The sequence below is a fragment of the Kribbella sp. NPDC002412 genome (assembly GCF_053592935.1).
In genome coordinates this window covers 57,509-105,139 of record NZ_JBSFBL010000029.1, presented here as the reverse complement: position 1 = coordinate 105,139, position 47,631 = coordinate 57,509, and the positions used below count along the sequence as shown (strand labels likewise).

Sequence of the window (47,631 nt, the reverse complement as noted above, 5' to 3'; positions counted from 1 at the left end):
TGTCGGCCGTCAGAGGCGAGGAGCCGTCCGCCGCTGAGCTGGTCGCGATCGAGCAGGAGTGGCCGCTGATCGAGGCGGAGCTGGACCTGTTGAACGCACAGATCGCGTTCATCAACGCGGGTCCGTACGCGTCGGTTCTGGAGAGGCGGCGGGTCCGTCGCGCTGAGCGTCGCGTCCTGCATGTCGGCCGGGAGTTGGCCGTCCGTGGCCCGGAGACGGAGGGCGTGGCATGACCCCGCAGCTTGTTGCCGACGCGTCCGCGTCGCCGCTCGTCCAGGTGGATCTGGGCTGGTGGAAGGTCGCGGGTTACGACCTGGTCCAGGTCGTCTCTCCCCGGACGGCGCTGGGGACGGCGTGGATCGTCTGGCGCGGCGACCACGTCTTGCACACCACCGACACGCTGCCCCACGCGGGCGGCTGGGTCATGGACCAGCTCACCGGAGGTCAGGCGTGATGAGTACTCCGCTTCGTACGTCGTACCCGGTCCCGGTGGAGGACCTGATCCCGGACGCCCGCCGTCTCGCGGCCGAGCTGGGCGAGATCCCGTCGCAGAACCGGCTGATGAAGCACCTGCGGGTCGGCAAGGACAAGGCCAAGGCGGTACACGCCGCCCTGACCGCAGAGCGCACCGAGGACCGCCCGGAGACCCGGCTTCATTCGGTGCCGGACCCGGACGAGACCACCGCTGAGACCGACACCGCCGACACGCCCGCTGAGGACGCTGCGGAGGAGTTTCCGCAGGTCACGCAGCAGACGGAACCGGGCTCCGACGCTGAGGTGTTCCCGGCTGAGATGGTTCCCGCGGCTGCCGATACTGCCGGGGCGGGGGGCATCTCCCCGACCGATGAGACCCCCACGGACACCACACCCGATACCAGGGCTGAGACCGGGGATGAGATGCGCCCGCTTCGGTCGTGGCCGGTGCTGCTGCTGGCGCTGCCCGCGTTCGTCGCCGTGTGGTCGGGCTGGGTCGGGCTGGGTGAGCTGACCGGTTTCGGTGTCGTGCATCCGCTGCCGGGGATCGCGGACGGCTTCACGATCAACTCGGCGATCACACTGCCGATCGGTGTCGAGACCTATGCCGCGTTCGCGCTCCGGGTCTGGCTGTCCGGCCGCGTCCCGGTCCGTGCTCGCCGGTTCGCTAAGCGGTCCGCCCTGGCTGCGCTCGCGCTGGGCGCGCTGGGCCAGGTCGCCTATCACCTGCTGGAGGCCGCTGGAGTCACCTGCGCCCCGTGGCCGATCACCACAGCCGTTGCCTGCCTGCCCGTTGCCGTGCTCGGCATGGGCGCCGCGCTGGCCCACCTGATCCACACCCGCGAGAACGGGGAGAAGTGACATGACTGAGCCGATGAACAACCTGCCCGACCCGATCGACCTGGACGCGCACCGCGCCCGCCGCGACGACGTACAGGACGCCGTCCAGGACTCCGCGACGGACCCGACCGAAACGGCCGGCGTACCGGTGCCGCTGTCGCCGGGTGAGGTGGAGTCGATGGACACCGCCTACGAGATCGCGTTGGACGACGCCGACGACGACCCGGCCACGGGCAAAGTCATCGTGCCCGTGGACACGCCCGGCCTGCCGGTGCCGATCGCGGACGGGCAGCGGCTGCCCGTCATCCCGACCCATCTGCGCCCGAAGGCGCTGCCCGCGACGATGCGCCGCGCTGGCGGCCGGGCCGGTCACGTGGCAGCGTTCCACGCGGTCCGATCACCCTGGTACGCAACCAAGTTCGCCTGGTTCGCCGGTCGTGGCCTGTCGCGGCTGATCGGCAAGCAGTTGCGCTGGTGGTGGGTCCCGAACTCGGTCACGCTGGAGCAGAAGGCGGCCGACGCGGGCGAGTTGAAGGAGTGGGAGAAGATTCACCGTCAGCTCAAGGCCACGCGGCTGTGGCGCGGCGGTGTGCTGGTGTTGCAGAACCTTGGTCTGCTGATCGGTGTTCCGATCGCGTGGAACGCGGCCCCGGCCGCTGGTCTCGCCGCGGTGGGTGCGGCTGCGGTCGCGGGTCTGGCGCACTACGGTCGCCCCGCTGGTCAGACGCTGGTGGGTACTGCTGTGGTCGCGCCTCGGTTCCGCAAGCTGAACTCGGACATTGTGCTCCGGGCCTACTACGCGGCTGGGCTGGGTAAGCCGGACAAGGCGGACCAGGAGGTGCGGTTCGGGTCGCCCATGTCCCGAGACGCTAGGAACACCGGGTCTCAGGTGGTCGTGGATCTCCCGTACGGCAAGGGCTGGAGCGATGTGGCCGGGGCTCGGGAGAAGATCGCTTCGGGTCTGGACGTGCACGTGAATCAGGTGTTCCTGACCCCGGACAAGACCAGCTCGCGCCGCCACACGCTGTTCGTGTCCGACCGCGACCCGCTCGCGGTGCCGGTGGGCCGCACGGAGATGCTGGACTGCAAGCCGCGCAGCATCTGGGACCCGGTGAAGCTGGGCAAGGACGAGCGGGACGCGCTGGTGTCGCTGCTGCTGATGTGGAACTCGCTGCTGGTCGGCGCGCAGCCGCGCAAGGGCAAGACGTTCTTCGCCCGTCTGGTGGCTTTGTGCGCGGCGCTGGATCCGTACGTGAAGCTCATCGTTGCGGATGGCAAGAACTCCCCGGACTGGCTGGGGTTCAAGAAGGTCGCCCACCGCACCGTGTTCGGCACGCACCCGAACCCCAATGACGACAACCCGATTGAGCGCCTGCAAGCGATCCTGGACGAGGTGCTTGCGCACATCGACCGCGTCAATTCGATCCTGACGACCCTGCCGGTCACGATGTGCCCGGACGGCAAGCTGACCAAGGAACTCGCCCGCGACCCCCGCTACCCGGACCTGCGGGTGCTGGTGATGGTGATGGAGGAGTTCCAGGTCTACTTCGAGACCGAAGACCAGGCCGTGAACAAGGAGATCGCGGCCAAGCTGTCCCGCATCCAAGCCGTAGGCCCATCGGCCGGCGTGGTGCTGATCTCCAGCTCGCAGAAGCCGTCTGGTGTCGGCGCGGGTGACGTGTCGCGGCTGTTCAATCGGTACCGGGACAACCACTCGGCACGGTTCGCGCTCAAGTGCGGCAACCGCACCGTGTCCGAGGCGATCCTGGGCGGCGACGCCTACCAGGAAGGCTTCGACGCCTCCACCCTGCCGGTGGGCGACGAGTACCGCGGTGTTGGCTACCTGTACGGCGTCACCGACAACACGCCCACCGTGCGGTCGTTCCTGGCCGACGCGGCCGACGCGGACAAGATCCTGACGGCAGCGCGCAAGCATCGTGAACAGCTCGGCACGCTGACCGGCGAGGCGGCCGGGGAGGAGCTGGAGCGCGCCAGCCGCGATGTGCTGGCCGACCTGCTGGCCGTGATGGGGCCGGACGCCACCGCGCATTGGGACACGGTGGCCGGTCGCCTGGCTGACCGGATGCCGGAGCAGTACGAGGGCACCACGCCGGAGGCGATCTCCGCGCAGGCCCGCGCACAGGGCGTCCCGAGCGTGAACGTGAAGCGCGACGGCGTGGTCCGCAAGGGCGTCAAGGCCGACGACCTACGCGCGGCTATGGCCCGCCGCGACAAGACCGAATGATCTACGGAGAGTAATCAACTGATGTAGGGGTGCGGGACGGCCGTAGTAGCGGCCCCGACGCTACTGGTAGCGGCTGCGCTACCTGTCCCGCTCCCCCGCAACCCGAACCTGACCAGGCCGTTGTGTCCCGCGTAGCGGGTAGCGGCCACGGCTCCTCACGCCCAAAAACCGGCCCTTGGAGGCTTCCCATGCTGTCCCGCGCCGCTACCGCCACCCTCATCACCGCTACCCACGGTAGCGGCCCGTCCGCTACTTTGACCGCCGTTGTGCACACCGCTGGGCAGGTCGCCACGGTGGCACTCATCGTGATCATCGCTGTCGCGTTCTACCTGTTCACCTGCCTGGTCTGGCCGTTCGGCAAGTGCCGCCGCTGCAAGGGCGTCGGCAAGTTCAAGTCCCCGTTCGGCAAGGCGTACCGCCACTGCGGGAAGTGCCAGGGGTCCGGGCTGCGGGTCCGGCTCGGCCGCCACGTCATCAACCAAATGCGCGCCGTCCGGGGCGCTGGCACCAACTCGGCCAGCAAGGGCGAGAAGTGATGTCCGCCGCCGTACGGAACGGTCTCAACGGGCTGAGCCTGCACTCGGCCCGGTCGGTCTGGGTCGAGCTGTGGAACGGCCAACATGCGCTCGGCTGGGACCACCACGGGACCCCGGTGTTCCGGTTCCGCTGGGCACCCGCAGGGCTCGCCACCCGCCGCCAGCTCCGCGCGATGCGCATGTCTCCCGGAGGCCAGGAGCCCTACGCGCTGCTGGTCTGGCGCAACGGCAAGCGGTGGGCGTGGCTGTACCGGCTCGACCTCGCCAAACCCTCCCGCGTCCCGTCACCCGCGCAGCTCAACGCCCTGGACAAGGCGATGCAGGCCCGGCGTACCTGCGGACTGTGCAAGGCCGTCACCGACTACTGCATCCCGACCTCTGACGGCCGGTGTCTGGACTGCATCGATACCGCCAGCTACCCGACCGCCGCCTGAACACTCGAGAGGAGATTCTGATGAACGACCTGCTGACCGCCGCCCTAGACGCTGCCGAGCGTGGCTGGCCGGTGTTCATGCTCGGTCGCTCCAAGCGGCCGGTTGCCAACTGCAATGACTGCCGCGACAACCCTCACGACCCTGCGACCTGTGGGCACCTGACCTGCCACGGGTTCTACGCCGCCACCACCGACACGGAACGCGTCGCCGCGATCGTCGCCGCCGTGCCGGGCGGACAGCTTGCCGTGCGGACCGGTGCCGTGTCCGGGCTGGTGGTGATCGACGTGGACCCCGCGCACGGCGGAGGCGTGAGTCTGGCAGAGCTGGTGGCACACCAGCTGGTGCCGCGCACGCTGTGGGTTCGCACCGGCTCCGGTGGAGTGCACCTGTATTACCGGCATCCCGGCCGGGAGATCCCGTCACGGCCGATGCCGAACCGGGCCGGGATCGATGTGAAGGCTGACGGCGGGTACGTCGTGCTGCCGCCGTCGATCCACCACCGCACACATGAGCCGTACCGGTGGTGCGAGGGACTGTGCGAACCGAGCGAGATGCCCCCGCCGCTGATCGACGCGTGCCTACCGCCCGCGCCGGCCGATTCCACGACTGTCCCGGCCGGGCCGATCCGGACCGCTCAAGCCACGGGAGCGGGGGGCATCTCCTGCCCGGATCGGCTGCTAGACGCGCACCTGGGTGCGGTTCGGAACGCACCCGAGGGCAAGCGCCGAACCACGCTCTACGGCGCTGCGAGAGGCGTTGCGCGGATGGTCGCGGCGGGTGCGATCACTCACGCCGACGCCGTCGCTGTCCTGACCGCTGTGGGGCAGCAAGCCGAGCAGACCGCCCGCGACATTCGAGCCGCCATTACCGGTGGCTTCCGTGACGAAGGGATCGCCGCATGACCATCTCCGATCAGGACGGTCCGATGAGGTTCGCGTACGCGGATCCGCCGTACCTGGGGTGCTGCAAGCTGTACGACCACTACCATCCCGACGGCCGGTGCTGGGATGACCTGGAGACTCACCGGCTGCTGATCGAGCGGCTGTGCGCTGAGTACCCCGACGGGTGGGCGCTGTCGCTGACCAGCACGTCCCTGCAGGCACTGCTGCCGCTGGTTCCGGCCGATCACCGCGTCAGCGCCTGGACGAAGCCGTTCGCCGCGTTCAAGCGCAACGTGCGGATCGCCTACACGTGGGAGCCGATCATCTGGCGCGGCGGCCGGTTGTCCTCCAGGGACGGTGCACCGGTCGGGCGTGACCACATCGCCGAGCCGATCACCATGCGCAAGGGGTTCACGGGCGCCAAGCCCGAGAACGTCTGCCGTCACGTCATGGACCTACTCGGCTGGAAGCCCGGTGACCAGCTGGACGACCTGTTCCCCGGCACCGGCGTGTTCGGTCGCGTGCTCGCAGCAGTACAGGGACGGCCCCTCGAACAGCACGGACAGCCCGCCCTCGACTTCGAAAGCGAAGGTGCCGCATGACCGCCCAACGCACCGACACAGCACAGCCGATCGACGGTGCGCGGCTGCTGGACGACGTTGCGGCCACCATCGGCCGGTACGTCATCCTGCCGAGCACGTCAGCGCATGTTGCGGTGGTGCTGTGGATCGCCGCCACGCATGCCGTGAAGGCGTGGAACTGCGCTCCGCGGCTGGTGATCCGGGCACCGGAGCGGCGGTGCGGAAAGTCGCGGCTGCTAGACATGGTGGAAGGGATGTGCCACCGGCCGTTGATGACGGTCAACGCGTCGCCGTCTGCGGTCTACCGGTCAATCGGCATGGCACCGTCCGATCCGCCGACGCTGCTGATCGATGAGGCCGACACGATCTTTGGCCCCAAGGCCGGAGAGAACGAGGACCTGCGCGGGCTGCTGAACGCCGGTCACCAGCGCGGCCGTCCGGCACTGCGCTACGACGCCGGTACGCGGACGGTGGAGAAGATCCAGACGTTCGCCATGGCCGCCCTCGCGGGCATCGGCGCGATGCCGGACACGATCGAAGACCGCGCCGCCGTCATCCGCATGCGCCGCCGCGCACCTGGTGAGGAAGTTCAGCCGTACCGGGTACGGCGCGACGGACCCGAGCTGGACGAGCTACGCCAACTGCTCAACCAGTGGCTCGCCCCGCACGTGATCGAGCTGACCAAGGCCGCGCCCGACATGCCGCTCGAAGACCGCGCCGCCGATACCTGGGAGCCGATGATCGCCGTTGCCGACCTGGCAGGCGGGCAGTGGCCCCGCGCCGCACGGAAGGCTGCCGTAGCGCTCACCAGCGACCGCGACGCGGGCGACGAAGGCTCGACACCGACCCGGCTGCTGGCCGACTGCCGCACCGCGTTCCAGGACGCCGACGCGCTGCCCACCGCGATCCTGCTGGAACGGCTCCGCAGCGACCCCGAAGCGCCCTGGGCGACGATCGGGAAAGCCGGGCTCACGGCGATGCGGATGGGCAACCTGCTGCGGGAGTTCGAGATCCACAGCGACACCATCCGGTTCCCGACCGGGCAGGCAAAGGGCTACTACCGCAGCGATTTCACCGACGCGTGGAACCGCTACTGCCCCGAGCCGAAACCAGCCGGGGAGGAAGCCGTACCAGCCGTACCAGCCGTAACTTCCCAGGTCAGCCCCGGTACGGCTTACACCACTGGTACGGCTCAAGCCGTACCACGCACTCAAGCCTCCTCGACCCTGACCAGCGAAAACGAGGCTGGTACGGCTGGTACGGCTTGGATCCCCAGAGCTGTACCCGACCTCCCGAACGACGATCACGCCACCCGAGAGACCGCATGAGTACGGCCGGACAGAACGGAGCTACACGCAACATGACGACGGTTCAGATTGCCGACGCAGACCGGCTGTTGACCACTACGGAAGACGCCGCCGCTCGGCTGGGCATCCACCGCTCGACTCTCTACGACCTGATCCGGAGCCGGAAGCTGAAGACCGTGAAGATCGGCGCGCGCCGGTTGGTGCGGGTCTCGGCTCTGGAGGAAGCCATTCAACTTCTGGAGGAGGAAACCGCAGCATGAAGGCCGCGAACGGTGACGGGTCGATCTTCTATCGGCCCAGCAAGGATCGGTGGTTCGGCGCGGCGTACGTCCTGCAGCCTGACGGGACGTACGCCAGGCGGGAGGTTTCGCACAAGGACCGGGAACAGGTTGTTCAGAAGCTGCGGAAGCTGCAGACGAACTCCGATCAGGGGATCCCGGCTGAGGCGACCAACTGGCAGGTGGAGGCATTCCTGAACTACTGGCTGGAGCACATCGTGAAGCCGTCGAGAAAGCCGAAGACGTATCAGGGCTACGAGTTGGTGGCGCGGGTGCATCTCATTCCCCAGCTCGGCAAGAAGAAGCTGCACAAGCTGACGGGTGCCGACGTGCGGCTGTTCATGAAGCGGATGCGGAATACCTGCCTGTGCTGCCTGCACGGCTACGACAAACGGCGCGGTGACAAGGCGAGGTGCTGTGCGGTCGGCCGGTGCTGCAAACGGCTCCCGTCTGATCGCCTGGTGGAGCAGGTTCACGCCGTCCTGCGTAACGCCCTGCAGGCTGCTGTGAGGGAGGAAGTCCTGCAACGAAACGTCGCAAAGCTCGTGCAGGTGAAGGGAGCGCAGTACGAGGTCAACCGCGGCGTGACAGAGCAGCAGGCGCGGCAGCTACTTGAGGCCGCCAAGCCCACGCGGCTGCACGCGCTGTTCGTGCTGGCGCTGTACCTCGGCCTGCGTCGTGGCGAGATGCTAGGGCTCCGGTGGCATGACATCGACTGGGCAGAGAACACGCTGCAGATCCGGCGCACACTTCAGCGCGTAGACGGTGCCCTGCAAGCCGTGACACCGAAGACCAACCGTTCCCGGCGTACCGTGCCGCTGATCCCGGTGTGTGTGGAAGCTCTCCGAAGCCACAAGCGCCGGCAAGCCATGGAACGCCTGCTGGCGGGAGAGAAGTGGGTGGACACCGGCTACGTGTTCACGACCGAGATCGGTACGGCGATCGAGCCCGACAACCTGCGGCGAGTCTGGTACCCGCTGCGTGAGGCGGCCGGGTTGGGGGAGATGCGCCTCCACGATCTGCGGCACTCGTGTGTGACCTTGCTCCTACGGCTCGGCGTACCGCCGCACATCGTCCAGGCGATCGTCGGGCATGCGGACATTCACGTCACGATGACGATCTACGCCCATGCGTCACTGGAGGACCAGCGGAAGGCCCTCGAACAGCTCGCGGAGGCGGTCGCCAGGTAGGCGTTGCGGTACTGGTTGCGGTAATCGCGGGAGGTTCGGCGGATCTCGGACCGAGATCCACGCTCAAGAAAGGGTGGTCAGGGGCGGTCTCGAACCGCCGACCTTCCGCTTTTCAGGCGGACGCTCTACCAGCTGAGCTACCTGACCGGGGAGAAAATTGGCGGCGGTGTTTGACACCGCCGCCTCTCCTGGCGACCCAGACGGGACTCGAACCCGCGACCTCCGCCGTGACAGGGCGGCACGCTAACCAACTGCGCCACTGGGCCAGATTTCTCGATGATCCTACAGCATCTTCGAGATGCTTCTGACACCGGCCTTTCGGCCGTATCCCCAACGGGATTCGAACCCGCGTTACCGCCTTGAAAGGGCAGCGTCCTAGGCCACTAGACGATGGGGACTCGGACCCGCGGGAGCCGAAGCTCCAGGGACAGCCGTAAGCATAGAGGAGTTGGGCGCTGGCTCCAAAACGAGTTACCGCGCAGACATCGACCAGCGTCCAGACCTCGCAGGGGCGGGCGCCGTACGCCGGGTGAGAGAGACGGCGTACGGCGCCCTGAGGGGGAGGGCTAGCTGGTTGCGTCAGGGGCGATCAGCTGCGGGTACTGCGCGACGAACAGCCGGTGGAAGCTCAGCGCCGGCAGGATGTGACCCTGCTCCCGGGCAGCGTCCGCGACGCCGTACGCCCAGAGCGCGGACCGCATCCGCTGGTTGGGCGTGCCGTGGTGTCCGGCCTCGGTGAAGCCGCAGTCGCCCAGCTGGTAGAACAGCTGGCTGAAGAGCGCGACCCGCTTCCACTGCAGCGCCGCGCCGCGGGCGTGGGTGAGGAAGTACGAGCTGTACGCGTCGGCCATCAGTTCGGCCCACCGCGACGCCTCAGGAGCCGGGAGGTCGCTGCGCATCAGGTCGCGGGCGTACTGGATGTGGTGACCAAACTCATGCGCCAGGATGGCCTGCGGCGCCACGTCACCCAGTCCGACCCGGGCGAAGCCCTCCAGTACGCCGTCGCCGAAAGCGATCCGCTTCGGCGAGACGCCGTACCCGGGGATGACGTCGCCGCCGGACGCGGCGTACGCGTTGAAGGTGAACAGCGGCAGGTCGCCGTACCCGAGGGCCGCGCTGTTCAGCTCCCGCGCGACCAGGTCGGCCGACACCCGGGACGCGGTCGGGTCGAGGCGGTAGACGGCGGTGAAGACGCGGTAGTTGACCTCGGGGTCGAGCATCGACCGGCCGTGGGCGGGCACGAGCTCGATGTCGCCGGACGGAATGTCCCAGAAGGTCCGCAGGTCACGCATCGTGCGGTTCACCACATTCGTGAACTCACCGCGGGCGCCGAACGTGTACGGCGCGGGCTGCGGCAGGTACGCCGCGTCGACCAGAGCCATCTGGTAGATCAGCACGTGCAGGACGGCCAACCGCTGCTCGAAGGTCCAGCTGGTGACGTCCGGCATGATCGCGGCGGCCACCGGCGGCACGGCCGGGGAGCACTCGTACTGCGTCGGGTCGATGGCCTCGATCAGCGCCTCCAGCGCCGGGTTGTCCGGCAGCCCCAGCTCGGCCTTCACCGCGGACGCGTGCTCCCGCATGGCCGGTAGATTGTCGACAATCTGCTGAAGCTCGGGCGACAGGTTCTGCGGTACGGCGCTCTGCGTCGGAGCGGCCGGCGACGCGGTGGCCGCTGCCGCGGGTGGGGCTGCGAGGCCGAGTACCAGGGCGATGGCGGCAATCGCCAGGCGCTTTCTCATCCGAATCTCCTCGGGGAACTGGTGGGGACGGCAGCAGTATTGGCACCGAGTAGCGCCCGCTACGAGGGCTCAGGCTGTCAGAAACCGGCATGTCAGCAACCTGTCGCCACCCCCACCGCCGGTGGTACACAAAGGCATGGAACCGCTCCAGGCGCTGGGCCTCTCGGCCCCGGCGGAGGCGCTGCTGCTCGACCTGCTGCAGCGCCCCGACACGACACCGGCCGACCTGGCAGCGCAGCACGAGCACGTGGACACCAGCCTCGAGGAGCTGGCTGGACTCGGCCTCGTCCAGCGCAATGGCGACACCCTGGCTGTACGCCCGCCACGGCTCGCGATGGAGGCCGTGGCGGAGCGTCACACCCAGCAGGCGCAGCTGGCCCGCGACAGCGCGGAGATGCTGGGCGAGCTCTGGAAGGCCGCAGCCGGCAAGCAGGACTATCTGGAGGTCCTGCCGACGTACGTCGCCTCACAGGCGGTCCTGAACTCCGTCCAGACCGACGCGCAGCAGCAGGTCCGCGCCATGACCATGGGCAACCTCGCAGCCCGCGAGCTACGGATCGTCGACGGGATGTTCGAGGCCCTGGAACGCGGTGTCCGGTACGACGTGATCTACGGAGCCCACGTCCTCCAGGACGCCAACGCGCTGCACATGGTGCAGGCGTGCATCGATGCCGGCGAGACGGCGCGGGTCTTCCCGCACGTTCCGCTCAACATCACGATCGTCGACGACCGCTGGGCGCTGGTGGGCGCACGGTCCGAGGTACGGCGTGGGCCGGCGTTCGCAGCCGTCGTCGTCCATGACTCGCCGCTGCTGGCCGGGATGGCGAGGATCTTCGAGGCACTGTGGCGGATGGCGGTGCCGATCACCGGCGGCACCGAGCTGAACGACGTGAGCGCCGGGCCGAGCCTGGAGGAGAAGCGGCTGCTGACCTACCTGAGCGCCGGGCTGACGGACGAGTCGATCGCCCGGGAGTTCGGCGTCAGCGAGCGCACCATCGCCCGCCGCATCGGTCGCCTGCAGGAAGCACTCGGCGCCCAGACCAGGTTCCAGCTCGGCGTCCAAGCATCACGGCAGGGCTGGCTCTGACTCACTACGCTGGCAGCGTGATGGAGATGAGCCGGGCGGACTTCGAGGTGCTGGTGTCCGAGGCGCTGGACGAGGTGCCGCCGGAGCTGGCGGCACTGATCGACAACGTCGCGATCTTCGTCGAGGACGAGCCGCCGGCCAGTGACCCAGGGCTGCTCGGGATCTACGAGGGCATCCCGCTGACCGAGCGCGGGCACTACTACGGCGGCGTGCTGCCGGACCGGATCACGATCTACCGCAACCCGACCCTGGCGATCTGCGACACCGTCGAGGACGTCGTCGACGAGGTCAACATCACCGTGGTGCACGAGATCGCCCACCACTTCGGCATCGACGACGCCCGCCTGCACGAGCTCGGCTACGGCTGAGGCGTCAGGCGGAGCGGCGGAAGAGCAGCTTCCAGGGCATCAGGGCGGACTCCAGCTGAACCTTCAGGCTCATCTTGGAGGCGCCGGCCGTGCGCTCCTCGAAGCGGATCGGGGTCTCGGCGATGCGCAGGCCGCGGCGGACCGTGCGGTAGTTCATCTCGACCTGGAACGAATACCCGTTGCTCTGGATCGTGGTGACGTCGATCCAGCGCAGCGTGTCGGCCTTCCACGCCTTGAACCCGGCGGTGGCGTCCTTCACGTGCAGCCGCAGGATCGCGTTCACGTAGAAGTTGGCCCAGGCGGACAGCGCCCGGCGGTGCCAGGCCCACTCCGCGGCCGCCGAGCCGCCCTCGACGTACCGGGAGCCGATCACCACACCGGCGTCCGTCGTGCGCAGCATCTCGACCATGGTCGGGATCACCGAGGCCGGGTGCGACAGGTCCGCGTCCATCTGGATCACGATGTCGGCGCCCTCGTCCAGCGCGCGGCTGATGCCGGCGATGTACGCGCGGCCGAGGCCGTTCTTCTCGGTCCGGTGCAGTACGCCGACCTGCTCCGGCGACGCCTTCGCCAGCTCGTCGGCCACGTCGCCGGTACCGTCGGGGGAGTTGTCGTCGACCACGAGCATCTGCAGGCCCGGCAGGTTCAGGTCGGACAGCAGCCCGGCCAGCACGGGAAGGTTCTCCCGCTCGTTGTAGGTCGGCACGACGACCACGATCTTGCTCAGCTCACCCATGACATTCCTTCTTCGGGGACCACCGGACGCTATCGCATCACCCGGTCTAGGGTCTGACGGGTGACCTGGATAGGTGTCGATGTCGGTACGACGAACCTGAAGGTGTGCCGAGTTCCGGGCGGCGCCGGGCCCGAGATGGTGGTCCGGTCGGTGCGGACGCCGGATGACGCTGGGGAGTTGCAGGACGCCGTACGGCGACTCGTCGGGGAGCTGTCCGACGGGCAGTGGATCGAGGGGATCGGCATCTCCGGGATGGCGGAGACCGGTGTGCCGCTCGACCGGGACCTGGAGCCGCTCACCAAGCTCATCACCTGGCGTGACCAGCCAGGCGTGGAGCAGGCCGAGCAGCTGCGGGCTGAGGTCGGTCCTGAGGAGCTGTACGCCCGGACCGGTCTCCGGCTGAGCGCCAAGCTGCCCGTGGTGACTTGGCGCTGGCTGGGTGACACCCTGGCCCGCACCAGGCTGTGGGCGGGTGCTCCTGACCTGGTCCTGGCCGCGTTGACCGGCACCTATGCGATGCACCTCACTCATGCGCAGCGTCTCGGCGTACTGGACCTCCGCACCAGGCAGTGGGACCCCGACCTGCTCGCGTACGGCGGTCTGGACCGCTTGCCGCCTGTGGTCGAGCCGATGACGGTCGCCGCGACCACACCCGCCGGTGTGCCGGTGGTGCTGTACGGTCACGACCACCTGGTCGGTGCATGGGCCGCTGGGGTGCGTGAGCCGGGGCAGGTAGCCGACTCCCTCGGTACGGCGGAGGCGGTCATCACACCGAGTCCGGCGCCGGTGTTGGACGACGTACTGCGGCAGCAGGGCATCAGCACCGGCTGGTACGTCGACGGACGGCACGGCTGCGCCATCTCCGGCAACGGCGCGGCGGGCGGACTGGTCGAGCAGCGGCTCGCTGCGCTCGACCGCGATTACCCATGGCTCAACGCCGTACTGGATGAGGTGGAGTCGCCGAGTGAGCGGTTCATTGCGCCTTATCCACAGGGCCGTCAGGCGCCTGCGCCGGATCCGGCGTCGACGTACGACGTGCAGCGGCCGGTCGACGATCCGGCCGAGGAGATGCGGGCGTTGGTCGATGCGCTGAGCTTCCACGCGCGGTGGATGGCCGAGGAGCAGACGCGGTTGCTCGGGATCCCGTGGCGGAGCACGGTGGCGTTCGGTGGGCCGGTCAGGCTGGGCGGGTGGATGCGGCGGAAGGCGCTCGCGTCGGGTGGGCGGGAGTTCGCCGTACTCGACGGTGAGGCGACGGCGGCCGAAGGGGCTGCGCTGATGGCGGCCGAGGTGGTGACCGGCACGCCGGTGGAGCCGTTGCGGGCAAGGGGGATCGAGGTTTGTCCACAGTTGGCCGAGGTGTGGGATGGCGCGTTCTGGCATCGATTCCATAAGGTGGTGGCGTGAGCCCGACACTTGACGCCCTTGCCTATCCCGACGGCACGTTCGCGATGGTCGCGATGGACCAACGCGAGAGCCTCCGCACGATGCTGGCCGAGCACGGGCGGCCCGATGATGCCGCGGCGATCACGGCGTTCAAGGCGGCCGTTGCGGAACACCTTGCGCCGTTGGCGTCCGGCTTCCTGATCGACCAGGGGTACGACGCACCACGCAAGCCCGGCTGGATCCTGGCGGCCGATGCGCTGACGCAGGAGCGGGGCGGGCCGGTCACGGACACGCGGCTGGACGAGTCGATCGATCCTTCCGCGGCGCGCGAGGCCGGTGCGGTCGCGCTGAAGTTGCTGGTGATCTGGAAGCGCGACGACCAGGCGCAGCGGCGGGTGGAGATGGCCGCGGAGTTCGTACGGCGATGCGCGGCGGCCGGACTGTTGTCGGTGCTGGAGCCGGTCGCGCAGCCTGCAGCGGGTGAGGACGACTTCGAGCTGGACGCGGCGATCATCGAGGCCGCCGAGGTCCTCGGCCCCGTCCACCCCGACCTCTACAAGGCCCAGGTCCCAAGCCGAGGCCTCGGCGACCCCGACCAGATCATCAAGACCTGCGAGCAGCTGACCGACACGCTGGACGTGCCATGGGTGGTGCTGTCGAACGGCGTCGCCCGCGACGACTTCCCCCGCGCAGTCGAGCTGGCCTGCCGCGGCGGCGCCTCAGGCACCCTCGCCGGCCGAGCCCTCTGGACACCAGCACTCGAGACCGATGACCCGGCCGCCGCCCTGGCGACAACCTGCCGAGCCCGCCTGGCGCTGATCGCCGACATCGTGCACAAGCACGCCCGCCCGTGGCAGGAGGTGGTTACCAGTTGATCGTGGTCAGGGTTAGGGCCTCCTCGCAGGCCAGTAGGAGGAGGCCTATGCACCAGGAGTGGGAGAGGGTGAGGATGGCGCCGGGTGGGCCGAAGCATTGGGTTTGGTAGTAGCGTTCGGTGACCATGCCGCGGCGGGCGTTGAAGTCGCCGTCGCGTCGGGCCACGAACTGGCGGGCGAATCGGAGGTGCTCGGCGGCTGCGAGGGCGTAGCAGTCGTCGCCGGTCCAGGTCGAGAGGGCTGTCAGCTCGGCCGTGCAGATCAGGCCGTAGTTGTGTAGGTGCTGGTTCGACGGGCTGGCGGTGTCCGCGCCGCGGCTGCGGAAGTTGTAGGCGCCGAGGATGGTCTGCGGCGAGAAGCTGACGTCGTAGCTGTAGCGGAAGGTCAGCGTCCAGTCGGCCGCCAGTTGCGCGAGCTCGAGCCAGGCCGGGTCCTGCTCGATCCGGTAGAGCGCGACATACGCGATAACGGCTGCGTAGCCGTCCTCCGAGGTGGGCGCGAGGTCGACATCCTCCGGTGCTCCGCAGAGCGAGCCGTCCCGGACGTCCGTCGCGTAGTACGCACCGCCGCGCCGGGCCGCGGCGAGGTAACGCTCGTCGCCGAACAGCTCGTATGCCTCGGCCATCGCGGCCACCCACGTCAGACCGGCCGCACCTCGCCGCGAGAGCACCTCGCCGGACTTCTGGTGGTACATGCTGCCGAAGTTGCCCTCGGCATCTTGTGCCGACAGCGCGAACCCGAGGTTGCTCAGCACAGCCTCGCTCCAGGCCGGATGATCCACCGGCTCGGCGGCGAGCGCGCGCACGGTGAACAGCGTCGCTTCGGCCAGTGTCCGCGCATGCAGCCCGCCGGGCACCGGCGTCCACGACTGCTTCCAGCCGCCCTCGGCGTACCAGCAACCCCAGAAAGTCCCGGCCGGCGTGCGGTTGCTCGTGATGTGGTCGATCACCGCCGTACCGGCCTCGACGTACGACGGATTGCCGACGCGCCGGCCGTGTCGCAACAGGGCGTGCGCGTACGGGATGCCGCTCACCCACGCGACATGCATCGCCATCCGGTCGTTGCCACCTTCGCCGCCGATCAGCTCGCGGTCGAAGAGCGCGGTCTCGACCAGCACCGCGGGATCTTCGCGGTAGTGCCACCGCCAGAGCCCGTACGACGTGAGCTCGGCAGCCTCGACGAGGTCGACCCAGGGCTCGACCGGCGGCTTGGCAGCCCGCTCGCGATCTCGGAGTCGGCGCAAAACCGGGGCGTAGCTGTCGCGGTCCGCCGGCAAGCTCCAGAGTCCGACACGTAGTTCCTGGACCTCGCCCGGCTCCCAGCGGTGCGACTCGGCCAGCGCGGGCACTCCGTGTGGCTCACCGACGTAGCTGAACGGCTCCTCCCGGTAGGGCAACGAAACCCAGATCGAGGCCGGCCGATCGGGCCCCGCACCGAGGCCGAGACCGCTCAATCCCAACGAGGTGTTGGCGTCGACCTCGAGGGCCACGCCACCGGACGGACCCCAGCCGAAGACGGCCGGTGTCGCCGAGCGGTCGGCGCGGAACGCCCAGTGGTCGGACGTCAGATCCTCGGCGTCCGGCGAGCCTGGCGCGTAGCGCGGGTACAGGCGGATGCAGGCCGGATCGCGGTTGTCGCCGTAGAACAGGCCGGGGATCAACCAGTGCGGATGTGTCCCCGGCACCGGCGTCTCGACGCGGACTCGGGCGTCCACCGCCGCGGCACCGTCGTACCGGACCCGCACGCGCACGTCGTGTTCGCCGTCGCCGACGGGACGGACGTCCACGTCGATGTCCCAGCCGGCGTCGAGCGGCCGCCCGTCGGCGTCCTCGACGGAGACGTTCAGCTGCATCGGATCAGCCTTTCGGTGGGGTGGAGGCCGAGGCCGTCGAGCGCGACCACGCGAGGACCGGTCGCCGGCCAGGTGAGCTGGATGACGCGCACTTCGCCCGGGAGCAGGACGAAGCCGCTGTTCGACAACCGGAGCCACCCCGCCGAGTCACCCTCCGGCGGTCGCCCGTCCCGAACCCGGACGAACGGCGCCACCGGACCACCAACGTGCCGAACTACCAGCTCACAAACCTGCAGGGCGCTGCCGGCGTGGCGGTCGCCCGAGCCGGGGTGGTGGGGTGAGGTGAGCCGGTCGCCGGGGGCGTGCTCGGGTGAGGCGTGGGGGTCGCCGAGGCCGGGGTGGTCGGGTGAGGTGAGCCGGTCGCCGGGGCCGGGGTGGTCGGGTGAGGTGAGCCGGTCGGCGGGGACGTGGTGGGTTGCGGCGTGCAGTTCGGCCTGGCTGTCGAGGAGGTCCGCTAGGTCTTGGGATCCGGTGAGGATGTAGCGGCGGTTGGCTGTGACTTCTCCGGCTGCCAGGTGGATGTCGACCACGAAGGGGCCTGGTGGGGTTGGGGCCTCGAGGGTGCCGAGGGTGGTTGGGACAGGGCCCAAGGCGATGTCCTTCAGGGTGGTGGCGGCTAGTTCTTCGCCGGTCCAGGAGACCAGGCGGGCGGTGACCGTGGCTCCGGACAACGGTTGTTCGGCCAAGGCCCACAGTGGCAGCGTCACCTCGGCGTGGCCGGACCACGATTGCCGCGCGCAGACCGCGCCGACGAGGACTGGGCGGTAGGCCGCCGCCACACCGTAGTAGGCCGGTTTCGGCTCGCCGGCGTGGGTGATCGCGGAGGTGCACCACGCGTTGGGATAGGGCTCGTTGAACTGCCACGGCAGCGTCCCCACACAGCGCGGAGTACGCCGGCGATGTGCCTCGACGGCGTACGACAGACCGTCGCGCTGGAGGAACTGGCTCGCCAGGCCCAGCGTGCGGAGGTCCTCGATCCCTCCGCCGAAGCTTGCCTGGACAAGTGACTCGTTGTTCCACCAGCGGCCGAGGTGGTCCCACACGGGTCGCCCACGAGTCGGCAAGCGTCGCTCGTGCTCCGGTACGACGCATGCCAGCGTGTGCGGCATCGTCATCCCCTCGACCCCGAACTCGCTCAGCAGGTGAGCCGACCCCGCGTCGTACAACGCGTAGTGGTCACGCAGCCCCTGATGCTCCCAAGGCCCGTGCACGTCATGCTGGTCATCCGGGGCCGCCCGAATCAGGTCGAGCCGATTCAGGAAGGCCGGCCCGGTCGGCGACGTGGACAACCAGAGCCGCTCGGGATCCAGCCGCCGTACGACGTCTGCGAGCGCGGCAAGCACCGGAGTGCGATCGTCGAGCGGTTCACCTTCGCCGGCCTGCAACTCGTTGCCACCACCCCAGATCGCCAGCGACGGATGATGGCGCAGCCGCGGCACGATCTCCTCGGCCTGCGCGCGCATCATCGCCTCGAACGAAGGATCGGCCGCCGGCGTCGACTCGATCCCTGAGCTGGACTGCGAGAACTCCTGCCACACCAGCAGTCCGCGCCGATCGCACTCGGCGTAGAACTCCGGCGTTTCGATCAACCCCCCACCCCACACCCGCAGCAGGTTCACGCCCGCATCGACGGCGAGATCCAGCAGGTGCCTCAGCCGCTCCGGCCGAGGTACGCCGTAGCTGAGATCGAGCGGCACCCAATTCCACCCCTTGGCAAAGATCTGGCGGCCGTTGACCGAGATCCCGTACGGCGCTGCGTCCTCGGTGGCACCGTGGGCGCGGTGGAACCCGAGCGTCCGCAGTCCGATGTCGAGCTCGCGCCGATCACTCACCAGCCCGCCCGAGCGAGCGACGATCGCCAGTCGGTAGAGGTACGCCTCCCCGTGACCGTTCGGCGACCACAGCCGCGGCTCGTCCACGACCAAAGTGTGATTCCCAACGGCAACGACCGTGCCGTCCGCATCGCTGAGCGTCAGCTCGACCAGGTCGCACCCCGGAACATCGAAGGTCACCAAGGCGGCGTCACCCGACAATTCGGTGCTCACGGCAACGTCGGTGATCCGATCCGGCCCGGTCAGATCGACGTACACGGACTGCCAAATGCCTTGGTGCACCAACCGCGGACAGAAGTCCCAGCCGTACGTCATCCGCGACTTGTGCACCAGCACCTTCGAGGTGTGCCCGACCTGTGGCTCGCTCACCGGCGCCGGCTCGACCACGACCACCAGCAGATGGTCTCGGGCGGCTGCCAGCAACGCGGTGACGTCGAAGCGAGCCGCGACGAACATGCCGTCGACCCGCCCCACCTCGCGACCGTCGAGGAACACGATCCCGCTGTGGTCCACGCCGTCGAGACACAACCACGCCTGCTGCCCGGGTTCCGGTGGTTCCAGCGTGAACTCGTGCCGATAGACCCAGTGCCGATCGGCCACCCACTCGATCGCCCTGGTGTTCAGCCCGACGTACGGATCCGGTACGGCGCCCGCCTGCCACAGATCTTCGACGACGCTCCCTGGAACCCGGGCCGGCAACCAGGCGTCAGGCTCCCGCAGCGGACCCCAGACCCGGTGATGCCGCCACTCGTCCCCGAGAAACCCACGGACCTGCCAGGCCGACTCGTCGAGCAGGACCCGCACGTCACTGCCCCAGCGGCGGCGGCTTGGCCGGGTCCCACTCGAGCAGGTCGACCTCGACCGGAGCGGCCTCCGCCGACGACGGGAGTTGCAAGGTCTTCACCTCGTGCGCCCCGAAGACGGCGTCGAACGAGCGGCCCAGGAACGGGAGCTCGACTCGTACTTCGGCGGGGCGGCCGCTGGTCTCGTAGCCGCGGAGGACCACGGCGCCGTTGTTGTCTTCCGCCCGTTTCAGGACCGAGAAGATCACGTCGTCCGAGCCGTGCACGGTCAGATAGGACTGCGAGACCGGGAGCGGACCGTCGTGGAAGCACTCGATCAGCGGTGTGACCGGCTGGTTGAGCTCGGCCGCACGCCGGACCACGCCCGCGGCACGCCAGTCACCACCATGCGGCTGCAGGCGGTACGTGAAGCGCTGAATCCCCTGATCGAGGTACTCGTACACCCCGTCGTCGTCCAGTTGCCGCGGATCGTGCCAGGCGTAGACCGGCGACCGCACCACCGTCATCGCCAGCACCGGCTTGCCGGCCTTGGAGCCGTCGACGGCGAACGAGTACTTCCCGTCGTTCAGCACCGCGACGCCGCCACCGGGGCCCGAGATGTCCACCCACGCGTGCGACGGAACCTCTTCGCGATTCTGCTCCCGCACCAAGTGCCCGTACGGAATCTCGTGCGTCGCCTCGGACTTCTTCACCGCGAACGGGAAGCACAGCTTCAGCGCCTTCAGCTTCTCCCGCCAGTCGATCGTGACCTGCACCTCGACCGCGTCGCACTCCGCATCCAGCACGAACTCCTCGACCAGCCTCGACTCCCCGTACGCCGACTCCACCCGGACGACCTGCCGCACCGGCCCATCCGCGAGCCGCCGGACCCGCTTGACCTCGAACGAACCTTCGGTGTTCCACAACGACCGGACGCCGTGGCTCCAGGTGTCGGTGTCGTCGTCGATCACCTGCGCATGCGCGACCCCGGACGCGACCAGCGAAGGCCCGTCCGACACCGCGAGCGTCCGCAACCAGCCCGTCCGAGGGTCCACCTCGGCCCGCACGACGCCGTTGTCCAACACCAAGTCACGAGACGGCTCACCTAGGTGGTACGACGACCCGTCGCCCGGACGCATCGTGTAGAGCTGGTACCCGAGCGGTGGAACCGTTGCCTTGAAGGCGACCCGCCGCCGCCCGTTCGCCGTCGCCGCCGACCGGACCTCCTGGACGTCGATGAGCCGGCCGTCGAGCCCCTCGGACAACGCGATCGCGCCCCGCAGCGGTGCCGGGTACCCGAGCTCGAGCTCCACGGTCGCCGTCACCGGCCACGCGTGCGGGTTGAACACGGCCACCGGCACCATCGCCGACTCGGCCGGGATGTCGATCTGCCGCGCGATCGACTGGATCGAGCGGTTCGCGAGCCGGGCCGCGATCGACTTCGCCTCACCGAGCTGGTCGCGGGCATCGTCGTACGCCGGTTCGATCGCCGTGCCGGCCGCGATGTCGTGGAACTGGTTGAACAGCACCTGCTTCCACGCGTGACCGAGCTCGGCCGTGGCATCCGGCGTCCCGCTGACCACCGAGGCGATGGTCGTCCACTTCTCGGCCGCGAGCAGCGCCTGCTCGGCCAGCCGGTTCTGCCGTTTCACACCGGAGTGTGCGGCGTAGCAGCCGATGGCGTGCGGTTGCAGCTCGGTCGGATGCACCGGGATGCCGTCGAAGGTGCGGGCCTCGTCGAAGAACCGGCGCATCGTGGACGGGAACATCTCCGGGAACAGGTCTCGCCGGGCGAGTTGCTTGATCGACTCGATGTTCTCGATCGTCGGGCCGCCGCCGTGGTTGCCGACGCCGTAGAACACCATCAACGGCTCGGTCGTCTCCGGCAGCTGTTGCAGCGCCTTGGTGACGTGCCCGGAGATCTCGCCGCCGGGGGAGCAGTACTCGTGCGGGATCCGGTACGCGAGCACGCGAGACCCGTCCGCCGACTCCCACCAGAACTTCTGCCCCGGCAACTCCCGCTCGTGCTTCTGCGGCCGCAGGAATGCGTACGAGTCCAGCCGGGCCTTGCTGAGCAGCTGCGGAAGCGTCGCGTTGTGGCCGAACGGGTCCACGTTGCAGCCGACTGTCGCGATCACCCCAAGGTGCTCGGCCAGCCACCGTTGCGAGTACAGCGCATGCCGGACGAACGCCTCGCCGCCGGGGATGTTGCAGTCCGGCTCGACCCACCAGCCGCCGACGATCTCGAACCGGCCCTCGGCGACCCGCTTGCGGATCCGCTCGAACAGGCCCGGATCGTGCTCGGCGATCCAGCTGAAGTACGCAACCGAGTCCGCGGTGAAGACGTAGTCCGGGTACTCGTCCATCCGGTCGAGCGCCGACCGGAACGTGGCCCGCACCTCCTGGTACCCCTCCTGCCACTGCCAGAGCCACACCGCATCGATGTGCGCGTTGCCGATCATGTGCAAGGGGCCGCGTGTCATGGGGCCTCCCGGTCTGGACTGAGGAGCGGAGGGAGCGAAGCATTCAACACAGTCATGAGGTCTCCACGATGTCAGTGCCGGCTGCCCAGCGGTCGACGAGTTCGCTGACCAGGTGCAGGGCGAGGACGTGCATCTCCTGGATCCGGGCGGTCTCCTCGGCCGGTACGACGACCGCCAGGTCCGCCGCCGCCGCGAGATCCTTGCCGCGCGTCGATGTGAAGGCGACCGAGCATGCGCCGTTCGCCCGCGCCGCCGCGAGGCCTTTCACCACCGTAGGCGACGTGCCGGACGTACTGAACCCCACCACCATGTCCTGTGGACGAACCAGCGCGGTCACCTGCCGCGCGAACACGTCGTCGTAGGAGTAGTCGTTGGCAATGCAGCTCACCACCGCCGCGTCACCGATGAGAGCGACCGCGGGGAGTGGGCGGCGTTCGCGGAGGTAGCGGCCGATCAGCTCGCCGGCCAGGTGTTGCGCATCGGCGGCCGACCCGCCGTTCCCGTACGTGTACAGCACGCCGCCGACCGCCAGCCGCCGGATCAGTTCCTCGGCGACGGCCTGCACCTGCGGCAGCTGCTCCCGCATCGCCGTGGTCACCTCGGCATGCCGCTCGAGCTGCCCGTCCAGCAGCCCGTCCACACAGAGCTCAGTCATCGGCGACCGTCCCAACGATCGAAAGCGATCGCAGCGGCGCCGAGCACCCCGACCGCACCACCATGCTTGCTGAGCACCACGTCGCAGGCCGAAGCAGCCGGCGGCATCGCCTGCCGCAGTGCCGCCGCACGCACGGGATCCAGCAACTGGGCACCTGCACGCGTCACGCCACCCCCGAGTACGACGAGCTCCGGCTCGCACACGTTGATCAGTACGGCGACCATCCGGCCGAGGATCGCGGTCGTCTCGTCCCAGACCGCCCGGGCGACCGAATCACCGGCCAGGGCGTGCTCGGCGACATCCCTGGCCGTGATCGCGCCGACCGAAGCCAGGCTCGACGATGGACGATCCGCCACCGCCTCGGCAGCCCGGCGCGCAATCGCCGTACCGGAGACGTAGGCCTCGGCGCAGCCGCGGGCACCACATCCGCACTCGCGGCCCTGCCAGTCCACCACCACATGTCCCAGCTCGCCGCCTTGTAGCGCCGCGCCGCGAAACAGCTTGCCTTCGGCAACCACGCCGCCGCCGAAGCCCGTCGAGACGGTCAGATAGACCAAGCTCTGCACGCCCCAGCCACCCCAGTGGTACTCGCCTAGCGCCGCCGCGGTCGCATCGTTCTCGACGTACGTCGGCAGACCGAACCGCGAGGACACGAGCCGACCCAACGGAACCTCGTCCCACCCGGGCAACCCCGGTGGCCCGAGGATCACTCCGGTCCGTGGATCCAGCGGCCCACCACAACCGACACCCACAGCGTGCACCGAGGGGCCACCGGCTTCCGCCAGAGCCTGTTCGCCCAGCTCCAGCAGGCGTTTCACGACCGCGGCCGGCCCCTCGCCGACCACCGTGTCGATCCGGCAGAAGGACCGCACGGTGCCGTCGGGCGTGACGACGCCGGCGGCCAGCTTCGTGCCGCCGACGTCCAGGGCCAGCACTGGCTCCTCCAGGGGATGCACGCTCAGCCTTTCTGCGCGGTCGTGGCCACGCCGTCGAGGATGTACCGCTGGCCGAACGCGAACAGGATGATCATCGGCACCACGGCGATCACGCTGGCGGCCACCGCGATCTCCCACTCGTAGTGACCCGAGAGGGCGAAGGCGTCGATGATCTGCTTCAGGCCGCGCGGCATCGTGAAGTACTCCGGGGTCTGCAGGTAGATCAGCGGTTTCATCAGGTCCGACCAGCTCGCCTTGAACTCGAAGACGAACACGATCACCAGGGCCGGCTTGCAGAGCGGGAAGGCGATCCGCCGGAACAGGCCGAAGTACCCGCAGCCGTCCACCCGGGCCGCCTCGAACAACTCGCGTGGGATGCCGAGGAAGAACTGCCGCAGCAGGAAGACGTAGAACGCCGAGCCGAACAGGTTCTGCGCCCAGAGGGGGATCTGGGTGTCGATCATGCCCAGCCGGTTCCAGATCAGGTAGACCGGGATCATCGTCACCGCACCCGGCAGCATCATCGTCGACAGCAGCACGCCGAACAACAGGTTGCGGCCGCGGAACCGGAAGTACGCGAACCCGAACGCGACCAGCGCACTCGACAGCGTCACGGCCGCGGCGGCCATGAACCCGACGGTCAGCGAGTTCGTCAGCCAGCGCATGACCGGCGCGGCCTCCCACACCCGCACGTAGTTCGACGGCTGGAAGATCTCCGGGATCAGCCGGTTGTCGAACACCTGCGACCGCGGCTTCAGCGACGCCGACACCAGCCACACCAACGGGTAGCAGAACGCGAAGGTCGCCAGCGTCAGGAAGAACAGGAACGGCAACCGGCGGTACGGGATCGTCATCAGCGCTCCCCGTGGTAGTACACGTACCGGTTGCCGATCCGGACCTGGATGAACGTGATCAGCAGGATGATCACGAACAACAGCCATGCCATCGCGGAGGCGAAGCCCATCTTGAAGAACTGGAAGGCGTTCTGGAACAGGTAGACCATGTAGACCAGCGACTCCTCCGACGCGGCCGCCTTCTGCTGCGGGCCGTAGAACATCGTGTACGCCTGGTCGAACATCTGCATCGCCGCGATCGTGTTGGTGATCACGGTGAAGAACAGCGCCCCGGAGATCATCGGGATCGTGATCCGGAACAGCCGCGTCACCGGCCCGGCGCCATCCAGCTCCGCCGCCTCGTAGAGCTGTTTCGGCACGCCGTTCAACGCCGCCAGGTAGATCACCACCGTGCCGCCGAGCGTCCACAGGCTCACGATCGCCAGCGACGGTTTCAGCCAGTTCGGATCGGTGGTCCAGTTCGGCCCGTTGATGCCGACCCAGCCGAGCACCTTGTTGACCAGGCCCTGCTGACCGTTCAGCAGCAGCAGGAACATCGCCGCCGCGGCCACCGCCGGCGTCATCTCCGGCAGGTAGAACGCAGTCCGGAAGAAGCCGCCGGCCCGGCCGACCCGCTGCAGCATCAGCGCCAGCGCCAGCGCGACGACGGTCCCGATCGGGACGAACATGGCCGCGTAGACGAACGTGTTGCTGAGCGACTTGAGCACCCGCGGGTCGTCGAACAGCTCGCGGTAGTTGTCCAGGCCGACCGCCCGCGGCGCCTGGATCATCTGATAGTCGGTGAACGACAACACCAGGCTGGCGATCATCGGCCCCGCGGTGAAAATCAGGAACCCGATCACCCACGGCGAGACGAACAGCCACCCGGCCCGGTCCTCCCGCTTCGCCAGCGGGCTGCGCCGCGGTTTGGACCGGCGGCGGTCGGGCTCGGCCTGCCCGCCCGCCACCGGACGCTCGACGGTGGTGGTCATCGATCAGCCCTGGTTGACCTTGTCGAAGGCGGCCTTGGCCTCGGACTGGGCCTGGTCGAGGGCGGTCTGCGGGGTGGCGGACCCGCCGAGCGCCTTGCCGACCGCGTTCTTCCAGGCGGCGTCGATCTCCGCGCCGGCCGGCGACGGGTTCATCGACTTCGCCTTGTCCAGCACGTCGTAGTAGTTGTTGATCGCCTGGTCGAAGCCGGCGTCACCGGTGGGCTTGAGGTACTTGGCCTTGATCTCCTCGTCGGCCTTCTTGTTGCCGGTGAACAGGCCGGTGAAGAAGCTCTTGTCCTTGGTCACGGTCTGCATGCGCGCCTCGGCCGCCTTGTGCCAGGTCTCCAGCGAGGTCATCGTCTTCGCCCACTGGCAGGCGGCGTTCAGGTTCTTCGCGCCCTTCGGCACCACCCAGGCCGAGCCGCCGATGGTGCTGATCGGCTCGCCCTGCCGGTTGGTGAACATCGTCGACTGCAGCTCCAGGCCCTGCTTGCGGGAGTCGAGCAGGACGTTCACGTACCAGTTCTCGATCGGGAACGCGGCCAGCTGGTCCTTGGTGAACTGGTTCTTCTCCCCGAACAGGTCGAAGGTGTCGCGGAAGGTCTTGAAGTTCGACCAGCCACCCTGGTCGGTGATCAGCTTGATCGTGTACTGCAGCGCCTCGACCGCCTTCGGGTCGTTCAGGTTCGGCTCGCCGCCGGGCTTGACCAGCTCGGCGCCGTTGGCCATCGCCCAGAGCGGGAAGAAGTCCGGCATCTTCGGGTCGTAGCCGATCCGGGCCGGTCGGCCGCCCTTCGCGACGTACAGCTTCTTCACCGTCTGCTCGAGCTTGTCCCAGTCGGCGGTCTGGATGTCGCTGGGCTGCACACCGGCGGACTTGAGCGCCTTGCCGCTGATCAGGTTCGTCGAGACCGTGTAGAACTCCGGGATGCCGTAGGTCTTGTCCTTCAGCTTTACCTCGTTCATCGCGGCTTCGCGGTACTGGGTGGTATCGATTCCACTGTTCTTGATGCAGTCGTCCAGCGGCTGGATCGCGCCCTTCGCCGCGTACGTCCCGATCAGGTTGCGGGCCATGTAGACGACGTCCGGAGGGTTGCCGCTGGACACCGCGGTGAGGAACTGCTGGGCGTCGAAGTCGCCCTTGTTGTTCTTCACGGTGACGGTCGGGTACGCGGCCTTGAACGCGTTCACCCGGGACTGGGCCACCTCGTCCTCACCGCTGAAACCCATCACGTTCAGGGTTCCCGACGGGGTCGAGTCGGTGGAGCCGGGGGTGCTGCCACCGGAGTCCTCCTTGTTCCCGACGCCGGCGCAGGCGGTCAGAACCAGGGTCCCGGCGGCCAGCGCCACGGGAAGGCGCAGGTGCTTCATTGCGTGTGCTCCTAATCCTCGACAGGGGGCGAGTGGCCGAATGTGGCATCGATGCCACATTCGGTTGCAGAGCACGTTAGGTGTGAGATTCTGCCGACGTCAAGACGTCAGGTGGGAGGTTGTGGACAACAGGCCGATAATCAGCGCGGCGCGGGACCGGTCGAGCCGCGCACGATCAGCCGCGGTGGCACGCGCACGATCCGCCGCTTCGCGGGGAGCTCGCCGCGGATTCGCGCCAGCAGCAACCGGGCGCAGCTGCGCCCGAGCTCGACCGTGTGCTGGTCGACCGTGGTCAGGGCCGGCTGGACCAGCGACATCCACGGCACGTCGTCGTACGCAGCGAGACTGAGCTGCCGCGGGATCTTCAGCCGCCGGTCCTTCAGCTCGGCCAGCGCACCCTGCGCCAGCACGTTGTTCGCCGAGATGATCGCGGTGACCTCGTGGTCGTTGAGCAGCTTGCGGGTCGTCTCCCGGGCCGCCTCCGCGTCGAAGCTGGTGTACGCGATCAGGTCCTCGTCCAGGTCGACGAAGTTGTCCAGGTGCGCGGCCCGGAAGCCGGCCAGCCGCCCGGCGCCGGTCGACCACTTGGTCTCGTCGATCAGCAGCCCGATCCGGGTGTGACCGAGAGCCAGCAGGTGATCGGTGAGCTCTCGCGCCCCAGCCTTGTTGTCGCTCATCACCACGTCGCCGTTGCCCCGGCCGAGCTCACGGTCCGCACACACCACGTGCACGCCGTTCTCCTGCAGCACCCGGGGGCACTTGGCAGTGACGGGCGTGACGATCACACCGGGCACGCGCATCGCCAGCAGCGTCTCGGCGGCCCGCATCTCCTCTGCCGGGTCGCCGTTGTCGTTGACGAGCACCATCTGGTACTCCGCCGCCCGCAGCTCCTCCTCGATCCCGGCCGCCAGGTCAGCGTAGAAGGGGTTGCGCAGGTCGGAGATGAGCACGCCGATCGAGGTCGACGTACGGCTCCGCAGGTTGCGGGCGTTGTGGTCGAGCACGTACCCGATCCGCTCGGCCGCCGCCCGCACCCGGGCCCGTACGGCGGGAGACGCGTAGCCGCGGGTGTGCAGCGCGCGTGACACGGTCGACGGTGAGACACCGGCCTCGCGGGCCACGTCCTGCACCGTCGGACGCCGTACAGACGGCTGCGCAGGCTGGGCCGGCTGCTGTTGCACGGCCCGTGCTGCCTGCTGCCCCCGGGGACTCATGGGCCGCAGTCTAGAGGCTCCGGGCCGCCCGGTAGCGGTTCCAGCTGCCCGTGATGGCGTCGAAGTCGTCCGGACCGAAGTCGTAGCGGTCCGTGTCAGTACCGTCCACGTAGTACAGCGCCGGCACGCCCAGACTGCCCTGCATCGCCACGTACGCGCGCCATTCGCCGTGACTCGGCATCATCCAGCCGTCGGTGTCGATGCCCAGCTCAGGACATACCGCCTGCACCACCTCGGCCCGGTAGGCCATGTGACGAGCGACATACCCGGGCTCGGCGGTGTCGTCGCGCAGTACGTCGTTCAGCCGGATCACGTCGGTCACGTCGAGGAAGGCCGGGTTCGGCGTGTGTGTGACGACCAGTGCGTCCGGCTTGACCCGCTTGGCGGTGTCGTAGACGAGTCGCAGCTGCTCATGGAGCAGCGCAGCACCCCACCGGCGTCCGCTGTGCCGCAGCGACGAGCCGGACGGCGTCCGCGCGGTGAAGTCGACCTTGAACCCGTCCGCATCCAGTCCGTCTGCCGACAGCATGTAGGTCACGGCCTCGGTGATCAGTGACACGCAGGCGGGGGAGTCCGGGTCGAGACCGACCGGGTTGCCGCCGGCATCGGTCACGCAGGCGTCGAGCGGAGCGCCCTCCTCGTCCCACGCCTTCCACCACAGCAGCACCCGCTGTCCGGCCGCATGCCGGGCAGCGATCCAGCCCTTGAGGTCTTGCCACTTCACCGGATCGGGCTGGCAGGTCGCGTACGACGCCTGCCACTTGTCGTCGATCACGATCGTCTCCGGCACGATCCCCTGCCCAGCAAGGGTTTCCAGGAACCCGTCGTAATTCACCTGGGTCGCCAGCGGCTGCGGAGCCTGGTCAGTGCGAGCACCCAGCGCACACTGCGCTCCCCACCCGCAGAAGATCGTCCCGCGCCACCACTCCGCGTCCACCACCTTCCGCTCGGGCACTACGCCGTACGCATCGAGCAACGACCGATGCCGCAGCAGGACATCGGCGGGGGACTCACCACCGAGGTGTACGACGAGCGGCGGCGTGCGGAACTGCCCTTCGACCACTGTCTGGCCCTCGTAGTCCAGCCGCAGACTGAAGCCACCCGTCACCGGCAGGTAGTGGTAGCTGGTGAAGGTCTGCTCGGCAACCGGCGCCACCACACTGAGGCCCAGCCACTCGTCGTCCACAGCCGCCGCGAAGCACCAGGGCGCCGGCGTGAACAGCCACCGCTCGATCCCCGGCTCGCTGCCCTCACCGCACACACTGATCGTCGCCGGCTCCAGCGCGTCCCGGATGACTCGAGTCGGGTGGTCCGGGTTGGGGGAGTACGCCTGCTGCAGCTGCGACCCGCTGGGCAGGAAGCCACGCGGCGTACGACGGCCACCAAGCAGATGTACGTCGGTAAGCCGCCCCCGCCCGGTCACCACTGTCGAGGTCTCGATCCGGTCGGCCAGGAACCGCGTGGTCGTCACCCTTGTGTCCCACACCGTGCTGCGAGCAGTCGCAGTGACGACAAGCCCCTCAGCGCCCTCGACAACGTCCACCGAGATGTCGCCGTAGCTCTCGTCGAACCCGTCCACCGTGTCGAGCGAGGCGAACAGCCGCAGCTTCAGCACCGACCGTCCGTCGACGACCACACTGGCGTAGGCCTTGGCTTCCTGTACATCGACCGTGTACTTCAACGACCCGTCCTCACGTCTACTAGTGCCTCTGCCAACTGACCCACGTACCGCCCGTCCCGGGTGATCCCGGCCGCGATCCGCGCCTGCCGGACCGGCTGCCCGACATGCGGCACCACGAGAAACTCCTGCGCAGCAACCTGCGAGCACTCCCACCCCGCAGGCACCACGAGCGCCGCACCCGCGCAGCTGACCCGCACAGTGAACGGTTGCCCGTCCACCGCATCGATCCGGTACGGCGAGATGCGCACCGCACCCGCGAAGACCGGGTCGTCCGGTAAGAACAACTCCCGGTGTACCCGTGCAACCGCGTCGCCAAGCCGCACCAGCTCGTCCAAGTAGTCCTGGGTCACCGGTCGCGGCTCCCAGTGCCCCGAGATCATCAGAGAAGGCTGCAGCCGCTGGTAGAGCGCAGCCGAGGCCGCGTAGTCGTCCGCGGCGAACGCATTCGCGTACTGGAAGTTCGGGATCTCGGCTGACTCGCCAGGAACCCAGCTGCCCGTCTGCTGGTCACCCGTGGACAGCACTCGCTGCCCGTCCACCTCGAACCCGATGGCCGAGGCGTACAGCGTGTGTCCTGGCAGAGCGTGCAGGTCCAGCTCGTACTCGCGCCACCGCACACTCGTCCCGTCCGCCACGTGCCGCGCGCAGGGGATCGGCTCGAACCAGAGGCAGGGCAGGTCGTAGTGCGTCGGGTTCTCCAGCACGTGTGCCACCGGACTCGACGCCCACACCTCCGTCCCGTGAACCTCGCGCATCAGGTTGAACGCGGCGACGTGGTCATCGTGGTAATGGGTGGGGATGGCGACCTCGACCCGCTCGATGCCGTAGTCGCGTTGCAGGGCACGCAGGCTGGGCAGCCAGGGCCGGACATGGTGCCGCGCGCCACCGATCGGGATGCCCGTGGTCAGGTCGTAGCCATAGTCGATCAGCAGCGCAGTACCCGAGTCGCTGAGCAGGACGTAGCTGTGTGACTCGCTCGTGCGGTTCATCAGCAGGTGCGGGCTGAGCTCGACGTACGGGTTCTCCAGCTTGTCGAGCAGACCGGTCGGCTGGCCGAGTCGCACCTTGATCAGCTCACCCAGGGCGTCGCACGTCTGCCGGACGGCGAGCGCCGGGTCAGTCATCGGCGAGCCGTGGCTGGGCATCAGTGCGCGCGGTTGGTAGTCCAGCAGCTGCACCAGCGACGCCATGGTCATCGCGGCGCCCTCGAGCCCGACGTACGACCACTGCAAGGCGGCAGCCGACCACACCTTGCCCGGGCTGTGCAGCAGGTCGCCGGTGAAGGCATAGCCGTCGATCAGGTAGCTGACACTGCCTGGCGTGTGACCAGGTGTCGGCAGCGTCCGCACTTCCAGATGCCCGATGCGGGAGACGCTGTAGTCCTTCATCACGCCGGCGACCGGCACCGGTTCCAGTAACGAGAACCGGTCCGTGTGCAGATCGTAGTTGTTCACCACCCGTCGTTGCTGCCAGTGATGATCGACGTCGGCGATCAGGTCGACCTCACCCTGTGGCGCCCAGATCCGGGCGCCGGCGGCCGCGAGTCGTGGCAGCCCTTCGACCTGGTCGCGGTGGTGGTGCGTGACGAGTGCGTCGGTCACCCGGTCCACGCCGTACGACGGCAACTGGTCCAGCCAGCGTCCGCTGCCGGCGTCGATCGCCACCGCCGACCGCGTCGCCGGGTCGACCAGCAGGTAGACCACACAGGTGTCCTCGATGGCGTGCAGCACACCCAGCACCTTAGAGGCATGCTGGAATCGATTCCACCCCCGCCCGGAGGGCTCAGAGCTCGGCGAGCGCCTCGGTGGCGGTGGAGTAGATCCGGAACTGGCCACCGAGACCGGTGATCGACAGCGGCCGGTCGACCGGGCGGCCGACGCCGACCAGCGCGAGGGTGATGTTGTGCCGGCCGGCCAGGTTCCGGGCCTCCACCAGGTTGCCCAGTCCGGCCGAACTGCAGAAGGTGACAGCGGAGACGTCGATCAGCACCAGCCGGGCCGGTGGGGCCACCGCGGCACGGATCGACTCGGCGGCGAAGTCGGTGGTCGCGATGTCGATCTCACCGGACAGCCGGACCAGCAGCACGCCTGGTTCCAGCTCCTCGGTCACAGCGTCGAAAGTCGTTTTGATCATCTCGCCGTCCCGCGGCTCAGGGTGGCTTGTCACGCCGGTCTCTCCCCCGGGTAGCCCCGCGAACGCCGGTCGGTCCTGGCGAGGTGGAACTGCCCTGCCCTCACCGTATGCCCCAACGCGCGGGCGTCACAACGGGTCCGACCCGGATGACCTCGGAGCGTGATCTAACCATGGGTGTAAGCGCTACCAGCCAGTGCATCTGCCTGTGCAGACGCCTCGATCACCTGCCTGTGCAAATGCCTCGTACAAAGGCAAACGTCACTCAAACAAACGCATCACCTCACGGACGCCGAAGGTCGTGATGCCCTTCCGGGACTGCTTCACTGGGGTCCCCAGGGTATGCGTGATAGACACGTTATGGAAGCAATCTGACACAAGGGGTGAGGCGGCGATGGGTGTGCTCGACGGCAAGGCGGCTCTGGTCACCGGCGGTTCGCGCGGGATCGGGGCGGCGATCGTCCGGCGGCTGGCTGCCGACGGCGCCGTGGTCACCTTCACCTACCTGTCGAGCGAAGCCGCGGCCGCCGAGGTCGTCAACGAGGTCAAGGCAGCGGGCGGCCAGGCGATCGCGGTGCAGTCCGACCAGGCCGATCTCGCCCGCATCCCCGAGCTGTTCGAGCACGCCGCCGAGCCGACCGGTGCCCTGGACATCTTCGTCAGCAACGCGGCCGGGGTGACGGTGAAGCCGATCGACGGCGTCACCGAGGACGACTTCGACCACCTCTTCGCCACCAACGTGAAGGGTCCGTACTTCGCCATCCAGCAGGCCGCCCGGGTGCTGCCGGACGGCGGCCGGATCATCGCGCTCTCGACGCTGAACACGGTCGTGCCCGGACCCGGGATCTCGCTGTACGCGGCGAGCAAGGCCGCGCTCGAGCAGTTCGTCAAGGTCGCCGCCCGCGAGTACGGCGCCCGCGGGATCACCGTCAACATCGTCTCGCCGGGCGCGACCGACACGGACATGTTCCGCGACTCCAACCCGCCGGAGGCCAAGGCCGCCCTGGTCGGCATCACCGCCCTCGGCCGGGTCGGCGAGCCGTCCGACGTCGCCGACGTAGTCGCCTTCCTGGCCGGTCCGGACAGCCGCTGGCTGACCGGGCAGAACCTGCGTGCCACCGGAGGGCTGCTGATCTGAGCACCGCAGACCTGCTCGCCGACATCGACGCCGCGGCCGACCCGGCCGCGGCGAAGATCCTTGCGGGCTACTTCAAGCTGGGACCCGGCGGCTACGGCCACGGCGACCAGATGATCGGCGTGAAGCTGTCGACCATCCGCGGCCTGCTCAAGCCCTACCTGCGCGCCGGCCTGCCGCTCGCCGAGCTCGAGGAGGCGCTGAAGAGCCCGATCCACGAGCACCGGCTGGCCGTCCTGTGCCTGCTCGCCGACCGCGCGTCCCGCAGCCTCGAGCCGCGGACGGCGGACCCGGCCGAAGTCACCGCGATCTTCGAGCTCTACCTGCGCAGTACGGCGTACATCAACAACTGGGACCTGGTCGACTGCAGCACGTCGGAGATCGTCGGCGGGTACCTGCTCGACAAGCCGCGGGACGTGCTCTACACGCTGGTCCGGTCGTCCTCGTTGTGGGAGCGGCGGATCGCGCTGGTCGCGACGCACCTGTTCATCCGGAACGGCGAGAGCGCGGACACGTACGCGCTGTCCGCGCTGGTGCTCGACGACCGGGAGGACCTGATCCACAAGGCGTCCGGGTGGATGCTGCGCGAGGCCGGCAAGCGAGTCTCGGAGGACGAGCTCCGGGAGTTCCTCGACGAGCACGCGGCGGTGATGCCGCGGACCATGCTGCGGTACGCGATCGAGCGGCTGGAACCCGCCGTACGCAAGCAGTACCTGGCGATGGGCTGACGTTTTCGCGCAGGTCGAAAGGCCTCGTGATCCTGCGACGGAGCGTTACTCTGACGCTCAAATCGATCGCGGAAGGGGCCGCCCCCATGAACCCGAAGCGCATCATCAAGCTGTTGCTGCTCGCGACACTCGTCGCCGCCGGCCTGGTCGCCGTGCCGACCACAGCCACGGCCGCACCCGGATTCCAGATGCCGATCCCGTGCGGGCTGCGGTGGACCACCGCCACGCACGGCGGCCACGCCAGCCAGTGGATGCTGGACATGGTCTCGCCGAGCGGAGCCACCCGTGGCACACCGGTGCTCGCGTCGGCCGGTGGGACGGTCAGTGCGTCGCTGCTGTCGTCCAGCGGCGGCCACATGGTCGTCATCGACCACGGCGGTGGCTGGCAGACCCGGTACCTGCACATGGATCGCCGTGACGTTGCTGTCGGCAACGTGGTCGCGCAGGGCCGGCAGATCGGCATCGTCGGCAACACCGGTGACAGCACCGGGCCGCACCTGCACTACGAGCAGAAGCTGAACGGCACCGTCCAGCAGTCGTGGTTCAACGGGCACGCCGTACCGCTCACCTGGTCGTACAACCAGCACTTCGAGACCAGCGCCAACTGCGGCGCCGGCGACGGGAAGTTCTGGGTCGACACGTTCGCGAACGCACCCGGTCACAGCACGCCCGGCGGCACGCAGACCGGCACGCTCTACAAGGGCACGAACTACGTGTTCTGCAAGGTCTGGGGACCCGAGGTCCGGGTCGGCAGCGCCTACAACCACTGGTGGATGAAGACCGACCTCGACGTCGGCCCGGCGAACCAGTGGGTGTCGGCGTACTACCTGTCCCGCTGGGGCAACGACGAGGCGAAGGACAACAACGGCCGCGACTTGCCGAACTGCTGAAAGCCAACGGCCGCCAGCGACAAGTAGAGCAGCACCACGTCCGGACTGATGAGCTCGGCTGACCACCCGGCGTCGCGACGTCGCCGGTCAGCCGGGTTCGCCGACTGTGTCAACAGATCCTGGATTTGTCGACATGTCGCCGCGGTCAGGAGGCCTTGCGGCTGTCGGCGTACGGCGGGGCGGTCAGCGCGCAGTGTGGGTGGTGCTCGACCTCGACCGGCTGCTCGACGCGGCCGCCGATCGTGAACCAGGCGATCACGCCGCCGGCCGCGGACAGTGCCGCGGAGATCCACAGCGCGTTGGCGAACCCATTGCTGAAGGCAACGGGATCGAGGTACGAGTCGCCGGTGATGCCGGCCGCGATCGGGATCGCGGCGACCGCCATCAGTTGTGCCGACCGGGCGATCGCGTTGTTCACGCCGGACGCGATCCCGGCGTGGTGGTCGTCGACCGACGACAGTACGGTCGCGGTCAGTGGCGCGACGGTGGCGACCAGCCCGAGGCCGAGGACGACGACCGCCGGCAGCACCGCGGAGACGTAACTCGAGTCCATGTCGATCCGCAGCATCAGCAGCAGGCCCGCGGCCATCAGCAGCGGTCCGACGGTCATCGGGATCCGCGCGCCGATCCGGTCCGCGAGTCCGCCCGCGTACCCGGACAGCGCCAGCATCAGCAGGGTCATCGGCAGCAGGGCGGCGCCGGCCCAGATCGCGGAGTAGCCGAGTGCGGTCTGGAGGTAGACGACGAGGAGGAAGGTCGCCGTGCCGAGGCCGCCGTACACGACGACGGTGACCAGGTTGGCGCCGGTGAAGGCCCGGTTGGAGAAGATGCCGGGCGGCAGCATCGGGTGTGACTCCCGGCGCTCGACCTCCACGAAGACCGCGAACGCGACCACGCCGACGATCAGCGAGAACAGTACGAGCGGGTCCCCCCAGCCGCGTTCGCCGGCGCTGATCAGGCCGAAGGTGAGTCCGCCGAGGGCGACGGTGACGACAGCGGCGCCCCTGAGGTCGAGCTTGCCGGCCGCGGTCTCGTCGCGGGTCTCCGGCACGTGCCGCAGGGTGACGAGGATGGTGACCAGGGCGAGCGGGACGTTCAGCAGGAAGATGAACCGCCAGGACCCGCTGTCGACCAGGCCGCCGCCGACGAACGGGCCGATGGCCGCGGCGACCGAGGTCAGGCCGGACCAGGCGCCGACCGCCTTGCCGCGGTCCGACGGCGCGAACGTGGTCTGCAGGATCGCCAGGCTGCCGGGGGTCAGCAACGCGCCGCCGATGCCCTGCAGGACCCGGCCCACGATCATCACCTCGAGGGTCGGCGCGACCGTGCACACCACCGAGGCGACCGCGAACCAGATCACCCCGGCGACGAACACCCGCCGCCGGCCCAGCCGGTCGCCGAGCGAACCGCTGAGCAGAATCAGCGCCGCCAGCGGCAGCATGTACCCGTTGACGATCCACTGCAGGCCGGCGACCTCGGCGTCGAACTCCTCGCCCATCGCCGGCAGTGCGACGTTCACCACCGTGCCGTCGAGGAACGCCATCCCCGACCCGAGTGCCGTGGCCGCGAGAACCCACCTTGCCCGGCTGGTGCCGAAAACGATCCGCTCGTCCGTCATGGACTCACAGTAGGTGGTTACTGCGGCTGCGGAAGATCCAGCTGGAGAACGATGAGGGCCTTGTCGGCCGGGATGCCGGGGAGCACTGACAGCTTGGGTGGGTTGCCGACCGCGCAACGGGTCTCGGTGAGCAGGGGGCAGACCACGTTGAGCAGCTCGCCGCCGTTGATGATCAGGTTGGTCGGCAGGCCGCCTTCGGTGATCGCGGTGAGCGGCCGGATGGCCGACGAGGCTCGCTCCGGCTTCGACTCCGTGCGCCGTACCGTCGAACCGGACAGCCGGTAGGTCAGGCGCAGGTTCGCCGCGGCGGTGGTCAGCGGGATGTCGGTCGTGGTGGTGACGCTGGAGCTGGCCAGCGGGATGACTGCGCCGTTGGCGAGCACCCGGAGGTTGGTCGCGATCGGCGACGTCTTGGTCATCATCCCGGGCAACTGCTCACCGGATGCGGGCAGCTGGACCTGCAGGATGCTCGTCGCCTTCGGCAACATCACGTCCTCGGTGATGTCGAACGAGCCGTCCGGGAGCGGTACGGCGACCATCCGGATGCCGGCCCTGGTCGCGCCCGGACCAGGGCTGGTGGACGGGGTTTCGCCTGGCCGCGCGCTGCTGACCGGACCGGAGGGCAAGCCGGGACTGGGGGCCACGGGGCGGGCCGCGTCCGGTGAGCAGGCTGCGGTCGCGCTGAGCCCCAGAGTCAGCGCGACCGTAGCCAGCCACCGTGTCCCCGTCGCCCGTCGCCTGAGGTCCTCCACCCCCGATGCAGCCTCCGGGAGGAACTCCGCGCCCGTCCTCGATGCCCAGTCCGGCGAACCGCGTTCAGACACGCTTCATCGCCCCCCAACGGATTCGGCCGCTTCCTCTGGCGGTCGGATCGGACTTGCGCATACGATACGCCGGAATTAGTGGGGTGCGGCAATTACTGCCGAATTTTTCATGGGGACTTCGAGGGGGCACAAAATGGTGAGACGGAGCGTGTCCGGATCATTCCGGCCCGTATTCGAGAAAATTTCGAGAATTCCTGGTCCGGTAATTCGAAGGGTGATTCCACTGACGCTGGTGGTGACCGTCGCGGCGGCGCCGGCAGTGCTCGTGGCGCCGGCCGAGGGGGCCGCGGGGGCCAACCTGTACGTCGTCCAGGGGCTGCCCGGACGGTCGCTCGACATCAGCATCGACGGCCGCACGGTGGCGACCGGCGTCGCGGTCACGAAGGTGGTCGGTCCGTTCGGGGTGTCTCCCGGCAAGCGGATGCTGACCGCGCGTCAGGACGGCAAGACCGTGATCCAGCGGGAGGTCTCGCTCGGATCCGGGTCCAGCGTCGACGCCGTGATCCACCTGCCGGTCTCGCCGACCGGTGCGCCGGTGCTGACGTCGTACGTGAACAAGCTGAGCGCCATTCCGAAGGACAAGGCTGCCCTGCGGGTCGCGCACGACGCGGCGGTCGGCCCGGCCGACATCCGGGTCAACGGGCAGGTCGCGTTCGCGAACGTGGCGAATGGAGAATCGCTGGAGGCGGTCGTCCCGGCGGCCACCTACAAGGTCGACATCGTGCCGGCCGGCGCGACTTCACCTGTTGTTCTCGGTCCGTTGGATTTGCCGGCCCGGGCCGGATATCTGACCCGGGTGTTCGCGGTCGGAAATCCGAACGCGAAGACGATGAACGTCGCGCTCGGGACGATCAAGTTGCCCGCTGCGGGTTCGGGCACACCTGGCCTGGTGAACACCGGGACCGGCGGTCAGGCGGCGGAGCTGGACCAGGCGCACAGCTCCTCCACCTCGGACCTCTGGCTCGTGGTCGTCCTGGCCGGTTTGCTGGCCGCGGTGGTGACAGTCCGGAAGGCGGTCCGTCGCTGAGGAAGCTCCTGCTCGCACTGGTGTTGTGCTGCGCGGGCCTGGAGGGGTGCGCTGCGCAGACGGGCAATGCCGTGCCGGACCCCGGGGCGGGCGGCGGTACCCCAACGCCGTCGTCCGCTCCGGCTGCACGTGGTGTCCCTGGGTTCGTTCCGGAGATCGAACCCAGGGTCACGCCTGCGCCGGCGCGGACCGGCGCGACGACGGCCCCGCCGGCCCGGATCGGCACGCCGGCCCCGAGCCAGCGGATCTGGTTCGTCCCCGCCCAGGTCGTCCTGCCGGGTGGGGCGAAGGCTCCGGTGTTCCCGGCGAGCACGGTGAACGGAGAGCTGAAGGTCCCGGAGCAAGGGCAACGCGTCGGGTGGTGGGACGGCGGCGCACAGGCCGGCGACCCGTTCGGGTCGGTGGTTCTGGCCGGCCACGTCGACACCAAGACCGAGGGCGTCGGGTACTTCGCCCGGCTGCTCCGCATCAAGCCGGGTGAGCTCGTCCTACTGCACGGCTCCGGCCACACCGCGACGTACCGGGTCAGCTCGATCGTGTCGGTGCCGAAGAACGCGCTCGAGACCAAGAGCGGCGCCTTCGACCAGAAGGTCGGCCACCGGCTGGTCCTGATCACCTGCACCGGCGCGTACGACGCCTCCCGCGGCGGCTACGAGGCCAACCTCGTCGTCACCGCCACCGCGGTCGGTCCGGCCCGCTGATCCGGGCGCTAGGCTCGCCCGTTATGGCGAGGTATTTCGATGTGCATCCGGAGAATCCGCAGCGGCGCGCGATCGGCCAGGTGGTGGACCTGGTGCGCGGCGGCGGGCTGATCGCGTACCCGACCGACTCGTGCTTCGCGCTCGGCTGCCAGCTCGGGAACCGGGAAGGGATCGAGCGGATCCGCGCCATCCGGAACCTGGACGACCGGCACCACTTCACGCTGGTGTGCCAGGACTTCGCCCAGCTGGGGCAGTTCGTGCACATCAGCAACGCGGTTTTCCGGTCGATCAAGGCGGCCACGCCGGGCAGCTACACGTTCATCCTGCCGGCCACGAAGGAAGTGCCGCGCCGGCTGCTGCACCCGAAGAAGAAGACGGTCGGCGTGCGGATCCCGGACCACGTCGTGGCCCGGGCCCTGGTCGAGGAGCTGGGCGAGCCGCTGGTGTCGAGCACCCTCCTGCTCCCGGACCACGAGGTGCCGATGACGCAGGCCTGGGAGATCAAGGAAGAGCTGGACAACCAGGTCGACGCGGTCATCGAGGGCGAGGCGGGCACCGAGCCGACCACTGTCGTCGACTTCTCCGACGACTTCGCCGAGGTGGTCCGGGTCGGGGCCGGGGATCCCGCGCCTTTCCAGTGAGCTCTTGCGGGCGGGAAGATCATGCCCGATCGTGGCTGCGTAGAGGTTAGTCAGTAACCAGCGCACCTCACCCGCCCCGGAGGAGCCATGAGACGACGACTCGTGTTCGCGGTGCTGGCCGCCGTACTGCTGATCGGAGTGCCGGCGCCGGCGCAGGCCTACGCGAATGCGTTCTTCCCGACGCAGAGCAGTGGCAATCGCGGTGCCGACGTACTCGCGATCCAGTACCTGCTGCAGCACAACGGGCAGTCCGTCACCGCCGATGGAGTGTTCGGCGCGACGACGACGGCCGCGGCCAAGGCGTTCCAGACGTCGAAGGGTCTCGGCGCCGACGGAATCGTCGGGCCGCAGACCTGGGGAGCGTTGGCGCCGACGATCCGGTCGGGTGACAACAACGCGGCGGTGAAGGCCCTCCAGGTCGAGCTCAACGCCAAGCGGCGGCTCAGCCTGCCTGTCGACGGGGTGTTCAGCACCGCGGTCCGCGACGCGGTGGTCGCGTTCCAGTCGCACGCGGGTATCGGCGCGGACGGGATCGTCGGCCCGGTCACCTGGCGCAATCTGGCCTGGCACTACGACTACCCGGACTTCGCCGCGAACCTGTGCGACCAGGACCCCGACGGCAACGGTACGGCGGCCAACTGGGCAACGTCGGCCGCCGTCGCCCAGCTCGAGCAGGCAGCGCGGTCGTTCGCCGGCACCGCACAGGGAAAGGTCCCGTACGGCGACGCCGGGTTCGAGCACGGTGGTGACATCCCCGGCCACGGCAGCCACGAGGTCGGCCTGGACATCGACATCTGGCCGATCCGGACGGACAGCGCCCAGTGCACCGCGGGCCGGATCACCTGGGAGTCGTCGACGTACGACCGGGCCGCCACTCGCCAGCTGGTACAGGCGATCCGCGCCGCCGCGCCGGGTCACGTCCGGATCATCTTCTTCAACGACCCGGTCCTGATCAGCGAAGGCCTCACCACCGAGTGGCCGGCCCACGACAACCACCTCCACGTCCGCTTCTGCGAGAAGGTCCACCCCAACAGCCTCTACACCTGCTGACCGAGCAGACTGGTGGGGTGACCTACGCCTTGGACTTGAATCCCGATGAACTGTTGACAACGACGCGGACTGTGCGGAAGCGGCTGGATCTGGAGAAGCCGGTGCCGCTCGAGGTGGTGCGGGAGTGTGTGGAGATCGCGTTGCAGGGGCCGTCGGGGAGCAACCGGCAGACGTGGCACTGGCTGGTGGTCACGGATGCGGAGAAGCGGGCGGCCATCGGGGAGTACTACCGGCTCGCCGTGGAGAAGTACCTGGCCGGAACGGGTGCCGCCGGAAAGTTGTTCGCGGACGACCCGGTGCGTGGCCCGGTGCAGCGCCGCATCGGCAACAGCGTGGCCTACCTGGGTGAGCGGATGGGACAGGTCCCGGTGCTCGTCATCCCGTGCCTCGAGGCCCGCAACCTTCCGGCGGGCAACCAGGCCGGCTTGTGGGGCTCGATCCTGCCGTCCGCCTGGAGCTACATGCTCGCCGCGCGCGCCCGCGGCCTCGGTACGGCGTGGACCACGCTGCACCTCAACTACGAGCAGGAGGTGGCCGACGTCCTCGGCCTGCCCGACGAGATTCGGCAGTCGGTGCTGATCCCGACCGCGTACACGATCGGGACCGACTTCAAGCCCGCCCCGCGGCAGCCGCTGGACGACGTACTGCACCTCAACGCCTGGTAGCTACCGCACCTCCAGTTCGGCGAACTGCATCCGGTACCCGCCTTCGCCGTCCGGCCGCAGCTCCGTCCCACGCACCTGGACGTAGCGCGCGGTCGTCGGCGGGAAGGTGAACGACACCGGCGCGGATCCCGGCTGGGCGTGATCGGCCACCGTCGCGACCGGCGTCCAGGTGCCGCCGTCGGCCGATGTCTCGACGATGAAGTCGACCGGGAAACCGCTCCCGGTGCCCGCGCCGTCCGACCGCGCGTACAGGTCGACGCGGCTCACCAGGCTCGGCCCACCGAGGTCGACCCGGACAGACTGCGACGACCCGGCCGGTACGGACGCACTCGTCCAGCCCATCGAGTTCCACAACCGCGACTGCCGGGCGCCGTCGGTCAGGTTCGCCCGCAACCAGCCCTCGGCCGTGAGCTCCGACGACGAGGACGAGCTGACCGTCCGTCCGGCCGCCAGGTTGCCACCGGCGACCTCCACCTCCGCGAACTGCATCCGGTAAGTCCCGAACGGATCCTGCCCGAGCCGCGTCCCCACCACCCGCACATACCGCACGTCACGTGCCGCGAACGGGAACGTCTGCACCTCACTCGGCCGTGCCTGCCCCTGCCGAGACGCGACGGTCGACCACGCCGACCCATCCGTCGACACCTGCACCGCGAAGTTGACCGGGAATCCGATCCCGGCATTCGCCCCGTCCGACCGCGGGTACAGATCGACCCGCCCGACAGACCGCACCGCCCCGAGATCCACCTGCAAGGACTGCGCATCCGTCGCACTGGCGGCCGCCGCACTGGTCCACCCCATCGAGGAGGATCCAGAGGTACGCCGACCATCCACGACCGCACGCGGATTCCACCCATCCCCGTCGTACGACGAACTGACGGCGACCGTGGCGCCTTCCGCCGGGTTCACCTCCGGATTGAGCCGGGCGTTGTCGAAGGCAACGTTCACGCCACCGCTCGCCAGCCCGATCCCGCCGGCCCGGAAGGCGGAGTCGGTCACGGTCAGCACCGGCGCATGCCCCGACCCCGCGTACACCTGCAGCGTGCTGCCACGCGCGACCACGCGCAGCCGGTTGAACTGGCCGGCCGCGTATCCAGGCGCCGGGGCGCGCCCGAGCGTCGTACCACTGCGATAGACGAACACTTCACCGTTGTTGCGCTGGGCCACCAGGTAGCCGCTCTCGAAGTCCGTCGGGTTGAGGTTGCGGACGACGATCCCGGCCCAGTTCTCGTTGCCGCCGGTCGGGTTGACCGCGCGGATCTGCAGGTCCACGCTCGCCACGACGTCGCCGTACGCGCGTCCCTCGAGCCCGGCGACGTGGTTCCAGCGGCTGACGTCGGTCTGGGTCAGCACGCCGCCGGAGGCAGACCAGGTCCCGCTGTTCGTCTGCCAGGACTGCGATCCGGCCGCGAAGTCGTCGGCGTACGGGTAGGCCTGATCGGGGCCACCGGTCACGAGCGCGTCGAGGACCTGGCGGTGTACGGCGTCCACGGCCGTGCCGGAGCGATCGCCGGTGTAGGAGTTGACGAGCAGCGAGTTGGCCAGCGCCTTCGCGAGCAGCGGTTTGGTCGCGGCGAGCTTGGTGAAGAGCTCGTAGTCCTCGGCGCCGTCGAGCTGCGCCTCGCTCCGGATGCTGTCGTAGACGTCGTACGCCGCCCGGTTCGGCCGCACGATGAAGTTGTCGCCGTTCTGCGGTCCGTCGAAGGTGTCGTACTGGACGTACGGCCCACCGACGTGCTCGAACCAGTAGTTCCAGCCCCAATGCAGGTAGCCGATCGAGTCGGTCTTCCACGCCAGCAGCGGAGTGAGCCGGGTCTTGGCCAGGTGCGACACCAGGAAGCGGTTGAGGTACGGGCCCTGCGGGCCGATGCAGTTGTAGAGCCACAGCTCGTTGCCGCCCAGCCGCTTGCTCTGGTAGTAGCCGACGTTCTTCTCGTACAGGTCGAGGATCGGCGTGTTCGCGGTCAGGTTCGGCGGCGGGTTGTGGATCGCGAGCTCGGCCTCGTTCAGCCGCGGGTTCGGGAAGTACTGCCGGTACTTGGCGTAGAACCAGTTCGCCGCGGTGGTGTCCGCGGTGTGCCGGGTCTCGTCGTTCGCGCTCATGTAGAAGAGGTCGGTCCAGCCGTTGGCGTCGAGGTGCTGCTTGAGCGCCGGGAACAGCTTGTCCAGGTAGGCGTTCGCCTCCGCCGACTGGGACGGCACCGGGACCATCTGCGTCGATCCGTCGGAGGCGCGCTTGAGCATCTCGAGCTGCGAGGGCCGGCCGGCCGCCGGATCGCTGCTGATCAGCAGCGTCGGGGTGTAGATCCACTGCAGCGCGCCGGCGTCCCGGTAGATCCTGATGAACCGGTCGAAGTCGGTCCAGTCGAAGGTGTAGTTGCCTGCCGCATCGATCCGGGTGCGCGGGATGAGCAGGGCCTGGAAGTCGGCGTACACGACGTTGTTCCGGTGCTTGGCGTGGTTGCGGGCCATCGCCTCGATCACCTTCCACCAGTTGGTGTCGTACATCTGGACGCCGTACTGGACCGGGATCGCCTTGATCGTGCCGTCGTAGTCCCAGCCGGCCGAGGTGGTCCAGTTGTTCAGCTTGAAGGTGGACTGGTTCGTCGGCGGGACGGTCACCGGGTAGACGGTCAGCCGGACGGGCACGACGACATTGCCTGCGCTGCTCTGGACGGTCGCCGTACCGGTGTAGAGGCCGGGCGTCGCGTCGACCGGGACGTGGACGCTGTAGTGATACGGCTGGGTGACGTTCGCGGCGAGCGATCGCGGAGTGTTCTCGACGAGTGCGTCGTAGTACGCCGTTCCGCTGCCTTCGACCTCCACGTCGGGACCGGGCCGGGTGACGTCGGGATGCAGGTATTCCCGCCGTACGGCGATGTCCGAGATCGTCGCGCCACCCGGCCCAATCAGGTTGCTCACGGCAACGGACACGTTCTGGACCGCAACCGTCGGGCGGACCGCGAGCTGCGCGGCCTCGGTCTCGTTGCGGGCCGCGTACAGGTCGATCGACGTCGGTGCGCCGGCCGGTCTGGTCGTGCCGGGGAACAAGCGGTCGCTCGCGTTGTGGGTCCAGACCGGCGGTGGCGCGGCGGCCGCTGGAAGGGGGAGCGCGGCGGCTAGCAGTACGGCGGACAGCAGGGCGGCTGAGATGCGCATTCGGGTCCTCCAGGCGGGACTCGGAAAGTACGCATGAGTGTGAGGAGACGCCTGGACAGGGTCAAGTGAGCCTGCTGGCCGGAAACGGTCAGGAGGCGGCCATCTCCTCGATCGTCAGGCCGCTCAGGACGGACCGCGGCTCGGAGACGGTCAGGTCGACATCCGGATCGGCCGCGGCGTCGCGGACCTTGACCAGCAGCCAGTCCGCCCCGGTCCTGGTGAAGGCCCAGGCCCCATTGAGTTTCACGCCGTGCAGCTGCACCTTGAAGTGCCCGCGCTCGATCGCCACCGCCGGGTCCACCGGCTGGTGGCGATCGTCGCGGGTGAGGTTGCTGTAGATGCCGGCGTCCCACACGATCACTGCGCCGCTGCCGTACTCGCTGTCCGCGATCACACCCTCGTACGAGGCGTACTCCAGGTCGTGGTCGGTGGTGAAGACCGCCAGCCGTTTCACGGTCGGGTCCAGGGACGGCCCACGCGGAACCGCCCAGGACTTCAGGACGCCGTCGACCTCCAGCCGAACGTCGTAGTGCAGCCGCCGGGCGTCATGCAGCTGCACCACGAAGATCGGCTTGGACGTCAAGCGGCAGCTGCCGTGGGCGGCTCGATCCGGTTGCGGAGCCGGTTCAGGATGCCGCGGAGCAGCCGTGAGACCTGCATCTGGCTCACTCCGATCTCGGCGCCGATATCGGCCTGGGTGTGGCCCTCGATGAACCGTAGTTCGAGGATCCTGCGCTCCCGTGGCTCCAGGTCGCTGAGCACCGGCTCGAGGACGGCGACCGCCTCGGTCCGCTCGAACGCGCCGTCGTCGGTGTCCGCGATGGTGTCGGCCAGGTTGGCGGCCGAGTCGTCGTCGACCGGGCGGTCCAGCGACAGCACCGAGAAGCAGCCGTCGGCGGCCAGCGCGGCCTCGATCTCGTTGACCTCGGCACCTATCTCGGCGGCGAGCTCGGCGAGCGTGGGCTCGCGGTGCAGGTCCTGGACGAGCTGTGGGCGGACCGAGGCGATCGAGCCCTGCAGCTCCTGCAGGCGGCGCGGGATCCGGACCGTCCACGAGCAGTCGCGGAAGTACCGTTTCACCTCGCCCCTGATGGTCGGCACGGCGTACGCCAGGAACGGTGTGTCGGTGCTGGGGTCGTAGCTGCGGGCGGCCTTCACGAGTCCCAGGTACGCGACCTGGTCCAGGTCCTCGGCCTCCACGCCGCGACCGCGGAAGCGGGTGGCGATGCTGTGGGCGATGCTCAGGTTGAGCTCGATCGCCTCGTTGAGGAGAGCTTGCCGGAGCTCTTCGTCCGTCGTGGCGGCCCGCCGGCTGAGAAGGGTTCGGGTCGTCGTGTCCCGGCGCTGCTTCGGATCGGTGCTGCGCGGCTCGTCGACGGTACTGCTGGAAAGTACGGTGACCATTTTTGCTGACCTCGCGACTTTGAGTCACGGCGCGGCACATGTCTGGACCGCGGTCAGTGCTATCTGATCTGAACCCTACCCCGGGAGTGGCGGCGTTATACCTCTGTATCGATTTCGAGCAGAAGAGAAACCGTTCCGGGCCGCCCGGATCGGCCTTAGGGTCTGGCCATGGACTGGAAGCTTGAGTTGGTGTCGGTGCCGGTGACGGACGTGGACCGGGCGAAGGAGTTCTACACCGAGAAGGTCGGGTTCCACGCCGATCACGACCACCAGGTCACCGACGAACTGAGATTCGTTCAGTTGACCCCGCCGGGCTCGGCGTGCTCGATCGCGATCGGCAGCGGGCTGCCCCAAGGTGAGCCCGGCTCGGTTCGCGGCCTGCAGATCGTCGTGCCGGACGTCGCGGCGGCCCGGGACGAGCTGGCCGGCCGCGGGGTCGCGGTGTCGGACCTGCAGGAGTTCCCGTGGGGGACCTTCGCCTTCTTCGACGACCCCGACGGGAACTCCTGGGCCCTCCAGCAGATGCCGGAGTGGCGCTAGCTAGCGGTCGAAGCGGGGCAGTTGCTCGTTCGGGTCCTCGTCCGGGGCGTCCGGGTTGGAGGCGGGCTGCTCCAGTGGTGAGTCGTCGTCGGGACGGTCGGCGACGGTGGTTTCTTCATCGATGGAGGGATCGACCAGGTCCGGCATGTCCGGATCCGGGTTGTCCGGGTTGCTGGAGTCGCCGGGGCCGACCGGCACCGGAGGGATCGGGTTGGTGCTCATGACTCCACCTCCTTCAGGTGAGATCTTTCCGGTACCCACGGGGTTGGCGGTCAATTCGAGTTATCGCTAACGCTGTGTCATGCCGCGGTTGTAGGGTGGCCTTTGGTTGAGTAGCCAGCCCCCCGACGTTGGCTGCCGTGTCCCTGCGAGGGCGACGATGACCGATCTTCAGCATCACTCCACTGCCGTTCGAGGTGCCATGTCCGTAGCCACGTCTCCGACCCGGCCGGTAGCCGTCCAGGTCCGCATCGGCGGCCGCTGGATCGCGGGCCAGGAGCTCGGTCGCCGGACCGGCGCGGCCGGTGCTGACGAGGTTCTCGTCAGCCACCACGGTCACCTGGTCTGGGTCGACCAGCACTCCGTCCGCACCGCCTAGGACCTGGAAAGCCCTTACACACAAGGGATTTCAGCAAAGAGTTTTCGCAACGAGGTTGCCGATCTCGACCGCCGACGCGGACTGCGCGGGGTCGAACAACCTCCTGGTCAGGGCGAACGAGACACCTGATCGCGCGTCGGCCCAGGCGGCGCTACCCCCCATGCCCGGCAGGCCGAACGACATCGGGCTCTCCTCCGCGCTCGATCCGAGCCGCCCGATCGCGTAGCCCAGTGCCCAGGTCGCCTCGTTTCCGAGCAGTTCGTCCTTGCCGATGAAGGCCGGCCCGGTGATCTCGGCGACCCGCTCCGGCCGGACCAGCCGGACCCCGTCCACCGCGCCGATCAGAGCGGCGTACAGCTTCGCGATGCCGCGGGCGGACAGGATGCCGGCCGACGGGGTCTCGGCGGCGAGGTGTTCGGGGCTGTTGCACAACACGGCTCGGGGGAAATTGGCGGCCGGCGTGACCTTGCCGAACATCCCGGCCAGCATCGCGAACGTGTCCTCCGCCCCGGCCGGCTCGACCAGCGGGACAACCGGTGCTGCTGGTCCCGCGGCACACCGAAGTACACCTCGTCGGCGATCCCGAGCGGCTCGGCGATCTCCCGCAGTACGGCGGAGATCGACCGGCCGGTCGCGCGCCGGACGACCTCGCCGACCAGGTAGCCGAACGTCTCGGCGTGGTACGTCGTAGTCGTCCCCGGCTCCCACCACGGTTCGGCAGCCGCCAGGTACGACGTGATCTTCGGCCAGTCGTCCAGGTCGTCGGCCGTGGTGTCCGGCGGGAGCGCCGGCAGGCCGACCGAGTGGGTGAGGAGGTGCCGCAGCGTCGCCTTCTCCTTGCCGTGGACCGCGAACTCGGGCCAGACGTCCGCGATCGGAGCGTCGTACTCGAGGACGCCGCGGTCAACGAGCACGTTGGCCACCGTCGCGG

47 protein-coding genes and 3 tRNA genes (1 of these 50 running past the window's edge) are annotated in these 47,631 nt (G+C 68.8%); 25 read left to right on the top strand and 25 right to left on the bottom strand.

All coding sequences use genetic code 11. The features are described from left to right. From ACWCOV_RS23375 to ACWCOV_RS23325, 11 genes are all read left to right on the top strand, one after another. Window positions 1–233, top strand: a 233-nt coding sequence (locus ACWCOV_RS23375; protein ID WP_449831412.1) for a DUF6284 family protein, incomplete at its 5' end; no start/stop codon positions are given. Then, entirely contained in the window at window positions 230–454 is a 225-nt protein-coding gene (locus tag ACWCOV_RS23370) for a hypothetical protein (protein ID WP_449831411.1), read from the top strand. The genes ACWCOV_RS23375 and ACWCOV_RS23370, both read left to right, overlap by 4 nt. Then, the gene (locus ACWCOV_RS23365; RefSeq protein WP_449831410.1) at window positions 454–1,335 is read left to right on the top strand and encodes an ABC transporter permease; all 882 of its coding nucleotides are present in this window, start codon (window positions 454–456) and stop codon (window positions 1,333–1,335) included. Before ACWCOV_RS23370 ends, ACWCOV_RS23365 begins: the two co-directional genes overlap by 1 nt. A gap of 1 nt (window position 1,336) precedes the next feature. Further along, window positions 1,337–3,559: a cell division protein FtsK gene (locus tag ACWCOV_RS23360; RefSeq protein ID WP_449831409.1), complete on the top strand. Its 2,223-nt coding sequence runs from the start codon at window positions 1,337–1,339 to the stop codon at window positions 3,557–3,559. Window positions 3,560–3,852: 293 nt separating this feature from the next. Then, a complete protein-coding gene (locus ACWCOV_RS23355) occupies window positions 3,853–4,095 on the top strand; it encodes a hypothetical protein (protein ID WP_449831408.1) in 243 nt (80 codons plus the stop codon). Continuing rightward, a complete protein-coding gene (locus ACWCOV_RS23350) occupies window positions 4,095–4,529 on the top strand; it encodes an RRQRL motif-containing zinc-binding protein (protein WP_449831407.1) in 435 nt (144 codons plus the stop codon). Before ACWCOV_RS23355 ends, ACWCOV_RS23350 begins: the two co-directional genes overlap by 1 nt. Window positions 4,530–4,549: 20 nt before the next feature. Continuing rightward, on the top strand, window positions 4,550–5,431 hold the full coding sequence (locus ACWCOV_RS23345; protein WP_449831406.1) for a bifunctional DNA primase/polymerase: 882 nt from the start codon (window positions 4,550–4,552) through the stop codon (window positions 5,429–5,431). Beyond that, entirely contained in the window at window positions 5,428–6,012 is a 585-nt protein-coding gene (locus ACWCOV_RS23340; RefSeq protein WP_449831405.1) for a hypothetical protein, read from the top strand. Before ACWCOV_RS23345 ends, ACWCOV_RS23340 begins: the two co-directional genes overlap by 4 nt. Beyond that, window positions 6,009–7,319, top strand: a complete 1,311-nt coding sequence (locus ACWCOV_RS23335; RefSeq protein ID WP_449831404.1) for a DUF3631 domain-containing protein — start codon at window positions 6,009–6,011, stop codon at window positions 7,317–7,319. The genes ACWCOV_RS23340 and ACWCOV_RS23335 overlap by 4 nt, the downstream gene beginning before the upstream one ends. 32 nt (window positions 7,320–7,351) lie before the next feature. Then, window positions 7,352–7,558 (top strand): helix-turn-helix domain-containing protein, encoded by a 207-nt coding sequence (locus ACWCOV_RS23330; protein WP_449831403.1) that lies wholly within the window; start codon window positions 7,352–7,354, stop codon window positions 7,556–7,558. Beyond that, window positions 7,555–8,766: a tyrosine-type recombinase/integrase gene (locus tag ACWCOV_RS23325; protein WP_449831402.1), complete on the top strand. Its 1,212-nt coding sequence runs from the start codon at window positions 7,555–7,557 to the stop codon at window positions 8,764–8,766. The genes ACWCOV_RS23330 and ACWCOV_RS23325 overlap by 4 nt, the downstream gene beginning before the upstream one ends. 74 nt (window positions 8,767–8,840) lie before the next feature. Here the strand turns inward: ACWCOV_RS23325 and ACWCOV_RS23320 are convergent. The 4 genes from ACWCOV_RS23320 to ACWCOV_RS23305 all read right to left on the bottom strand — a co-directional run bounded on the left by ACWCOV_RS23320 (window position 8,841) and on the right by ACWCOV_RS23305 (window position 10,508). Further along, window positions 8,841–8,913 (bottom strand) — tRNA-Phe (locus ACWCOV_RS23320). 42 nt (window positions 8,914–8,955) lie between these two features. Beyond that, a tRNA-Asp gene (locus tag ACWCOV_RS23315) sits at window positions 8,956–9,032 on the bottom strand. Window positions 9,033–9,091: 59 nt separating this feature from the next. After that, window positions 9,092–9,164 (bottom strand) — tRNA-Glu (locus ACWCOV_RS23310). 168 nt (window positions 9,165–9,332) lie between these two features. After that, window positions 9,333–10,508, bottom strand: coding sequence for a hypothetical protein (locus tag ACWCOV_RS23305; protein ID WP_449831401.1), 1,176 nt, complete (start codon window positions 10,506–10,508; stop codon window positions 9,333–9,335). Between the two features lie 136 nt (window positions 10,509–10,644). On the opposite strand from ACWCOV_RS23305, the gene ACWCOV_RS23300 reads away from it, so the two are divergent. Together ACWCOV_RS23300 and ACWCOV_RS23295 are read left to right on the top strand one after the other, a co-directional pair. Then, window positions 10,645–11,595 carry a DUF7436 family protein gene (locus ACWCOV_RS23300; RefSeq protein WP_449831400.1) on the top strand — a complete coding sequence of 317 codons (951 nt, stop codon included), beginning with the start codon at window positions 10,645–10,647 and terminating at the stop codon, window positions 11,593–11,595. Window positions 11,596–11,615: 20 nt separating this feature from the next. Then, window positions 11,616–11,963, top strand: a complete 348-nt coding sequence (locus tag ACWCOV_RS23295) for a metallopeptidase family protein (protein ID WP_449831415.1) — start codon at window positions 11,616–11,618, stop codon at window positions 11,961–11,963. 4 nt (window positions 11,964–11,967) lie between these two features. On the opposite strand, the gene ACWCOV_RS23290 is transcribed toward ACWCOV_RS23295, so the two are convergent. Then, the gene (locus ACWCOV_RS23290; protein ID WP_360524754.1) at window positions 11,968–12,699 is read right to left on the bottom strand and encodes a polyprenol monophosphomannose synthase; all 732 of its coding nucleotides are present in this window, start codon (window positions 12,697–12,699) and stop codon (window positions 11,968–11,970) included. A gap of 60 nt (window positions 12,700–12,759) precedes the next feature. On the opposite strand from ACWCOV_RS23290, the gene ACWCOV_RS23285 reads away from it, so the two are divergent. Further along, window positions 12,760–14,106: an FGGY-family carbohydrate kinase gene (locus ACWCOV_RS23285; protein WP_449831399.1), complete on the top strand. Its 1,347-nt coding sequence runs from the start codon at window positions 12,760–12,762 to the stop codon at window positions 14,104–14,106. Further along, window positions 14,103–14,960 carry an aldolase gene (locus ACWCOV_RS23280; protein WP_449831398.1) on the top strand — a complete coding sequence of 286 codons (858 nt, stop codon included), beginning with the start codon at window positions 14,103–14,105 and terminating at the stop codon, window positions 14,958–14,960. The genes ACWCOV_RS23285 and ACWCOV_RS23280 overlap by 4 nt, the downstream gene beginning before the upstream one ends. Here the strand turns inward: ACWCOV_RS23280 and ACWCOV_RS23275 are convergent. The 12 genes from ACWCOV_RS23275 to ACWCOV_RS23220 form a co-directional block, all read right to left on the bottom strand. Beyond that, on the bottom strand, window positions 14,950–16,812 hold the full coding sequence (locus tag ACWCOV_RS23275) for a hypothetical protein (protein WP_449831397.1): 1,863 nt from the start codon (window positions 16,810–16,812) through the stop codon (window positions 14,950–14,952). The genes ACWCOV_RS23280 and ACWCOV_RS23275 overlap by 11 nt on opposite strands. Continuing rightward, the gene (locus tag ACWCOV_RS23270; RefSeq protein WP_449831396.1) at window positions 16,803–19,448 is read right to left on the bottom strand and encodes a glycoside hydrolase family 2 protein; all 2,646 of its coding nucleotides are present in this window, start codon (window positions 19,446–19,448) and stop codon (window positions 16,803–16,805) included. The genes ACWCOV_RS23275 and ACWCOV_RS23270 overlap by 10 nt, the downstream gene beginning before the upstream one ends. A 1-nt stretch (window position 19,449) precedes the next feature. Beyond that, the gene (locus tag ACWCOV_RS23265; RefSeq protein ID WP_449831395.1) at window positions 19,450–21,909 is read right to left on the bottom strand and encodes an alpha-mannosidase; all 2,460 of its coding nucleotides are present in this window, start codon (window positions 21,907–21,909) and stop codon (window positions 19,450–19,452) included. 52 nt (window positions 21,910–21,961) lie between these two features. Continuing rightward, entirely contained in the window at window positions 21,962–22,564 is a 603-nt protein-coding gene (locus ACWCOV_RS23260; RefSeq protein WP_449831394.1) for a D-sedoheptulose-7-phosphate isomerase, read from the bottom strand. Continuing rightward, complete coding sequence (locus tag ACWCOV_RS23255) at window positions 22,561–23,520, bottom strand: ROK family protein (protein WP_449831393.1); 960 nt, start codon at window positions 23,518–23,520, stop codon at window positions 22,561–22,563. Before ACWCOV_RS23255 ends, ACWCOV_RS23260 begins: the two co-directional genes overlap by 4 nt. Before the next feature lie 2 nt (window positions 23,521–23,522). Then, on the bottom strand, window positions 23,523–24,353 hold the full coding sequence (locus ACWCOV_RS23250) for a carbohydrate ABC transporter permease (RefSeq protein ID WP_449831392.1): 831 nt from the start codon (window positions 24,351–24,353) through the stop codon (window positions 23,523–23,525). Then, complete coding sequence (locus ACWCOV_RS23245; RefSeq protein ID WP_449831391.1) at window positions 24,353–25,324, bottom strand: carbohydrate ABC transporter permease; 972 nt, start codon at window positions 25,322–25,324, stop codon at window positions 24,353–24,355. Before ACWCOV_RS23245 ends, ACWCOV_RS23250 begins: the two co-directional genes overlap by 1 nt. Before the next feature lie 3 nt (window positions 25,325–25,327). Then, complete coding sequence (locus tag ACWCOV_RS23240) at window positions 25,328–26,695, bottom strand: extracellular solute-binding protein (protein WP_449831390.1); 1,368 nt, start codon at window positions 26,693–26,695, stop codon at window positions 25,328–25,330. 140 nt (window positions 26,696–26,835) lie between these two features. Then, window positions 26,836–27,909, bottom strand: coding sequence for a LacI family DNA-binding transcriptional regulator (locus tag ACWCOV_RS23235; protein WP_449831389.1), 1,074 nt, complete (start codon window positions 27,907–27,909; stop codon window positions 26,836–26,838). 10 nt (window positions 27,910–27,919) lie between these two features. Next, window positions 27,920–29,590, bottom strand: a complete 1,671-nt coding sequence (locus tag ACWCOV_RS23230; protein ID WP_449831388.1) for a hypothetical protein — start codon at window positions 29,588–29,590, stop codon at window positions 27,920–27,922. Beyond that, window positions 29,587–31,320: an MBL fold metallo-hydrolase gene (locus tag ACWCOV_RS23225; protein ID WP_449831387.1), complete on the bottom strand. Its 1,734-nt coding sequence runs from the start codon at window positions 31,318–31,320 to the stop codon at window positions 29,587–29,589. The genes ACWCOV_RS23230 and ACWCOV_RS23225 overlap by 4 nt, the downstream gene beginning before the upstream one ends. A gap of 52 nt (window positions 31,321–31,372) precedes the next feature. Continuing rightward, window positions 31,373–31,723, bottom strand: coding sequence for an STAS domain-containing protein (locus ACWCOV_RS23220; RefSeq protein ID WP_449831386.1), 351 nt, complete (start codon window positions 31,721–31,723; stop codon window positions 31,373–31,375). A 391-nt stretch (window positions 31,724–32,114) separates the two neighbouring features. Here ACWCOV_RS23220 and ACWCOV_RS23215 point away from each other — a divergent pair, with 391 nt between their 5' ends. The 3 genes from ACWCOV_RS23215 to ACWCOV_RS23205 all read left to right on the top strand — a co-directional run bounded on the left by ACWCOV_RS23215 (window position 32,115) and on the right by ACWCOV_RS23205 (window position 34,473). Beyond that, window positions 32,115–32,858 carry an SDR family oxidoreductase gene (locus ACWCOV_RS23215; RefSeq protein ID WP_449831385.1) on the top strand — a complete coding sequence of 248 codons (744 nt, stop codon included), beginning with the start codon at window positions 32,115–32,117 and terminating at the stop codon, window positions 32,856–32,858. Next, window positions 32,810–33,583, top strand: a complete 774-nt coding sequence (locus tag ACWCOV_RS23210; protein ID WP_449831414.1) for a DNA alkylation repair protein — start codon at window positions 32,810–32,812, stop codon at window positions 33,581–33,583. The genes ACWCOV_RS23215 and ACWCOV_RS23210 overlap by 49 nt, the downstream gene beginning before the upstream one ends. An 86-nt stretch (window positions 33,584–33,669) precedes the next feature. Continuing rightward, window positions 33,670–34,473, top strand: a complete 804-nt coding sequence (locus tag ACWCOV_RS23205) for a M23 family metallopeptidase (protein ID WP_449831384.1) — start codon at window positions 33,670–33,672, stop codon at window positions 34,471–34,473. A gap of 145 nt (window positions 34,474–34,618) precedes the next feature. Here the strand turns inward: ACWCOV_RS23205 and ACWCOV_RS23200 are convergent, their stop codons facing one another. Next, a complete protein-coding gene (locus ACWCOV_RS23200) occupies window positions 34,619–36,091 on the bottom strand; it encodes an MFS transporter (RefSeq protein ID WP_449831383.1) in 1,473 nt (490 codons plus the stop codon). A 17-nt stretch (window positions 36,092–36,108) separates the two neighbouring features. After that, window positions 36,109–36,717, bottom strand: coding sequence for a hypothetical protein (locus tag ACWCOV_RS23195; RefSeq protein WP_449831382.1), 609 nt, complete (start codon window positions 36,715–36,717; stop codon window positions 36,109–36,111). 412 nt (window positions 36,718–37,129) lie between these two features. Between ACWCOV_RS23195 and ACWCOV_RS23190 the strand changes: the two genes are divergently transcribed. The 5 genes from ACWCOV_RS23190 to ACWCOV_RS23170 all read left to right on the top strand — a co-directional run bounded on the left by ACWCOV_RS23190 (window position 37,130) and on the right by ACWCOV_RS23170 (window position 40,999). Continuing rightward, complete coding sequence (locus ACWCOV_RS23190; protein WP_449831381.1) at window positions 37,130–37,942, top strand: DUF4397 domain-containing protein; 813 nt, start codon at window positions 37,130–37,132, stop codon at window positions 37,940–37,942. Window positions 37,943–38,013: 71 nt separating this feature from the next. After that, on the top strand, window positions 38,014–38,643 hold the full coding sequence (locus ACWCOV_RS23185) for a class F sortase (protein WP_449831380.1): 630 nt from the start codon (window positions 38,014–38,016) through the stop codon (window positions 38,641–38,643). A 23-nt stretch (window positions 38,644–38,666) separates the two neighbouring features. After that, the gene (locus ACWCOV_RS23180) at window positions 38,667–39,284 is read left to right on the top strand and encodes an L-threonylcarbamoyladenylate synthase (protein WP_449831379.1); all 618 of its coding nucleotides are present in this window, start codon (window positions 38,667–38,669) and stop codon (window positions 39,282–39,284) included. 87 nt (window positions 39,285–39,371) lie between these two features. Further along, window positions 39,372–40,334, top strand: coding sequence for a penicillin-insensitive murein endopeptidase (locus ACWCOV_RS23175; RefSeq protein WP_449831378.1), 963 nt, complete (start codon window positions 39,372–39,374; stop codon window positions 40,332–40,334). 71 nt (window positions 40,335–40,405) lie between these two features. Continuing rightward, window positions 40,406–40,999, top strand: a complete 594-nt coding sequence (locus ACWCOV_RS23170; protein WP_449831377.1) for a nitroreductase family protein — start codon at window positions 40,406–40,408, stop codon at window positions 40,997–40,999. Here ACWCOV_RS23170 and ACWCOV_RS23165 read toward each other — a convergent pair whose 3' ends face one another. The 3 genes from ACWCOV_RS23165 to ACWCOV_RS23155 all read right to left on the bottom strand — a co-directional run bounded on the left by ACWCOV_RS23165 (window position 41,000) and on the right by ACWCOV_RS23155 (window position 45,562). Beyond that, a complete protein-coding gene (locus ACWCOV_RS23165) occupies window positions 41,000–44,158 on the bottom strand; it encodes a discoidin domain-containing protein (protein WP_449831376.1) in 3,159 nt (1,052 codons plus the stop codon). Window positions 44,159–44,246: 88 nt separating this feature from the next. Further along, window positions 44,247–44,741 (bottom strand): DNA polymerase ligase N-terminal domain-containing protein, encoded by a 495-nt coding sequence (locus tag ACWCOV_RS23160; protein ID WP_449831375.1) that lies wholly within the window; start codon window positions 44,739–44,741, stop codon window positions 44,247–44,249. Then, on the bottom strand, window positions 44,738–45,562 hold the full coding sequence (locus tag ACWCOV_RS23155; RefSeq protein WP_449831374.1) for a SigB/SigF/SigG family RNA polymerase sigma factor: 825 nt from the start codon (window positions 45,560–45,562) through the stop codon (window positions 44,738–44,740). The genes ACWCOV_RS23160 and ACWCOV_RS23155 overlap by 4 nt, the downstream gene beginning before the upstream one ends. A 168-nt stretch (window positions 45,563–45,730) precedes the next feature. Here ACWCOV_RS23155 and ACWCOV_RS23150 point away from each other — a divergent pair, with 168 nt between their 5' ends. Continuing rightward, on the top strand, window positions 45,731–46,102 hold the full coding sequence (locus tag ACWCOV_RS23150) for a VOC family protein (RefSeq protein WP_449831373.1): 372 nt from the start codon (window positions 45,731–45,733) through the stop codon (window positions 46,100–46,102). Here the strand turns inward: ACWCOV_RS23150 and ACWCOV_RS23145 are convergent, their stop codons facing one another. Continuing rightward, entirely contained in the window at window positions 46,103–46,324 is a 222-nt protein-coding gene (locus ACWCOV_RS23145) for a hypothetical protein (RefSeq protein ID WP_449831372.1), read from the bottom strand. It abuts the gene before it with no gap. A 199-nt stretch (window positions 46,325–46,523) separates the two neighbouring features. Between ACWCOV_RS23145 and ACWCOV_RS23140 the strand changes: the two genes are divergently transcribed. Further along, window positions 46,524–46,700: a hypothetical protein gene (locus ACWCOV_RS23140; protein WP_449831371.1), complete on the top strand. Its 177-nt coding sequence runs from the start codon at window positions 46,524–46,526 to the stop codon at window positions 46,698–46,700. A gap of 30 nt (window positions 46,701–46,730) precedes the next feature. On the opposite strand, the gene ACWCOV_RS23135 is transcribed toward ACWCOV_RS23140, so the two are convergent. Continuing rightward, window positions 46,731–47,033: a hypothetical protein gene (locus ACWCOV_RS23135; protein ID WP_449831370.1), complete on the bottom strand. Its 303-nt coding sequence runs from the start codon at window positions 47,031–47,033 to the stop codon at window positions 46,731–46,733. An 8-nt stretch (window positions 47,034–47,041) separates the two neighbouring features. Continuing rightward, window positions 47,042–47,631: the 3' portion of a serine hydrolase domain-containing protein gene (locus ACWCOV_RS23130; RefSeq protein ID WP_449831369.1), read on the bottom strand. It continues 181 nt past the right edge of the window; 590 of the gene's 771 nt are visible here — the last part of the coding sequence; the start codon falls outside the window, past its right edge; the stop codon is at window positions 47,042–47,044.

Excerpts from the sequence above, each read along its gene's own strand:
- ACWCOV_RS23365 (WP_449831410.1), top strand. The coding sequence starts at position 454 with ATGAGTACTCCGCTTCGTACGTCGTACCCGGTCCCGGTGGAGGACCTG.
- ACWCOV_RS23370 (WP_449831411.1), top strand. The coding sequence starts at position 230 with ATGACCCCGCAGCTTGTTGCCGACGCGTCCGCGTCGCCGCTCGTCCAG.
- ACWCOV_RS23350 (WP_449831407.1), top strand. The coding sequence starts at position 4,095 with ATGTCCGCCGCCGTACGGAACGGTCTCAACGGGCTGAGCCTGCACTCG.
- ACWCOV_RS23340 (WP_449831405.1), top strand. The coding sequence starts at position 5,428 with ATGACCATCTCCGATCAGGACGGTCCGATGAGGTTCGCGTACGCGGAT.
- ACWCOV_RS23140 (WP_449831371.1), top strand. The coding sequence starts at position 46,524 with ATGTCCGTAGCCACGTCTCCGACCCGGCCGGTAGCCGTCCAGGTCCGC.
- ACWCOV_RS23290 (WP_360524754.1), bottom strand. The coding sequence starts at position 12,699 with ATGGGTGAGCTGAGCAAGATCGTGGTCGTCGTGCCGACCTACAACGAG.
- ACWCOV_RS23305 (WP_449831401.1), bottom strand. The coding sequence starts at position 10,508 with ATGAGAAAGCGCCTGGCGATTGCCGCCATCGCCCTGGTACTCGGCCTC.
- ACWCOV_RS23220 (WP_449831386.1), bottom strand. The coding sequence starts at position 31,723 with ATGATCAAAACGACTTTCGACGCTGTGACCGAGGAGCTGGAACCAGGC.
- ACWCOV_RS23275 (WP_449831397.1), bottom strand. The coding sequence starts at position 16,812 with ATGCAGCTGAACGTCTCCGTCGAGGACGCCGACGGGCGGCCGCTCGAC.
- ACWCOV_RS23150 (WP_449831373.1), top strand. The coding sequence starts at position 45,731 with ATGGACTGGAAGCTTGAGTTGGTGTCGGTGCCGGTGACGGACGTGGAC.
- ACWCOV_RS23250 (WP_449831392.1), bottom strand. The coding sequence starts at position 24,353 with ATGACGATCCCGTACCGCCGGTTGCCGTTCCTGTTCTTCCTGACGCTG.
- ACWCOV_RS23200 (WP_449831383.1), bottom strand. The coding sequence starts at position 36,091 with ATGACGGACGAGCGGATCGTTTTCGGCACCAGCCGGGCAAGGTGGGTT.
- ACWCOV_RS23145 (WP_449831372.1), bottom strand. The coding sequence starts at position 46,324 with ATGAGCACCAACCCGATCCCTCCGGTGCCGGTCGGCCCCGGCGACTCC.
- ACWCOV_RS23260 (WP_449831394.1), bottom strand. The coding sequence starts at position 22,564 with ATGACTGAGCTCTGTGTGGACGGGCTGCTGGACGGGCAGCTCGAGCGG.
- ACWCOV_RS23240 (WP_449831390.1), bottom strand. The coding sequence starts at position 26,695 with ATGAAGCACCTGCGCCTTCCCGTGGCGCTGGCCGCCGGGACCCTGGTT.
- ACWCOV_RS23245 (WP_449831391.1), bottom strand. The coding sequence starts at position 25,324 with ATGACCACCACCGTCGAGCGTCCGGTGGCGGGCGGGCAGGCCGAGCCC.
- ACWCOV_RS23215 (WP_449831385.1), top strand. The coding sequence starts at position 32,115 with ATGGGTGTGCTCGACGGCAAGGCGGCTCTGGTCACCGGCGGTTCGCGC.
- ACWCOV_RS23235 (WP_449831389.1), bottom strand. The coding sequence starts at position 27,909 with ATGAGTCCCCGGGGGCAGCAGGCAGCACGGGCCGTGCAACAGCAGCCG.
- ACWCOV_RS23155 (WP_449831374.1), bottom strand. The coding sequence starts at position 45,562 with ATGGTCACCGTACTTTCCAGCAGTACCGTCGACGAGCCGCGCAGCACC.
- ACWCOV_RS23335 (WP_449831404.1), top strand. The coding sequence starts at position 6,009 with ATGACCGCCCAACGCACCGACACAGCACAGCCGATCGACGGTGCGCGG.
- ACWCOV_RS23325 (WP_449831402.1), top strand. The coding sequence starts at position 7,555 with ATGAAGGCCGCGAACGGTGACGGGTCGATCTTCTATCGGCCCAGCAAG.
- ACWCOV_RS23180 (WP_449831379.1), top strand. The coding sequence starts at position 38,667 with ATGGCGAGGTATTTCGATGTGCATCCGGAGAATCCGCAGCGGCGCGCG.
- ACWCOV_RS23300 (WP_449831400.1), top strand. The coding sequence starts at position 10,645 with ATGGAACCGCTCCAGGCGCTGGGCCTCTCGGCCCCGGCGGAGGCGCTG.
- ACWCOV_RS23165 (WP_449831376.1), bottom strand. The coding sequence starts at position 44,158 with ATGCGCATCTCAGCCGCCCTGCTGTCCGCCGTACTGCTAGCCGCCGCG.
- ACWCOV_RS23360 (WP_449831409.1), top strand. The coding sequence starts at position 1,337 with ATGACTGAGCCGATGAACAACCTGCCCGACCCGATCGACCTGGACGCG.
- ACWCOV_RS23175 (WP_449831378.1), top strand. The coding sequence starts at position 39,372 with ATGAGACGACGACTCGTGTTCGCGGTGCTGGCCGCCGTACTGCTGATC.
- ACWCOV_RS23295 (WP_449831415.1), top strand. The coding sequence starts at position 11,616 with ATGGAGATGAGCCGGGCGGACTTCGAGGTGCTGGTGTCCGAGGCGCTG.
- ACWCOV_RS23205 (WP_449831384.1), top strand. The coding sequence starts at position 33,670 with ATGAACCCGAAGCGCATCATCAAGCTGTTGCTGCTCGCGACACTCGTC.
- ACWCOV_RS23265 (WP_449831395.1), bottom strand. The coding sequence starts at position 21,909 with ATGACACGCGGCCCCTTGCACATGATCGGCAACGCGCACATCGATGCG.
- ACWCOV_RS23330 (WP_449831403.1), top strand. The coding sequence starts at position 7,352 with ATGACGACGGTTCAGATTGCCGACGCAGACCGGCTGTTGACCACTACG.
- ACWCOV_RS23345 (WP_449831406.1), top strand. The coding sequence starts at position 4,550 with ATGAACGACCTGCTGACCGCCGCCCTAGACGCTGCCGAGCGTGGCTGG.